Annotated in this window: 59 protein-coding genes and 1 riboswitch (2 of these 60 only partly in view); of the genes, 33 read left to right on the top strand and 26 right to left on the bottom strand. The window is 33.6% G+C overall.

The window, feature by feature from the left end:
- The 3 genes from sufB to ACJJV4_RS10170 form a co-directional block, all read right to left on the bottom strand.
- Window positions 1–104 carry the 5' portion of a Fe-S cluster assembly protein SufB gene (gene sufB, locus ACJJV4_RS10180; RefSeq protein WP_159018973.1) on the bottom strand. Its footprint begins 1,345 nt before the window's first position, so the window shows 104 of its 1,449 coding nt (coding positions 1–104); it begins with the start codon at window positions 102–104; its stop codon lies beyond the left edge, outside the window.
- Window positions 105–121: 17 nt separating this feature from the next.
- The gene (locus ACJJV4_RS10175; protein ID WP_074937377.1) at window positions 122–451 is read right to left on the bottom strand and encodes an iron-sulfur cluster assembly accessory protein; all 330 of its coding nucleotides are present in this window, start codon (window positions 449–451) and stop codon (window positions 122–124) included.
- Window positions 452–692: 241 nt separating this feature from the next.
- Entirely contained in the window at window positions 693–899 is a 207-nt protein-coding gene (locus tag ACJJV4_RS10170; RefSeq protein WP_405294044.1) for a hypothetical protein, read from the bottom strand.
- A 311-nt stretch (window positions 900–1,210) separates the two neighbouring features.
- On the opposite strand from ACJJV4_RS10170, the gene thiL reads away from it, so the two are divergent.
- Window positions 1,211–2,254, top strand: a complete 1,044-nt coding sequence (thiL, locus tag ACJJV4_RS10165; protein ID WP_405294042.1) for a thiamine-phosphate kinase — start codon at window positions 1,211–1,213, stop codon at window positions 2,252–2,254.
- A 116-nt stretch (window positions 2,255–2,370) separates the two neighbouring features.
- Here thiL and ACJJV4_RS10160 read toward each other — a convergent pair whose 3' ends face one another.
- Genes ACJJV4_RS10160 through ACJJV4_RS10150 form a run of 3 tightly spaced genes read right to left on the bottom strand, consistent with a single transcriptional unit; the run spans window position 2,371 to window position 4,166 of the window.
- A complete protein-coding gene (locus ACJJV4_RS10160; protein ID WP_405294040.1) occupies window positions 2,371–2,622 on the bottom strand; it encodes a hypothetical protein in 252 nt (83 codons plus the stop codon).
- A gap of 59 nt (window positions 2,623–2,681) precedes the next feature.
- Complete coding sequence (locus ACJJV4_RS10155; RefSeq protein ID WP_405294038.1) at window positions 2,682–3,461, bottom strand: alpha/beta fold hydrolase; 780 nt, start codon at window positions 3,459–3,461, stop codon at window positions 2,682–2,684.
- Window positions 3,462–3,509: 48 nt separating this feature from the next.
- Window positions 3,510–4,166, bottom strand: a complete 657-nt coding sequence (locus tag ACJJV4_RS10150; protein WP_405294036.1) for a hypothetical protein — start codon at window positions 4,164–4,166, stop codon at window positions 3,510–3,512.
- Between the two features lie 111 nt (window positions 4,167–4,277).
- On the opposite strand from ACJJV4_RS10150, the gene ACJJV4_RS10145 reads away from it, so the two are divergent.
- Complete coding sequence (locus ACJJV4_RS10145; RefSeq protein ID WP_405294034.1) at window positions 4,278–5,600, top strand: aspartate kinase; 1,323 nt, start codon at window positions 4,278–4,280, stop codon at window positions 5,598–5,600.
- Window positions 5,601–5,741: 141 nt separating this feature from the next.
- On the opposite strand, the gene ACJJV4_RS10140 is transcribed toward ACJJV4_RS10145, so the two are convergent.
- From ACJJV4_RS10140 to ACJJV4_RS10125, 4 genes are all read right to left on the bottom strand, one after another.
- Window positions 5,742–6,116: a cupredoxin domain-containing protein gene (locus tag ACJJV4_RS10140; protein ID WP_405294032.1), complete on the bottom strand. Its 375-nt coding sequence runs from the start codon at window positions 6,114–6,116 to the stop codon at window positions 5,742–5,744.
- Between the two features lie 84 nt (window positions 6,117–6,200).
- Window positions 6,201–6,755 (bottom strand): carboxymuconolactone decarboxylase family protein, encoded by a 555-nt coding sequence (locus tag ACJJV4_RS10135; RefSeq protein ID WP_405294030.1) that lies wholly within the window; start codon window positions 6,753–6,755, stop codon window positions 6,201–6,203.
- Window positions 6,756–6,887: 132 nt separating this feature from the next.
- Window positions 6,888–7,043 (bottom strand): hypothetical protein, encoded by a 156-nt coding sequence (locus ACJJV4_RS10130; protein ID WP_158846030.1) that lies wholly within the window; start codon window positions 7,041–7,043, stop codon window positions 6,888–6,890.
- Window positions 7,044–7,134: 91 nt separating this feature from the next.
- Complete coding sequence (locus ACJJV4_RS10125; protein ID WP_405294027.1) at window positions 7,135–7,977, bottom strand: helix-turn-helix domain-containing protein; 843 nt, start codon at window positions 7,975–7,977, stop codon at window positions 7,135–7,137.
- A gap of 144 nt (window positions 7,978–8,121) precedes the next feature.
- Here ACJJV4_RS10125 and rsmA point away from each other — a divergent pair, with 144 nt between their 5' ends.
- Both rsmA and mgtE read left to right on the top strand, forming a co-directional pair.
- Window positions 8,122–8,916 (top strand): 16S rRNA (adenine(1518)-N(6)/adenine(1519)-N(6))-dimethyltransferase RsmA, encoded by a 795-nt coding sequence (gene rsmA / locus ACJJV4_RS10120; RefSeq protein WP_405294025.1) that lies wholly within the window; start codon window positions 8,122–8,124, stop codon window positions 8,914–8,916.
- A gap of 20 nt (window positions 8,917–8,936) precedes the next feature.
- Complete coding sequence (gene mgtE, locus ACJJV4_RS10115) at window positions 8,937–10,310, top strand: magnesium transporter (protein WP_405294023.1); 1,374 nt, start codon at window positions 8,937–8,939, stop codon at window positions 10,308–10,310.
- A gap of 131 nt (window positions 10,311–10,441) precedes the next feature.
- Here the strand turns inward: mgtE and ACJJV4_RS10110 are convergent, their stop codons facing one another.
- The 5 genes from ACJJV4_RS10110 to ACJJV4_RS10090 all read right to left on the bottom strand — a co-directional run bounded on the left by ACJJV4_RS10110 (window position 10,442) and on the right by ACJJV4_RS10090 (window position 17,348).
- On the bottom strand, window positions 10,442–10,825 hold the full coding sequence (locus ACJJV4_RS10110) for a DUF3037 domain-containing protein (protein WP_405294021.1): 384 nt from the start codon (window positions 10,823–10,825) through the stop codon (window positions 10,442–10,444).
- Window positions 10,815–11,594, bottom strand: a complete 780-nt coding sequence (locus ACJJV4_RS10105; RefSeq protein ID WP_405294019.1) for a HipA family kinase — start codon at window positions 11,592–11,594, stop codon at window positions 10,815–10,817. The genes ACJJV4_RS10110 and ACJJV4_RS10105 overlap by 11 nt, the downstream gene beginning before the upstream one ends.
- Window positions 11,595–11,703: 109 nt before the next feature.
- Window positions 11,704–13,224 (bottom strand): ATP-binding protein, encoded by a 1,521-nt coding sequence (locus ACJJV4_RS10100; RefSeq protein WP_405294017.1) that lies wholly within the window; start codon window positions 13,222–13,224, stop codon window positions 11,704–11,706.
- A 450-nt stretch (window positions 13,225–13,674) separates the two neighbouring features.
- Window positions 13,675–15,420, bottom strand: coding sequence for an FAD/NAD(P)-binding protein (locus tag ACJJV4_RS10095; protein WP_405294015.1), 1,746 nt, complete (start codon window positions 15,418–15,420; stop codon window positions 13,675–13,677).
- 170 nt (window positions 15,421–15,590) lie between these two features.
- The gene (locus ACJJV4_RS10090) at window positions 15,591–17,348 is read right to left on the bottom strand and encodes a 1-deoxy-D-xylulose-5-phosphate synthase (RefSeq protein WP_405294013.1); all 1,758 of its coding nucleotides are present in this window, start codon (window positions 17,346–17,348) and stop codon (window positions 15,591–15,593) included.
- A gap of 236 nt (window positions 17,349–17,584) precedes the next feature.
- Between ACJJV4_RS10090 and ACJJV4_RS10085 the strand changes: the two genes are divergently transcribed.
- From ACJJV4_RS10085 to ACJJV4_RS10070, 4 genes are all read left to right on the top strand, one after another.
- A complete protein-coding gene (locus ACJJV4_RS10085; protein WP_405294011.1) occupies window positions 17,585–18,694 on the top strand; it encodes a C1 family peptidase in 1,110 nt (369 codons plus the stop codon).
- 31 nt (window positions 18,695–18,725) lie between these two features.
- Window positions 18,726–19,139 (top strand): hypothetical protein, encoded by a 414-nt coding sequence (locus tag ACJJV4_RS10080; RefSeq protein ID WP_405294009.1) that lies wholly within the window; start codon window positions 18,726–18,728, stop codon window positions 19,137–19,139.
- 106 nt (window positions 19,140–19,245) lie between these two features.
- The gene (locus ACJJV4_RS10075; protein ID WP_405294007.1) at window positions 19,246–19,569 is read left to right on the top strand and encodes a protease inhibitor I42 family protein; all 324 of its coding nucleotides are present in this window, start codon (window positions 19,246–19,248) and stop codon (window positions 19,567–19,569) included.
- Between the two features lie 188 nt (window positions 19,570–19,757).
- Entirely contained in the window at window positions 19,758–20,207 is a 450-nt protein-coding gene (locus ACJJV4_RS10070; protein ID WP_405294005.1) for a nucleoside deaminase, read from the top strand.
- 22 nt (window positions 20,208–20,229) lie between these two features.
- Here ACJJV4_RS10070 and ACJJV4_RS10065 read toward each other — a convergent pair whose 3' ends face one another.
- Complete coding sequence (locus ACJJV4_RS10065; protein ID WP_405294168.1) at window positions 20,230–21,663, bottom strand: saccharopine dehydrogenase family protein; 1,434 nt, start codon at window positions 21,661–21,663, stop codon at window positions 20,230–20,232.
- A 30-nt stretch (window positions 21,664–21,693) separates the two neighbouring features.
- Here ACJJV4_RS10065 and ACJJV4_RS10060 point away from each other — a divergent pair, with 30 nt between their 5' ends.
- Together ACJJV4_RS10060 and pckA are read left to right on the top strand one after the other, a co-directional pair.
- On the top strand, window positions 21,694–22,080 hold the full coding sequence (locus ACJJV4_RS10060) for a DUF423 domain-containing protein (protein WP_405294003.1): 387 nt from the start codon (window positions 21,694–21,696) through the stop codon (window positions 22,078–22,080).
- A 73-nt stretch (window positions 22,081–22,153) separates the two neighbouring features.
- Window positions 22,154–23,770, top strand: a complete 1,617-nt coding sequence (gene pckA, locus ACJJV4_RS10055) for a phosphoenolpyruvate carboxykinase (ATP) (protein ID WP_405294001.1) — start codon at window positions 22,154–22,156, stop codon at window positions 23,768–23,770.
- A gap of 67 nt (window positions 23,771–23,837) precedes the next feature.
- Here the strand turns inward: pckA and ACJJV4_RS10050 are convergent, their stop codons facing one another.
- The 3 genes from ACJJV4_RS10050 to ACJJV4_RS10040 are packed head-to-tail and all read right to left on the bottom strand — an operon-like array spanning window position 23,838 to window position 25,248.
- Window positions 23,838–24,443, bottom strand: coding sequence for an FAD-dependent oxidoreductase (locus ACJJV4_RS10050; protein ID WP_405293999.1), 606 nt, complete (start codon window positions 24,441–24,443; stop codon window positions 23,838–23,840).
- Window position 24,444: 1 nt separating this feature from the next.
- The gene (locus tag ACJJV4_RS10045; RefSeq protein WP_405293997.1) at window positions 24,445–24,648 is read right to left on the bottom strand and encodes a hypothetical protein; all 204 of its coding nucleotides are present in this window, start codon (window positions 24,646–24,648) and stop codon (window positions 24,445–24,447) included.
- A 12-nt stretch (window positions 24,649–24,660) separates the two neighbouring features.
- The gene (locus ACJJV4_RS10040) at window positions 24,661–25,248 is read right to left on the bottom strand and encodes a MarC family protein (RefSeq protein WP_042497700.1); all 588 of its coding nucleotides are present in this window, start codon (window positions 25,246–25,248) and stop codon (window positions 24,661–24,663) included.
- A 161-nt stretch (window positions 25,249–25,409) separates the two neighbouring features.
- Between ACJJV4_RS10040 and ACJJV4_RS10035 the strand changes: the two genes are divergently transcribed.
- From ACJJV4_RS10035 to ACJJV4_RS10020, 4 genes are all read left to right on the top strand, one after another.
- Window positions 25,410–25,973 (top strand): DUF3109 family protein, encoded by a 564-nt coding sequence (locus ACJJV4_RS10035; RefSeq protein WP_405293994.1) that lies wholly within the window; start codon window positions 25,410–25,412, stop codon window positions 25,971–25,973.
- Between the two features lie 618 nt (window positions 25,974–26,591).
- A complete protein-coding gene (locus ACJJV4_RS10030) occupies window positions 26,592–27,866 on the top strand; it encodes a ribonucleotide-diphosphate reductase subunit beta (RefSeq protein ID WP_405293992.1) in 1,275 nt (424 codons plus the stop codon).
- A gap of 3 nt (window positions 27,867–27,869) precedes the next feature.
- Window positions 27,870–29,663: a ribonucleoside-diphosphate reductase subunit alpha gene (locus tag ACJJV4_RS10025; protein ID WP_405293990.1), complete on the top strand. Its 1,794-nt coding sequence runs from the start codon at window positions 27,870–27,872 to the stop codon at window positions 29,661–29,663.
- Window positions 29,664–29,839: 176 nt separating this feature from the next.
- Window positions 29,840–30,757 (top strand): M28 family peptidase, encoded by a 918-nt coding sequence (locus tag ACJJV4_RS10020; protein WP_405293988.1) that lies wholly within the window; start codon window positions 29,840–29,842, stop codon window positions 30,755–30,757.
- Here ACJJV4_RS10020 and ACJJV4_RS10015 read toward each other — a convergent pair.
- Window positions 30,754–34,176: a hypothetical protein gene (locus ACJJV4_RS10015; RefSeq protein ID WP_405293986.1), complete on the bottom strand. Its 3,423-nt coding sequence runs from the start codon at window positions 34,174–34,176 to the stop codon at window positions 30,754–30,756. The two genes, ACJJV4_RS10020 and ACJJV4_RS10015, sit on opposite strands and share 4 nt — an antisense overlap.
- 218 nt (window positions 34,177–34,394) lie before the next feature.
- Here ACJJV4_RS10015 and ACJJV4_RS10010 point away from each other — a divergent pair, with 218 nt between their 5' ends.
- From ACJJV4_RS10010 to ACJJV4_RS09990, 5 genes are all read left to right on the top strand, one after another.
- The gene (locus ACJJV4_RS10010; RefSeq protein WP_405293984.1) at window positions 34,395–35,156 is read left to right on the top strand and encodes an exodeoxyribonuclease III; all 762 of its coding nucleotides are present in this window, start codon (window positions 34,395–34,397) and stop codon (window positions 35,154–35,156) included.
- Between the two features lie 31 nt (window positions 35,157–35,187).
- The gene (locus tag ACJJV4_RS10005; protein ID WP_405293982.1) at window positions 35,188–36,147 is read left to right on the top strand and encodes an OmpA family protein; all 960 of its coding nucleotides are present in this window, start codon (window positions 35,188–35,190) and stop codon (window positions 36,145–36,147) included.
- 252 nt (window positions 36,148–36,399) lie between these two features.
- The gene (locus tag ACJJV4_RS10000; protein WP_405293980.1) at window positions 36,400–36,870 is read left to right on the top strand and encodes an Lrp/AsnC ligand binding domain-containing protein; all 471 of its coding nucleotides are present in this window, start codon (window positions 36,400–36,402) and stop codon (window positions 36,868–36,870) included.
- A 71-nt stretch (window positions 36,871–36,941) separates the two neighbouring features.
- A complete protein-coding gene (locus ACJJV4_RS09995; RefSeq protein ID WP_405293978.1) occupies window positions 36,942–37,160 on the top strand; it encodes a hypothetical protein in 219 nt (72 codons plus the stop codon).
- Between the two features lie 3 nt (window positions 37,161–37,163).
- Window positions 37,164–37,508, top strand: coding sequence for a hypothetical protein (locus ACJJV4_RS09990; protein ID WP_405293976.1), 345 nt, complete (start codon window positions 37,164–37,166; stop codon window positions 37,506–37,508).
- 95 nt (window positions 37,509–37,603) lie between these two features.
- Here the strand turns inward: ACJJV4_RS09990 and ACJJV4_RS09985 are convergent, their stop codons facing one another.
- The gene (locus tag ACJJV4_RS09985; protein ID WP_405293974.1) at window positions 37,604–39,145 is read right to left on the bottom strand and encodes a glycine--tRNA ligase; all 1,542 of its coding nucleotides are present in this window, start codon (window positions 39,143–39,145) and stop codon (window positions 37,604–37,606) included.
- Between the two features lie 73 nt (window positions 39,146–39,218).
- On the opposite strand from ACJJV4_RS09985, the gene ACJJV4_RS09980 reads away from it, so the two are divergent.
- Window positions 39,219–39,896 (top strand): ComF family protein, encoded by a 678-nt coding sequence (locus ACJJV4_RS09980; protein ID WP_405293972.1) that lies wholly within the window; start codon window positions 39,219–39,221, stop codon window positions 39,894–39,896.
- Window positions 39,897–39,953: 57 nt separating this feature from the next.
- On the top strand, window positions 39,954–41,555 hold the full coding sequence (locus ACJJV4_RS09975) for an Ig-like domain-containing protein (RefSeq protein ID WP_405293970.1): 1,602 nt from the start codon (window positions 39,954–39,956) through the stop codon (window positions 41,553–41,555).
- A 96-nt stretch (window positions 41,556–41,651) separates the two neighbouring features.
- Here the strand turns inward: ACJJV4_RS09975 and tyrS are convergent, their stop codons facing one another.
- Both tyrS and ahcY read right to left on the bottom strand, forming a co-directional pair.
- The gene (tyrS, locus tag ACJJV4_RS09970) at window positions 41,652–42,947 is read right to left on the bottom strand and encodes a tyrosine--tRNA ligase (protein WP_405293968.1); all 1,296 of its coding nucleotides are present in this window, start codon (window positions 42,945–42,947) and stop codon (window positions 41,652–41,654) included.
- A 367-nt stretch (window positions 42,948–43,314) separates the two neighbouring features.
- Entirely contained in the window at window positions 43,315–44,631 is a 1,317-nt protein-coding gene (gene ahcY, locus ACJJV4_RS09965; protein ID WP_405293966.1) for an adenosylhomocysteinase, read from the bottom strand.
- A gap of 131 nt (window positions 44,632–44,762) precedes the next feature.
- Here ahcY and ACJJV4_RS09960 point away from each other — a divergent pair, with 131 nt between their 5' ends.
- The 7 genes from ACJJV4_RS09960 (at window position 44,763) to ACJJV4_RS09930 (ending at window position 51,624) form a co-directional block, all read left to right on the top strand.
- Window positions 44,763–45,392, top strand: coding sequence for a 4'-phosphopantetheinyl transferase family protein (locus ACJJV4_RS09960; RefSeq protein ID WP_405293964.1), 630 nt, complete (start codon window positions 44,763–44,765; stop codon window positions 45,390–45,392).
- A complete protein-coding gene (locus tag ACJJV4_RS09955) occupies window positions 45,389–46,102 on the top strand; it encodes a geranylgeranylglyceryl/heptaprenylglyceryl phosphate synthase (RefSeq protein ID WP_405293962.1) in 714 nt (237 codons plus the stop codon). Before ACJJV4_RS09960 ends, ACJJV4_RS09955 begins: the two co-directional genes overlap by 4 nt.
- 21 nt (window positions 46,103–46,123) lie before the next feature.
- On the top strand, window positions 46,124–46,756 hold the full coding sequence (gene pnuC / locus ACJJV4_RS09950) for a nicotinamide riboside transporter PnuC (protein ID WP_405293960.1): 633 nt from the start codon (window positions 46,124–46,126) through the stop codon (window positions 46,754–46,756).
- The gene (locus ACJJV4_RS09945; protein ID WP_405293958.1) at window positions 46,717–47,283 is read left to right on the top strand and encodes an AAA family ATPase; all 567 of its coding nucleotides are present in this window, start codon (window positions 46,717–46,719) and stop codon (window positions 47,281–47,283) included. The genes pnuC and ACJJV4_RS09945 overlap by 40 nt, the downstream gene beginning before the upstream one ends.
- On the top strand, window positions 47,283–48,830 hold the full coding sequence (locus ACJJV4_RS09940; RefSeq protein WP_405293956.1) for a DUF4301 family protein: 1,548 nt from the start codon (window positions 47,283–47,285) through the stop codon (window positions 48,828–48,830). The genes ACJJV4_RS09945 and ACJJV4_RS09940 overlap by 1 nt, the downstream gene beginning before the upstream one ends.
- A gap of 1 nt (window position 48,831) precedes the next feature.
- Window positions 48,832–49,239, top strand: coding sequence for an alternative ribosome rescue aminoacyl-tRNA hydrolase ArfB (gene arfB / locus ACJJV4_RS09935; protein WP_405293954.1), 408 nt, complete (start codon window positions 48,832–48,834; stop codon window positions 49,237–49,239).
- Window positions 49,240–49,295: 56 nt separating this feature from the next.
- A riboswitch (TPP riboswitch) is annotated at window positions 49,296–49,387 on the top strand.
- A gap of 101 nt (window positions 49,388–49,488) precedes the next feature.
- Window positions 49,489–51,624 (top strand): TonB-dependent receptor, encoded by a 2,136-nt coding sequence (locus ACJJV4_RS09930; protein ID WP_405293952.1) that lies wholly within the window; start codon window positions 49,489–49,491, stop codon window positions 51,622–51,624.
- Window positions 51,625–51,676: 52 nt separating this feature from the next.
- Here ACJJV4_RS09930 and ACJJV4_RS09925 read toward each other — a convergent pair whose 3' ends face one another.
- Complete coding sequence (locus tag ACJJV4_RS09925; protein WP_405293950.1) at window positions 51,677–52,105, bottom strand: hypothetical protein; 429 nt, start codon at window positions 52,103–52,105, stop codon at window positions 51,677–51,679.
- Window positions 52,106–52,276: 171 nt separating this feature from the next.
- Here ACJJV4_RS09925 and greA point away from each other — a divergent pair, with 171 nt between their 5' ends.
- Window positions 52,277–52,750, top strand: coding sequence for a transcription elongation factor GreA (gene greA, locus ACJJV4_RS09920; protein ID WP_042497671.1), 474 nt, complete (start codon window positions 52,277–52,279; stop codon window positions 52,748–52,750).
- Window positions 52,751–52,805: 55 nt separating this feature from the next.
- The gene (locus ACJJV4_RS09915; RefSeq protein WP_405293948.1) at window positions 52,806–53,195 is read left to right on the top strand and encodes an HIT family protein; all 390 of its coding nucleotides are present in this window, start codon (window positions 52,806–52,808) and stop codon (window positions 53,193–53,195) included.
- Here ACJJV4_RS09915 and ACJJV4_RS09910 read toward each other — a convergent pair.
- Complete coding sequence (locus tag ACJJV4_RS09910; RefSeq protein ID WP_405293946.1) at window positions 53,179–53,550, bottom strand: hypothetical protein; 372 nt, start codon at window positions 53,548–53,550, stop codon at window positions 53,179–53,181. The genes ACJJV4_RS09915 and ACJJV4_RS09910 overlap by 17 nt on opposite strands.
- Complete coding sequence (locus ACJJV4_RS09905) at window positions 53,543–54,700, bottom strand: sensor histidine kinase (RefSeq protein WP_405293944.1); 1,158 nt, start codon at window positions 54,698–54,700, stop codon at window positions 53,543–53,545. Before ACJJV4_RS09905 ends, ACJJV4_RS09910 begins: the two co-directional genes overlap by 8 nt.
- A gap of 119 nt (window positions 54,701–54,819) precedes the next feature.
- Here ACJJV4_RS09905 and ACJJV4_RS09900 point away from each other — a divergent pair, with 119 nt between their 5' ends.
- From ACJJV4_RS09900 to aat, 3 genes are all read left to right on the top strand, one after another.
- Complete coding sequence (locus ACJJV4_RS09900) at window positions 54,820–55,689, top strand: flavin reductase family protein (protein WP_405293942.1); 870 nt, start codon at window positions 54,820–54,822, stop codon at window positions 55,687–55,689.
- Window positions 55,690–55,730: 41 nt separating this feature from the next.
- Window positions 55,731–56,108, top strand: coding sequence for a DUF3127 domain-containing protein (locus ACJJV4_RS09895; protein WP_304405018.1), 378 nt, complete (start codon window positions 55,731–55,733; stop codon window positions 56,106–56,108).
- A 151-nt stretch (window positions 56,109–56,259) separates the two neighbouring features.
- Window positions 56,260–56,874: the 5' portion of a leucyl/phenylalanyl-tRNA--protein transferase gene (gene aat / locus ACJJV4_RS09890; RefSeq protein WP_405293939.1), read on the top strand. It continues 9 nt past the right edge of the window; only the first 615 of its 624 coding nucleotides appear in the window; its start codon is at window positions 56,260–56,262; its stop codon lies off the right edge, out of view.

Genomic DNA, 56,874 nt, shown 5'->3' with positions numbered 1-56,874 from the left:
AAACCAATAGGAAATGTTTCAGATTCTATATCGGTAAAAAAACCGTATTCGTATTCTTTGGTTTTTAGCTCTTCGCGTAAATCATCCTCGGTATACTTCGACATAATTCTTTCTTAATTTTTTATAATGAAAACGATTCGCCACAACCGCAAGTACGGTTTGCGTTAGGATTATTAAAAACGAAGCCTGTGCCGTTTAATCCTCCTGAGTATTCTAGAGTAGTACCTATTAAATACAAGAAACTCTTTTTGTCAACAATGATTTTTACACCATTATCGATAAAAACTTTATCGTCTTCTTGATTTTCTTTATCGAACTTTAAATCGTAAGATAAGCCAGAACAACCACCACTTTTTACCCCAACACGAACGAAATCTTCGGTAGGATTATAGCCATCGTCTGTCATAAGCTCGATAACTTTCTTTTTAGCTGTTTCAGAAACTTTTATCATATATTTTGAATTTAGATTTGCTCTAAATAGAGTGCAAATATACAATATAAGTCATGGATTTCCATAGAACCTAACATTATATTAGCATATAGTTTGATAGGTTTTTTTTATGAACTAGCTTTTGGTTACATATTGTTCTGATTTTTAAATGAATTTATTGCAGAATTGATGTGAGATTCATTTATTTTTTTAAAATATGAAAGTCCAATTTAGTATGAAGAAAAAATGAAAATTTGAAAGATTAACTTGGTCTTAAAATTTTTATAATCTCGTCTAAATTGGTGTAGTTTGTTTTTGCTTTTACAATTTCTCCATCTGTGTTGTAGTTAAATTGTGCACCACATGATTTGCAAATAAGTTGAGACATTTCGAAACTTGTCCGTTCAATAAGGAAATAGTTATGGCCAAAAGAGGCGCAAAACATATTTAGAGGTAAATTATGTTCCATAAGTTAATAGTATTTGGGATTACAAATTTAAGCAAATTGACAAAATTATCGATGAAATATTATTATTAATCGATGAAATGCGTGTTTTTATAGTCTGTCAAAGTCGTTGATGACGATGAAAGGTTGATTGGATAAAGCTCTAATAGGGTGAAATCAATTGTTTAAAGAAGTTCGATTTCTTCTGTTTGTTAAGTTCTGGTAATCTTCGAAATATTTGGTTTAGTTTAGGTTCTTTGGTTAATGTTTGTAATTCTAAGAGGTTTGCTCTCGATTTTCTATTAAAAACGGAATTAGCTTCTTATTTTTGCAGCATGATAGAAGATAAAAATCAAGAACGTACGCCGTTAAGTACTTTAGGGGAATTTGCACTTATTGAGCATTTAACTAAGAATTTTGAAATTACACATAGCTCCACTGTTAAAGGAATTGGAGATGATGCTGCTGTTTTAAATTTTGAAGACAAAAACATAGTCGTGACTACCGATTTATTGGTGGAAAATGTACATTTCGATTTAAGCTACATGCCTTTAAAGCATTTAGGTTATAAAGCTGTTGTTGTTAATCTATCTGATGTTTATGCCATGAATGCAGAGGCTACTCAAATTACAGTTTCAATAGCGGTTTCTAATCGTTTTCCTTTAGAAGCTGTGGAAGAGTTGTATGCTGGTATTGAAACAGCGGCAAAAATTTACAATATTGATGTTGTTGGTGGTGATACCACATCGTCAACAACTGGGCTGTTAATTTCTGTAACCGCCATTGGGCAGGTGACTACAGGTGATGAGGTTTATAGAAACACCGCAAAGCCGGGAGATTTGTTAGTTGTTACAGGAGATTTAGGTGCTGCTTATATGGGCTTACAAGTACTTGAAAGAGAAAAGGAAGTTTATAAAGTGAATCCGAATAGTCAGCCAGATTTAGAGGCCTATACTTATATTATTGAGCGCCAGTTAAAACCAGAAGCTAGAAAAGATGTCGGTAAGTTGCTAAAAGAATTAGATGTTAAACCGACAGCTATGATTGATGTTAGCGATGGTTTATCTTCTGAAATTTTACATATATGTAAGAGTAGCAAAGTTGGATGCGATTTATATGAAGAAAAAATCCCTTTAGATCCTACTGTAATAACAGTTTGTGAGGAATTTGATATTGATAGCACGACTGTTGCTTTGAATGGAGGTGAAGATTATGAATTGCTTTTTACAATTTCGCAAGACGATTTCACGAAAATTAAAGCAAATCCGCATTTAAGTATTATTGGGCACATGAAGGATGACAACGAAGGCGTGCATTTAGTTACACGCGCAAATACTAGAATTCCTTTAATTGCACAAGGTTGGAAAAATTTCGATTAATTGTTTTTTACAGTGTAATCTAAAACAATGCGTTGTATTAGTTGTAGCACTTCTTTGCGGTGCGGGCGTATTAATGTTGAAGGAAGTTTGTAGTAGAACATAGCTTTTTGTAGGTTTTAAATAAGAATTTTGTTGTTTCTGTTTTTTCTGCTGGTATGTATGCGTTCCAAAATATTGTTTATTTCCTTGAACTTTGGAGTGAGCTCTATTAAAGCACCGTTGCTACTTGTGGTTAATTGCTTTTTGCAATGTGAGCACGTGTACTCACTTACGTGATAAGTTACTTTCTTAGAAACTTTATAATTGTGGCCAAAAAGACTACAATACATTTTTGGTAAAAGGGCTGGTTTATAGGGTGTGTTTTCCATTGGGGTTGGTTTTTTACTTTGTGAATATAGTAAAAATAAAAAATAAACACGACGAAAAGCTATATTTTTTCGATGAAATGCATTAAATTTAACAAAAGCTCGTCTTTATTTTCAATATGAGACATATGTCCATCTGGAAGTGTAACTAGTTTGACCTCTGTGTTTTGGGTTTGTTCTACAAGAGTGTCGTAATATAAAACAGGGTCTTTCTTCCCTGCAATTAACATTTTTTTAAAAGGCGTAAAATGTAAGAGTGCTTCACGATCGTTTCTGATTTTCATACCTTCTAATGCTGCTACAATACCTTGAAGTGGTGTTTTTTGGGCGTCTTTTCTAATTTGTTTTATTTTATCAGTAAATAAGATTCTGTTTTTTGGTCTAAAAAGATTTACAATTGCCATCCTTATGAAGGTTTTGTGATTTTGCTTAACAGCAAGAATGGCGCGATCTCTATTTAGTTGTTTTTCTGCTGTGTCGGCACTAGCTGTAGAGTTCATTAGGCATAGGCCTTTTAATGCGTCTGGATGTTCTTCCGCGAAAGCGAGTGCTACGTAACCACCCATGGAGTGGCCAATAAATGTGGAACGACGGATTTTTAAGTGTTTTAAAACGGTGTTAACAACTTCCGCCATGAGTTCCATGCTGTGTACATAGCCTAAACAGTCTGTTTTTCCGTGGCCTAATAAATCAATGCAGATTACTCGGTTTTTTTTGGATAGAGCAGGTGTAAGCTCATCCCACATTGTCGAGTTTTCTAAAAAACCGTGGAGTAGAACTATTGCGCTACCTTTACCTTGGTCGCTATAAAATATATTAATGCCTTTGTACTGTAAAATCATGATTAGAATATCTCGGGCAAAGATACTGTATCATTTAAGATTTAAAAATTAAGATTTCACTCGTTTTATGGCTGCAAAGGCTTGGTCTACATATTCGTCTTCAACTAAAATGGTGAACTCGTTGGTGGTAGAGATTACCTCGTAAAGCACGATGCCTTCCCAAGCCAATCGCTTAAAAAAGTGATAATACAGTCCTGCTATTTTAGAGTTGTCTTGTGGTAAATTAATACTAATAGCCGAGAGGCCTTCTTGCACAGCTATAAAGGATTCTCGTTTTAAGGAGTCTTTTATAAAATCGTTTAAACTACTAGAAACAATAATGTTGCTTTCATGAATTCCTCTTGTGAAAGTGTAGAATAATTTTGATTCTTGATTGATACGTGCTAGAATCTTGGCGTGGTTATCAATAAGTGTTTCGGAGTTTTTAACGGTGTAATCTGTTAAATTAGAGCGTACAGTAATATCGCCTAAGTTCTGGATTACGCGTTTCATTTTTACCGAATTGGTTAATGTAATTGGTGGGTTGTAGCGACGCAGGGCCATCATAATCGCTCCTGCTTTAACATCCTTTTTTAGCATTTTGCTAATGGGTTCGGTAAGTTCTAACGCTAATGCACTAAAATTTATAATATTTCTAGAAAGCGCTTCTTCTAAATAAGGTTGCGAAATTAAAATGTCTTCTACACAGTTAGATACAGTCTTCATGTTAAATATTTAACAATTTGTGCAAAAATAAACATATTTTTTAAAAAATGCTATTATTGTCTTTAAGAGTTTTAGTTTTGCTTCAGAAATAAATAAAAAAGTATTGTCACTATGAAAGTTTTAAAATTTGGAGGGACTTCGGTCGGGTCGGTTGAGAATATGCTTAATGTTAAAAACATTATAAATGATGGCACTAAAAAGGTTGTAGTACTTTCGGCGATGTCAGGTACAACAAACCAGTTAGTGGCTATTGCCAAAGACATTACCGAACACCGCGGCGCAGAGGCTGCAGATAAAGTGGCTGCTTTGCATGTTACTTATAATGAGGTTATTGATGTTTTACTGCAAGACCAAGCATTAAATGCAAAAACTAAAACATATATTTCTGGTGTTTTTAATTTTCTAATGGGTTGTGCTTCAAAATGGACGGCAGAGTTGGTAGAAAACCAAATTGTTGCTCAGGGAGAATTAATGTCTACCTATATGTTTAATAGTTTTTTACAACAAGAAGGAGTGAATTCTGTTTTACTTCCTGCTTTAAATTTTATGAAAATAGATGGTTTTAAAGAACCAGATATTAATTATATAAAAGATAATTTTCAGGTTGTTTTAGAAGAAGCTGGACCAGCTGATATTTATATTACACAAGGTTTTATTTGTTTAGATGATGCTGGTGAGATTTCTAACCTGCAACGCGGAGGGAGTGATTATACTGCAACCATAATTGGTGCGGCAATAAAAGCTGAAGAGGTGCAGATTTGGACTGATATTGATGGTATGCATAATAATGATCCGAGATATGTTGAAAATACGCATCCAATTTCTGATTTATCTTTCGATGAGGCAGCTGAGTTAGCTTATTTCGGTGCGAAAATTTTACATCCGCAGACGGTTACTCCGGTTAGAAAAGATAGTATTCCGGTACGATTAAAAAATACCATGAATCCAGAAGCGCATGGTACTTTAATTTCTAGTAAAACCTCTGAGACTGGAATAAAAGCTATTGCGGCAAAAGATGGTATTACTGCGATTAAAATTAAATCTGCCCGTATGTTACAGGCTCACGGATTCTTAAAAAAAGTATTTGAAATTTTTGAAACGTATCAAACATCAATTGATATGATTACAACCTCTGAAGTTGCAGTATCTTTAACTATTGATGATGATAAAAATTTAGATAAAATTTTGGTTGAGCTAGAGAAAATAGCGTCGATTGAGGTTGATGCAAACCAAAGTATAGTTTGTTTAGTTGGGCATGCTGTTGTTAATCATCAAGATACTTTTAGGCTTTTTCAAATCTTACAAGATGTAAAAATTAGAATGATTTCTTATGGTGGAAGTAATAACAATATTTCTCTTTTAATAGATTCTAGTCATAAAATCAATACGCTACAAAAACTAAACAGTTATTTATTTGAATTAGTCACTCTTTAGATTGAGATAATATTAGTTTTTTAGCATCAAGAGATCGTTTGGATAGAAATATTTAGACGGTTTTTTTTTCTTAAATAGGAATGAAAAAAGGCCATCTTGCATTAAGACGGCCTTTTCATTACAAATAAAAAACACTATTGTTTACTCCACAGTTAGGGTGTACTGAGGTGTTTTGTTTAATGGGCAAAAATATACGTATTCACCTTTTTCTAAAGTGGTCACGTTAGATTGTTCTGTTTTTCCTTCGGCTACCACTTTGGTTACGTAAGCTGTTTTAATATGGTTTTCTGGGTTGCTTGCATCTTTTCCTTTTTCTATTAATACAAAACCAACATCTACACCAGAATGATTATTTGCGATTTCGAATATGTAAGAACCTTCACTTATCGTTAAATTCTTTTGTGTAAACTCTCCTTTAGTTTGTTCTAAAGCTACTGTTTTTACTGCTTGGTCTTGTGCGTTAGAGTTTGCTGTAAATGCCAATACGAATACTAAAATTGCTACTATTTTTTTCATCTTTAAATTTAATTTTGCTTCAGTTTTTTATAAAGCGTTGTTAATAATTGTTTATGTTAAAAACCTTAAGGCTATGCGTTTTAGTTAAGCTATGGTTTCCGCTTTTTGTAGTGGTTGTGCTACAGGGAAATCTACTGGTACTTGTGTTGTGCTGTGTACGTAGTTAGATATTGTTTTATCTCCAACTAATGATATAGTGTCTATTAAATTTGCTTTTGTATAACCAACGTTAAAGTAGTTTTCTAGAACTGCAGCATCTGTTCTTCCGCGATTTTCTGTGATGTTTTTAGCTAAAGCTGCTAGTGCATCAAGTTTATCGTTTACGGAAGAATGTCCTGCTCTTAATTCTAAAATTTGTTCATCTGTAAAGCCATTCATTTTTCCAATAGCGGTATGTGCAGATAAGCAATAGATACAGTTGTTCACTTCACTTACTGCTAAGTTTACAGCTTCTTTTTCTTTAGCCGATAAAGATGTTTTGGCATTGGCGAAACCTAAGTAATTTTCTAGTGCAGTATCACTATAGGCGTATGCTGCATATAAATTTGGTACAAAGCCAACTGCTTTTTTTAAGTTGTCAAAAATAGCTTGATTATTTTCGCTTACTTCTTCTCTTGTTAATACGTTAAATGTGCTCATATTTTTAAATTTTATTATTAATTATTTTGTTTTAATATCTTGGTACAAAGGTGCGACGGTTTTAAAGGTTACGCCATGTGGGTTTTTCCTTTTGGCTTGTCAATTTTTCCCTTTTGTGTTTTTTTGGGTAAATTATTGGGTAATGTGTGGTTTTTCAGCATCGCAATAAAAATCGTATAAATGATTTTGCTCACAATGTGTTTTAGGACTAATAGTATTTAATACTACTTTCTTGTTGCTTCTAAATATTTCAATTAAATTGAAAATGGATATGTTTTTAGTTTTCATGTCTTTGATGTTTTAATTATACAGTGCAAAGATGAAGTATAAACAGATGCTGTAGAATGGATAGATTACCCGAAGAGTTGTCGATTTTTCCCTAAACCTTAGTTTTAAGCTGTTTTTTAAAGCCTGATGGAGAGAAAGAGGTGTTTTTTTTGAATAATCGGCTTAAATGCGAAGCATCTTCAAAGCCAACTTCATAAGCTATTTCTTTAGCTGTTTTGTCGGTATAGATTAATAAGCGTTTTGCTTCTAGAATAATACGGTCATGAATAATTTGTAACGGACTCGTGTTAAGTTTAGAAAACGTATTGGATAAGGTTTTTGGAGATTTAAAAAGTTTCTCGGCGTAGTAAGATACGCTATGCTCGGTTTTAAAATGAGCTTCTACCAATATATTAAATTCACGTAATAATTCTATTTTGGTGTTTTTTGTAGTTTCAATAAAACCTTCTTTTGCTTTTAATAAGCGTGTACTTATTATAATAAAGCGAGCCATAAGCATGCGTAACATTTCGGCTTGGATGCTGTCTTTTGTTTTAAACTCATCCATAAAAACTTCATGAAGAATTGAGAATTTATGCGCTTCTTCTGTACTAAGCCCAATTAGGGGTACGTGTACATTTCCAAAAAATAACAAGCCGGCGCAACTTACCTCTTGGTCGTGATCTTTAATACAATAAAACTCCTGATTAAATTGATATACAATTAAATTTTCACCGCTAACAAATTGAATGTATTGCACAGGTGTAAGCACTAATAGGCTTCCTGCTTCTATCGTGTATGGTATGCTGTCTACAATAATTTCGGCTTTGGTATTATGAGTTCTAATAAAGGTGTATAGCCCCGCTTGAGTCGATTCTTTATAGGCGTTTAAAAGCGATTCATCTCCAATTTTTAAAATAGCATTAGTCGAAAACTCCGTAAATGTTTGTTGCATGTGGCTTTAGTCTAATGGTTTTTAGAAACATTACATTTTTGAATATTAATAAACATTGGTTAGTTGCAAAAACAATATATAATCCCGACAGAAGTATTGTTTTTAAGTTTCATATCTTCGTGATTCTTTAAAACACTCTATTTCGTGGCATATAAATCAGACAATAATCAAGTAAGGGCTAAAAAACATCTAGGTCAACATTTTTTAAATGATGAAACTGTTGCCGAACAAATAGCCGATACCTTAACGCTAAATAACTATAAAACCATTCTAGAAATAGGTCCTGGTATGGGCGTGCTTACTAAATACTTGCTTAAAAAACCTGTTACAACTTATGTTGTTGAAATTGATACGGAATCTGTAGAATATTTGCAAGCCAATTATTTAAATTTGGCGCCTAGAATTATAGAAAAAGATTTTTTAAAATACGATTTAAATGAAGTGTTAGAAGGTGAACCTTTTGCTATTATTGGTAATTTTCCTTATAACATTTCAACACAAATAGTATTTAAAACGTTAGAAATGCGCGATCAAATTCCTGAATTTTCGGGAATGTTTCAAAAAGAAGTCGCAGCGCGTATTTGCTCTAAAGAAGGCTCTAAGGTCTACGGTATTCTTTCTGTATTGGTGCAAGCCTTTTACGATGCTGAATATTTGTTTACCGTACCTCCAAATGTATTTAATCCGCCACCAAAAGTAGATTCTGGTGTGTTAAGGCTTATCCGTAAAAAAGATTATTCTCTGCCATGCGACGAAAAAATGTTTTTCAAAGTAGTAAAAACAGCTTTTCAACAACGAAGAAAAACACTTCGTAACAGTTTAAAAACATTCAATTTGTCCGATAATTTAAAAGCAAATAGTATATTTGGCCAACGTCCCGAGCAATTAAGTGTAGCCTCGTTTTTAGAGCTTACGCAATTGTTAGAAAACGACAAGTAGAACCTTTTAAATTTTTTCATTTGTCTGAAGAAACGGAAAACATACAATTTCAGTTAAGTAAAGAACTTATTGAGCAAGTAGAGCAGCTTATCGAGGCTAAAGAGGATAAGGAGCTTAAGTTGCATCTAGATGATTTTCATTACGCGGATATAGCCGAGATTTTAGACGAGCTCGATCTAGACGAAGCGATGTATGTTATAAAGCTGCTCGATTCGGAAACTACAGCCGATATTTTAATGGAGCTCGATGAGGACAATCGAGAAAAGGTATTAAAAAATCTTTCAGCTAAAGAAATTGCCGACGAAATTGAGGAGTTAGACACCGATGATGCTGCCGATATTATTGCCGAACTTCCAGAGGAACGTCAACAAGAGGTCATCGCTCAGATAATAGATGAAGAGCACAGAGCTGAAATTACAGAGCTTTTAGCCTATGATGAAGATACCGCAGGTGGACTTATGGCAAAAGAACTTGTAAAAGTTTATGATACTTGGACGGTTGCTGGTTGTTTACGTCGTATTCGTGGTCAAGCCGAAGAGGTTACTCGTGTGCACTCCGTTTATGTTGTAAATAAGCAAGGCAAGCTAGTAGGTCGCCTATCATTAAAAGATCTTATTGTTGCTAAAAACGAACAAAAAATCGCCGATATTTATATTTCCAATGTCGATTCTGTAAATGTTCACGACAGTGTAGAAGTCGTTGCTCAAGTTATGGTTAAATACGATTTGGAGGCCATTCCTGTTGTCGATGGAAAACAAATTCTCTTAGGGCGTATTACTATTGATGATGTTGTAGATGTCATAAAAGAGGAAGCGGAAAGAGATTATCAATTGGCCGCAGGTATCTCGCAAGATGTTGAGGCTGATGATAATATTTGGGAGCTCACCAAAGCCCGCTTGCCATGGTTGTTAATTGGTATGTTTGGAGGTCTTGGAGCAGCAAGTATTATTAATGGTTTTACAGGAGCCATGCTTAAATTTCCAGAGTTGCTATTGTTTATTCCGCTTATTCAAGCTACGGCTGGTAACGTAGGAGTGCAGTCCTCGGCCATTGTGGTTCAAGGTTTAGCAAACAACACTATAAAAGGTAAATTATTAAAACGTCTGTTTAAAGAGTTTACCCTTGGTTTAGTAAATGGAGTTGCCATTGCTTGTATTGTATTACTTATAAGTCATTTTGGTTTTAACACTACATACAGAGTCTCAGTTACCATTGGTATTGCATTAATTACAGTTATAATTATGGCTGCCTTAATCGGTACATTTGTGCCAATTATTTTGGATAAACGTGGTGTAGATCCTGCTATTGCTACTGGGCCGTTTATTACAACCAGTAACGATATTTTTGGTATTCTTATCTATTTCCTTATCGCCAAATTAATTCTCGGCTTTTAATATATTTTGGACGTTGCCCGAAAGGGTCAGGCTTTATTCGTGGGTGCTATTGTTAGTTAGGGAACTAATGAATAAAAATATTTCACTACTCAATCTTTTTGTTTTTATAGAAACCGTTATGCATGTTTGAATTATAGTACGTGGCTATTAAAAAGATCCTCTAATGTTTTTTCTGGATTGTTACACAATCCTGGATGTGTTTTAGAACTCTGTATTATCGTGCTTCTGCAGGCTGTTAACCATCGAAATCTATCCGATAATTCCATCTTTTCTATTCTGCCTCCTAATGGGTTTCCGGCGCAAACCAGTTCCCAAGCTTTTAAGTAGTCATTAAATAAATCTAATGTTACTTCAGGAGAAAAGGCCTTGAGTTTATCTGGATTTATAAAATATTTCATACCAAGAAATTTTTTACGCTTCGAAAAAAGAATAACGCCAACATTAAAGAATTCTTCTCGTTCCACTTTAGGTACAATTCTTATTATTGCGTACTCAAATGTGTGTTTATCTTGCATCTTCAGCTTCTTTAACTAGTAAATCAATTTTAGCGTATCTCGAATTGATAAACTCAATATAGGCGGCTCTCATTTGGGCGCTACTCATGAGGTCAGATTCGCTTATAAGCCAATCCTCTGGGATGTTCGAAATAATTTCCTTAATCTTATCCTTACTTAACATATGCTTAATCTCTAACGAAGCTTCTTTTAAACTTGTGGCTTTTTGTAAAAGCACATGATCTTTTATAAGCGGAAAAGACCTTTTTAAATGGTTCTCCCAATTTTTCCAATCATGATGAAAATAGAAACTTGCGCCATTATCTATAATCCAAAGTTCATTATTCCATTGCAGCAAATTGGTGTTTTTCGCAGTTCTATCAATATTACTAATTATACTATCTAATAATACTACTTTAGAAGCTGTTGAGCTGTCTACCGAGCTAACTAAGGGGTCAAAGGTTATAGCGCTAGATAAAAAATGTAGACCTAAGTTTAAACCTACGCTAAATTTAAGTAAGTCTTGTATTTCCTCGTCGGGTTCGGTTTTGCTAAACGAGTCGTCCAGATTCATAAAAACTAATTCAGGAACTTTTAATCCTATGGCGCGCGCTATTTCGCCACCAATAAATTCTGCAATTAATGCTTTTTTCCCTTGTCCAGCTCCTCTAAATTTTAATACGTACAAAAAGCCGTCATCGGCCTTTACTATGGCCGGAAGTGAGCCGCCTTCTCTTAATGGGTGCACATATTGCGTAACATCTACGGTGCGAATATCAATTTTATTCATAAAACTAAAATACTAAAAATGTAATTTATAGAAATATAATAGACTTCTGTTATTTAAGCGCAATTTCGTTTAAATTATATTAAGATATAGAATGTAATTATCCCTTTTTCTAACGTATTGAATGATTTATTTTTGGTAAAGAAAAGAATATACTAGTCCCTTTACCAATTTCACTTTTTACCCAAATTTTTCCTTTGTGGTAATCAATAAAATCTTTGCATAATATTAAACCTAGGCCGGTTCCGCTCTCGTCGTTTGTACCAGCTGTTGAGTAAGATCTGTCTATTTTAAATAGCTTTTCAAGGTTGTCTTGCGGGATACCAACACCATTATCTGTAATAGAGATTATGTGTTCAGTATTTTTTTCTTCTGCATGTATTGTAATTACACCGTTTTTAGGAGTGAATTTTAAGGCATTAGAGATGATATTTCTCAGCACTGTTTCTATCATCTCTTTATCTGCATATATAATAATGTTAGCGGGTGTATTCAGGTTAATATTAATTTGTTTTTGTTCGGCTGAAGTTTTTAGTAATTCTACAGTAGTTTGAGTTAAGGCAATTAAATCGATATACTGTGGATTAAATTTAATTTGCCCAGATTGAGATCTAGACCATTCCATTAAGTTGGATAGTAGAGCCATGGCATGTTCCGACGAGGTTTGGATAATCTCGGCGTATTCATCGATATCTTCGTAATTGTTTTCTTTTATTTGTTGACTTAGTATTTGACTAAACCCTATTATGCCATTAAAAGGCGTTCGTAAATCATGAGCAATTATCGAGAAAAATTTATCTTTTGTTGAGTTTAATTCTCTTAAAGTAGCTTCGCTATTTCTTAAATTTAGCTCTGCTTTTTTTCTGTTACTAATGTCGTTAATTACAGAAATAATACAATCTTCATTATTTATATTTATTATTTGTGCAGTAATTAACCCTGGAAATAATTCTCCAGATTTTTTTCGAAACACATATTCGTTATCTTTAACATAACCGTTAGTACTTAGGCTCGATAAGAATTTTTGACGATCACCTTTCTGTCCCCATAAATTTAATTCTTCAGAATTTATACCTATTAAATCTTCTGTTTTGTAGTCGGAAATGGTTTCTAGACTTTTATTAACTTCAAATATTTTACCATTACTAAATTTTGATAGTATAATAACAAAAGGAGCGGCGTGGAAGGCTTTTGAGAACTTTTCTTCTTGTTTGTTTATATTTATAATTAAGCGCTTATTATACATTAAAGTAATGGTATAAGGCATTAGAATGGTGATAATAATCCATGATACAAGAAATAAAGACTCTATCGTTGATGATTTAAAATAATCTGATAGCGTTTCCTCTTTTTGTAAATTGTAAAGAATATGAATGCACTGTATAATAAAAACAGCGCAAAAAAGGTAACCAATAGAGCGTGTTATTCTCCGCATGTTTTCTGGCGTTTTTTTAAACATCAAAAAAGCAATTTGAAAACTAATAATTACATAAGCTACAGCAATATTTATATTTCTAGCATTTAAATTAGGTTCTGCAAAGGTGTAATATGAATGACTTATAACGAAAATAAAAAGGAGTATATAGTTATAAATATGGTTTCCTTTTTCTTTTAGAAATTGTTCTAATCCCATTAATAAAACAATTAAGGATGAAACAAGAAAGAAGTTTCCTAAAGGTATGGAAGCCCAGTCTGGAATATAACCACGAAAGAATACTAAAACATTTCCCGTGGCGCTTAGGCAGAAGTTGATAAGTATTAAAAAAGTGCCAGAAAATCGCTTTCTAACTTGAAAATGCAAGGAGATAATCAATACTATATTAATAATATTAATTAAAGTGCAGCATAAGTAAAGGGTTCGGATATCTATAGGAAACATGCGGCTATCTCATTTAATGCAAATTATTTTTTTGATTTAAATACCATCTAGCTATCGGGCTAGGCTTTCATAATATATTTAATGTCTTAGGCAAAGGTTATTATTTTTTTTCTAAATATTATTTTTTTGTAGGGTAATGTTGAGGTGTATTGTAAATGTACAAAACTTTTCTTGTAAGTAATGGTTTGTGTATGTCTTTGTTTTTTAGTGTTTTTCGAGCCAATTTACATGATGTTTTGTCGCTTTCGATGCCCATTTTTTTGCTCGTGAGCCAAAGCATTCTAAAATGGCATCTACACCAATTATTGTGCCTTTCGCTAGTCTGCCAAGTAATGCTATAGGTGGTTTTTTGTCTAGGTTTTTAGAAACCACATAAGCATATTCATCAGTGTGTACTCCTAACTCATCATGCACGGCTTCAATTAAATCGTTAACGAGCATGTTTTGTATAATGGGTGAGTTTACCATATTTATTTTTGGTGAATCTAGAACGGAATCAATCATAATATTCGCTGTTATTGTATAGCCTTTCTTAGAGAATTTCCAGCCGGTTTTTGTTAATTCGAAATCTGGATTGTTTGCAAATTCTAAATTCATTATACCTGCTTTATGTAGGGCAAGCATTTGTTGAATGCTCTCTACTGGTGGTCCGTAAGAATAGCGTTTTGTGCTTTCGTCTAATTTAATTATTTCAGCAAAAACTTTATCGGTACATTTATTGAACGAGAGCTTATCGTAAATAGAGGGCTGGCAGTGTCTCCAAACTTGACCAATACAATAATCTAGACTAATTGCGTTTTTACCCGTAGCCATACCAACAAAATCTTGCATACTTTGGTTTGCAGATTGGTATTGAGGTACAATAACTTGATGTTGATAGGTTTGATCTAGCAACCATGTTTTGGTAATTGTTTCAATATCTTTAATAGATAATTTGGGTAAATATGTATTAGGAAGTTCATTGTATATTTTGGCTATAATGGGTGTAATGGCTTCAATTAAAAATAACGGACCGTTTGCTTTTTTTTGAATTGAGGTGTTTTTTATAATATTTTCAAATTCTGAAATTTGTTTTTTAGATGGTTTAAACCAATCGTCTATTTCTGCATTTAGGGGTTTCGGGGCAGGTGGTAACCCATCCAGAGAAAAGGGAATAAACAAATTTGTGATGGCATAATCTGTTTTGTAGATGCAGGCTCGTGTTTCATTGTTTTCTATACTGAAATCTCCAAATTTATTTGCAATACTTCTAGCAACATCTATCATGGCTAATCCAAATCCACGAATTCCTATGGAGCTTTGAGAAGTGATGCTTTCAGTATTTAAAAATTGCTTTATAGGGTAAGGTGAAGTAAATAAACTAATATTTGATTCTCCTGATGCGAAAGCGCTCCAAGTCTTTATTTGTTTTGATAGAAAAGTGGGTTGGTGTCCAATGGTTAGTAATACCTCGTCTATATTTTTGTAGGTGTTTAAATTAGTTTTTAAAACTATTTTGCCAGTAATTTCTACAGCGGTTACTTGCTCTTCTAATAATGAAATAATTTCGGCTTTTAAAAGAGGTGCTGCTAATGTTTGAAACCGTTGTTTTAAATACTCGCCAACCTGTGCTCGTGGCGGATAAGTATCTGCTTCCTCTTTGGTTATTTTATTAAAATCTTTGTCTATCCATTCGTGGTAAGAAGGGAATTCCGGTATTTTAATTTCATCTATATTAATGGCTTCACGTTTATCTAAATGTAGAATTCTTTCATTTATGTTTATCCAGTTGCTTTTAGTTTGATTTGTGTTATAAACTTGGCCATTTCCAAATAGAGCAGTTTCTTCAAAGAGTAATACATGGATGTTTTTTAAACTGTTTTTTTTTACGAGTTCTAAAATTAGATTCTCTAAGGCGTATCCGCCTCTTGGTCCTGTGCCTATAATTGCTAAAACTCTTATATTGGTCATTGATATATCTTTTTATGCGAACTTTAAGGTTCTGCAAATGAATGTTCTGTACTTATTGATAAGGTAAGTTTAAAAATAGTGAAATTTTTAAAAGAGCTAATCTTTCAGAAACCGAAACAGTCCATTTTTTATTGGATAGATATAAATATCAATTTAATTAGGAAGAAATGTTAGGTAAATTGGCTAAAAAACTGCCTTAAGCTATCAAAATCTAAGTCGATTAACTGAAATAGCTCATCAACCTTACCGTGATCCATAAATTTATCGGGAATTCCAAGGGTTTTAATAGTGTTTTTATAATTGTGCTCTGCAGCAAATTCTAAAACAGCCGATCCAAAACCACCAGCAATGCTGTTATCTTCAATGGTAATAATTGTTGTGTTTTTTGTAAATATACTATGGAGTAATTTAGCGTCTAAAGGTTTTACAAAACGCATATCAAAATGAGAAATATTTAGATTTTTAATGGCCTCACTTACATTTTTAGAGATACTTCCAATACTTAAAACGGCTAGGTTTTCCCCTTCTTTTAATTGAATGCCTTCACCAATTTTAATTTTAGAAAATGGTTGTTTCCAATCTATAGTTATACCTCGTCCTCTTGGATATCTTATAGCAATAGGAAGCTCCAGTCCTAATTGAGCTGTGAACATAATGTTTCGTAATTCAATTTCATTTCTAGGAGCGAAAATTATTAAATTGGGAATGCACCTTAAATACGCTAAATCGAAAACACCATGGTGTGTAGCGCCATCTTCACCAACTAAACCAGATCGATCTAAGCAAAAAATAACGGGTAGTTTTTGTATTGCTACATCATGAATTATTTGATCGTAAGCGCGTTGTAAAAATGTTGAGTAAATATTACAAAATACAGTTAAGCCTTGTGTTGCCATACCAGCAGCTAGTGTTACTGCGTGTTGCTCAGCAATTCCAACATCAAAAGCGCGATCAGGCATTTCGCTCATCATGTATTTTAAAGAGCTTCCAGTAGGCATGGCCGGCGTAATGCCGACTATGTTTTTGTTTGTTTTGGCTAGCTCTACAATGGTATGGCCAAAAACATCTTGATATTTAGGTGGCTCAATAGTTGGTTTTTTTATATTTAAATCACCGGTTTTTGCATTAAATTTTCCTGGTGCGTGGTATTTTACCTGGTCTTCTTCGGCTTGTTTTAAACCTTTACCTTTGGTTGTTATAACGTGTAAAAATTTTGGGCCATCAACCGTTTTTAAACGCTCTAATTCTGCTATTAGCTTTGGTAAATTGTGTCCGTCTACGGGACCGGAATAGTTGAAATTCAAAGCTTCAAAAATGTTGTCTTGCTTTTGTGTTCCTTTTTTAACATTAGTTAAGTATTGCTTTAGGGCCCCAACGCTTGGGTCGATACCAATAGCGTTATCATTTAAAATAACAAGTAAATTAGTGTCGGTAACACCAGCATGGTTTAGACCTTCAAAGGCCATGCCGCCCGCAATACTTGCGTCTCCAATTACTGCAATGTGTTGTCTCTTGAAATCTCCTTTCAATTTTGAAGCAATTGCCATACCTAAAGCCGCCGAAATAGAGGTGGAAGCGTGCCCAACTCCAAAAGTATCGTAAATACTTTCACTTCGTTTTGGAAAACCACTTATGCCGTTTATCTGTCTGTTGGTGTGGAAGTTTTTACGACGTTCGGTTAATATTTTATGACCGTAAGCTTGGTGGCCTACATCCCAAATAAGTTGGTCGTCTGGCGTATTAAAAACGTAGTGTAATGCAATAGTCAATTCAACTACGCCTAAGCTCGCACCTAGATGTCCTTCTTTGGTTGCAACAATATTAATAATAAACTCACGTAATTCTCGAGCAAGTTGAGGTAGATCTTTTTGGTTTAAAAGACGAAGATCTTCAGGCGAATTTATGTGGTTTAAAAGTTTGCTTTTCACGTGGCAAAAGTAGCATTTATCTTTATGTAATAATAAATAATAGAGAGTTCTTATATTAATATCTAAATGGCTCTTGGTTTATAATTAATGAGAAAGTTGAATGTGCTAGGGTGTTTTTCTTATGTAAAAATAAGGTTTTTACTTCTACATAAATGAGTGTTTTGTATTTATATAATTGGTTTTCAATTAGTTAGTTTTGGGTATCGCTAAATTAATTAACTTTAAAATCTATAATTATGTCAAAAGGAGAAAACAATTTAAAAGCTATTCAGGGCGCCATTAAAGAAGATGGAGCTGAATGGCAAGCCGGTAGTTCAGAAATTTTAGAAATGGATGATCAGGAACAAGATTTAAGACTTGGGTATGTCCCTGGTGATAATGAACCATCATTGAAAGAAAAGGAAGAGGCTGCAAAAATTAATTTGCAAGAGTATTTAGCTTCCAGTTCATCCGATGCTTTTGGGGCTCCAACAAGTTATGATTTGAGAAACGTTGGAGGCAAAAACTTTATTACAGCTGTTAAAAACCAAGGGAGTTGTGGGTCTTGTGTTAGCTTTGGTGCCGTGGCAACGGTTGAAGGAACTTTACGAAGATTAAAGAACAATCCCAACCTTAACGTAGACCTATCTGAAGCTCATTTGTTTTACTGCCACGCACGTTCTGAAGGAAGAAATTGTGGAAACGGTTGGTGGGTAACACCAGCAATGAACGCTTTTAAAAGTAAAGGAGTTACAGATGAGACACATTACCCATACACATCGGTAGACCAAAACTGTACAGGTTTACGCTCCGGTTGGGAATCTGCATTAATGAAAATTAGCGGATTTAAAAAAATTACTTCAATAGCTCAAATGAAAACTTGGCTATCTACAAAGGGGCCTTTAACTGCTTGTTTTACGGTTTATAGCGATTTTTTTGGTTACCGATCAGGCGTTTATCGTAAAACAGCAGCTGCAACTAATAGAGGAGGTCACTGCGTAACCATGGTTGGTTATAGTGATAGCGGACGCTATTGGATATGTAAAAATAGTTGGGGCACAAATTGGGGAGATAATGGGTATTTTAAAATTGCTTATGGTGAGGTTGGTATTGATAATGAAGTTTGGGGTGTTGAAGGAATTGTAGATACAGGATGGGTTACCGCTAAAGTTACTGGCTTATGGGCAAATCAAGCTCCAAAAAATGCCTTTGTACATATTGTAGGTGAGGGGTGGAAAAGAATTTCGCCTAAGAGTGAAACAACCTTTTATATTATGCTTACCCAGTTAGCCGCAGCTAAGGGTGCTAATAAAAATGTACGCGTATACAAAAATAACGGTGTCATCGTGGAGGTGTATGTACTTTAAAAATAAATAATAATTCACTAAATTTAATATTATGAAAACAGATAAAGATTGTAATTGCCCAGAAAATATAGATAACATTCAAGTTAATGAGGTTGAGAGTGTTGAGTCGCAACCCAACGCCTTAGACGAAAATTTAGAAGTTGTAGGAGAGGATTTTGATAGACCAATGGAAACACCACCATTTCAAGATGAATTTCAAGAAAATTCGGAGGCCTTTGGAGCAGGAGTTTGGCATGATACTAAAAAAGTAACAGGACTTTGGTCTAAAGATGAAACAAGAAATTCTTGGGCAGCAATAAATGGTTTGGGTTGGAAAAAACTGAATAACACAAATAACTCATCTTGTGTTGCTTTAACCATTTTGAGTGCGCACGCAAAACAGTACAATAAAAATGTGAAACTAAATATTGATAATAATCAAATTAAAGAAATGTATGTTTGGTAATTTATTAGAAATGTTCTAAACTAATATGCTAGGTCGTTGTTTTTTAAATGACACCTAGCATTTTTTAATAAATTCAATAACAATTACCTTTTGAAAATGTAATAATATGAAAGAAATACTTTTGACAATAGCTGATACTGGAAGTGAAAAAAATATAGGTATAGGTGATAGCGTAAAACTTGTTTTAGAAGAAGTTTCTACTTCTGGCTATGTTTGGGAAATAGATGGAGAATTACCCGAACAGCTCAAGATGACGCAAACCGAATATAGCTTAAAACACGGCAACACTATTGGAGGTAGTGGTAATAGTATTCTTAATCTTCAAGCAGTTGAAAAAGGATGTGCTGTTCTTCAATTAAAGTATTGGCAACCATGGAATGGAGAGGCTTCTGTTGAAAATCGATTTAATATTTCATTTGTTATAGAATAACACCCTAATTTATCTGCTTTTAAAAAATGTAAAGAGTATAAACCATTGAAATAGGTTTGTTTATGGCTATATCCAAAAAAACGTTTTTTTTGCATAAATTATAATGGATAAATAGCTTGTTTTAATAAATATTTTAAATTTTTATGCTTAAGCTTAAATGAATTATTTCAAATTGTATTTTTGCTTTTATGATACAACCTTTCGATGATACATATTTTATGAAAAAAGCACTTCAGGAAGCTGAGGCTGCTTATAAAAATGGTGAAATTCCTGTTGGAGCTGTTATTGTTATTGATAATAAAATTATTGCTCGCGGACATAATTTAACTGAGACCCTGAACGATGTTACAGCACATGCAGAAATGCAGGCTATTACTGCCGCTGCAAATTTTTTAGGAGGTAAGTATTTACAAAAATGTACTTTGTATGTTACGCTAGAGCCTTGCCAAATGTGCGGCGGTGCTTTGTATTGGAGTCAGATTTCTAATATTGTTTATGGTGCTCGTGATATGGAGCGTGGTTGTATTAACTTAAACACCAAGCTACACCCTAAAACAACTATAAAAGGCGGTGTTTTAGCAGAAGAAGCTTCGGCGCTTATGAAACAGTTTTTTATAGAAAGAAGAAATTTAAACTAAGCGTTTTATATGCTTGAAATGTTTAATGATTTAAAGGATTGTAGCCTAAATATGGTACTTCTTTTTCATTAAAGGTAATTCCGAAATCTTGTAACTCTTTCAAAATAGGCGTGTAAACTTCTTTACTAATTGGAAGTTGCACACCAGGTGTTGTAATCTTTTTATTTAACATAGCGAGTGCGGCAATGGCAACAGGTAGACCAACGGTTTTAGCCATGGCTGTATAAGTTTGGTCTTGTCCAATGGTAACCATATTAGCTTCTATTTGATAGTTTTTTCCAGCTTTTTCATAACCAAATTTATGATACATAACAATCATGTCTTTATCATTTTGAGATAGTGTCCAACTATCCATAAGTATTTTTTGTAGTATTTGTGCTGGTGTTGCTTTTTTTAAACTAACCTTTTTATTTGGGTTAAAAATATCGAGTTCAATGAGTTTATTCCAAACAATATCATCTTGATCTATTTTAAGTTGATAGCGGAGTTTAAGTTCTACGGAATCTGTTGGGCTGTATGGTAAAAAGGAATTTACAAAATCGCGATAGCTCATGTTTTCGCTATCATCAATGGTATAGCTATCATCAGTCATACCTAGCGATACAAATATGTGCCATGCTTTACTAAACCCAACGCGACGCATAGTACCACGGTAAAGCGTTTTTATATTTTGAAGGCCATAGATGGTTTGGTATTTTAAGGAGTCTCGGTTGGCGTAAACTTCAAAACGGCCAAAGTTTTCAATTTCTAAAAATTCAGTTCTTCTAAATAATCGGTTATATGGAATGTATTTATATGTACCCTCTTGTAAAAATTTTGCTGCACCACCTTGGCCGGCTGTTACTACATTTCTTGGGTTCCAAGTGAATTTATAATTCCATAAATTAGTATCACTTTCTGGAGCTACTAACCCACCGGTGAAAGATTCAAAAAGTATAATGTTTCCACCGTCTTCTCTAATTTTGTCTATTACTTGCATAGCGCTCATATGGTCTATGCCGGGGTCTACACCAATTTCATTCATTAAAATTACACCTTTTTTTATAGCGTCTTGGTGCAGTTCTTGCATGTCGTTACTTATGTAAGATGCCGTTACCATATGCTTACCATAAAATATACAGTCTTTTGCAACTTCAATATGGAAGCGTGCAGGAAGCATGGATATTACTATGTCAGCATTTTCAATAGCTGCTTTTCTAGAGGTTTCATCAAAAACATCTAGTTTTATAATTTTTGCATTTTTATGGCCGTTTGTTAATTTTTGGGCGTGTTCAACATTTAAATCGCCTATGGTGATAAATATGTTTTCTTCTTCAGATTTATCTAATAAATATTTTAGAAGATAAGAAGTAGATTTTCCTGAACCAATGATTAAAATTTTTCGCATTTTGAGTTTAGTTGAGTAGTTTTGTTTGGTAGTCGATTGTAGGTAAAAGGTGGTTTCGACTTTACTAATTTAATGAATATTTAAAAGATTTTTAAGGATATGAACAGAACTATTTTATTAACAGCTGCTATTTTAGGTGTTACAAGTATTATTTTAGGGGCTTTTGGGGCGCATGGTTTAAAGGCTTTAATTTCTCCAGAATCTGTACAAACTTTTGAAACGGGTGTGCGTTACCAAATGTATCATGCTTTGTTTCTTTTATTTGTTGGAAGCACAACTTATATTTCTGTAAAATCTAAAGCTAAAATATTCTATTTAGTAGTGGTTGGGCTGCTCTTCTTTTCGGGGTCTATCTATGGTTTGTCAACCAATGTGTTAACTGGTTTCGATTTTAAAACCATTGGTGTAATTACACCTGTTGGCGGACTACTTTTAATAGTGGCTTGGGTGCTTGTGTTTATTGATTTCTTAAAAAAACAAAACTAATTTTGAATTTAATTTAAAGAAAATTCGATTTATTTGTTTTAAATTTACAGGATAATTAATTTAACATCGAAATATGAGTAATTACGCACAATTTACGAAAACGTTTGAGTTAGAAACTTATGGTATAAAAAATGCCAAAGTTCATTATCAATTATCACCAGAAGAACTGCACCATATTGCTATAAAAAAAGGGCAAGCTGTAGAAGCTTCATCGGGAGCTTTAGCAGTAAATACAGGAGAATTTACTGGACGATCTCCAAAAGATCGATTTATTGTTAAAGATGATATTACAAAGGATAAAATTTGGTGGGGTGATGTCAATATTCCGTTCGATGCGGATAAATTTGATAAATTATATGATAAGGTTGTTGTTTATCTTTCTGGTAAGGAAGTTTTTGTTCGTGATAGTTATGCTTGCGCAGATGAAAATTATAAGTTAAATATTAGAATTATTAATGAGTTTTCGTGGAGCAATCAGTTTGCATATAATATGTTTTTACGTCCAACTGAAGCGGAATTAGAAAACTTTACTCCAGAATGGACTATTGTAAATGCACCGGGATTTATGGCAGTTGCAGATGAGGATGGAACAAGGCAACATAATTTTGCAATATTAAATTTCTCTAAAAAGATTGCATTAATTGGAGGTACGGGATATACAGGAGAAATTAAAAAAGGTATATTTTCTGCATTAAACTTCATTTTACCTGTATTTAAAAATACGTTACCAATGCACTGTAGTGCCAATGTTGGTAGAGATGGAGATACCGCTATTTTCTTTGGGCTTTCTGGAACCGGAAAAACAACACTTTCTACCGACCCAAATAGAAGTTTAATTGGAGATGATGAGCATGGTTGGACCGAAGAAAACTCGGTTTTCAATTTTGAAGGTGGTTGTTATGCTAAAGTTATCAATTTAGATAAGGATCATGAGCCTGAGATTTTCGCTGCTATTAAAAAAGGAGCGATTTTAGAAAATGTTATTTTAGATGAAAACGGACACGTTAACTTTGCTGATACATCGATAACTCAAAATACGCGAGTAAGTTACCCAATAGATCACATTGAAAATATTAGAAAACCATCTATAGGAAAGAACCCGAAAAATATTTTCTTTTTAACGGCTGATGCTTTTGGAGTTTTGCCTCCAATTTCTAAGCTTACACCAAGCCAGGCGGCTTATCACTTTATTTCTGGATATACTGCTAAAGTTGCCGGAACAGAAGCGGGAGTTGTAGAGCCCACACCATCATTTTCTGCTTGTTTTGGAGCGCCATTTATGCCTTTGCATCCTTCGAAATATGCCGAAATGTTAAGTAAAAAAATGATTGATGCTAATGTAAATGTTTGGTTAGTTAATACAGGTTGGACTGGTGGTCCTTACGGTATTGGAACTCGCATGAAACTTAAATATACACGTGCTATGATTAATGCAGTTTTAAATGGAGATTTAGGACTGTATTCTTACGATAAATACCATATTCACTCGGTATTTGGTGTGGCACAACCAAGAGAGTGTCCTGGAGTACCAACTAAGGTTTTAAGTCCGAGAGCAACTTGGAATGACGATGAAGCATATTATAAAACAGCTTTTAAACTGACCAATGCGTTTCGTGAAAACTTCAAAAAGTTTGAAGCACATTGTAGTGAAGAAATTAGACGAGGCGGACCACAGCGTTACGCGTTTTAAAATAAAATAGCATAAAAAAAGCTCTGATAATTTATCAGAGCTTTTTTATTTTACAACAGTAATGCTGCTATATTTTTTTATCATGCACTTTTACGTGTTTACCGCCATTCCAAAGTGTTAAAATATCGGTAGCTACATGTGCGCCACTTCCAGAAGCTATAGCAAACTGACTGCGCCATCCTGCTAAAGTACCCGCTACATAAAGATTTTCTTCAATTAAATGGTCTGTGTTTTTAAGCCAAATACGGTCTTTTTCGATAGCTGCTCTCGGGTGCGGTTCTATAAAAGTTTCTAAGCCTTTTATATTTAATAAATTAGTGTAACCTACTGCAATAACTACTATTTTAGTATTGTAGGTAGTTTTATTTGTTAAAATTTTAAATGCTTCGTTTTGTTTCTCAATTTCTAAAACCTTTTCAAGGTCTATTTGCTCAACATGCGGGTATAGTGAAGCGAGTTGTGTTTTGCCTTGTTCTAAAATAGATTCGCCAGTGGTTTCCGGAGCTAAACCTAAAACATTGTTGAATAGAGCAGTTTGTAGATGAGATGTTTTTTGGTGTGTAATAATTGCAATCTTTTTATTCTGTGCAAAGGCTTTGTTTTGGGCAGAACCCAAAACTAATGCGCAAGATAGGCCTGCTGCGCCACCACCAACTATTAAAGCATCGTACATGTTATTTATGGTTTTTTACTTTTTGCTCAATTTTTTTCGAGACTCCTAAAATTAACATCAATAATATTGCGCAAAGTGATGCTACTATAGTAATAATGGCAATCATACTTTGGCCTTTAAAAGGATTGTTGAAATTTATTTGAGTAAAATTAAAAATAATAAGTCCTAATGCGATAATACTTAAAACTACAGATAAAATTTTCATACTATATAATGTTTATATCACTTCAAATAGAGCTTTAATATTGTGCGCAAATAGTTTTACAGCAATCGCTAGTAAAATAACACCAAATATTTTACGTATAATATTAATGCCGTTTTGGCCTATTATACTTTCTATTTTAGCAGATGTTTTTAAAACTATAAAAATAATAATAACATTCATTAAAACAGCAACAATAATGTTTTCAGTTCTAAATTCTGCTCTTAAAGATAATAAAGTGGTTAAACTACCTGGTCCGGCAATAAGCGGAAATGCTAATGGAAACACAGCTGTTGTCATCGAGGCTTCTTCCTCTTGTTTGTAAAGTGTAATGCCAAGTATCATTTCTAAAGCAATGAAAAACAGAATGAAAGCACCAGCTACGGCAAACGAGTTTACATCAATCCCAATAAGATTTAAAATACTTTTTCCTAAAAACAGAAAAACAATTAGAATAACCCCAGCAATTATTGAGGCTTTTTCACTTTGTATATGGCCTACTTTTTTACGTAAGTCAATAACAATAGGGATATTACCTATAATATCGATTACTGCGAATAATACCATAAAGGCTGTGAATATTTCTTTAAAATTAAATTGCATGTCTTTTTTAAAATTTAGTAAATCGTAATATTGTTTACGTTTTTCTTAGTAAAATCTGTATAAACTGAGAAATCTCAATTTTTCGGCAAAAGTAGATTATTAAATTAATTAATTTCAATTTAAGATTAACTATTTTTGCACTTTATAATGTAAAATATAATATGTTTCAATTAGGTAAGACCATTATTTCTGAGGATATAATTAAAAAAGATTTTTTATGTAACCTTTCGGCATGTAAAGGTGCTTGTTGTATCGATGGCGATGCTGGAGCTCCTTTGGAAGAAGACGAACTCAAAATCATGGAAGCTATTTATCCTAAAGTGAAACCCTTTTTGCGTCAGGAAGGTATTGATGCTATAGAAGCTCAGGGTACTTATACAACCACGGAAGATGGAGAGTTTGAAACACCTCTTATTAATGGTGCCGATTGTGCATATGTTATTTTTGATGAAAAAAATGTGGCGCTTTGTGCTATTGAAGAAGCTTACAATCAAGGCGAGGTCGATTGGAAAAAACCAGTATCTTGCCATTTGTATCCGGTAAGGATTCAGGATTATTCTGAGTTTTCTGCTGTTAATTATCATAAATGGCAAATTTGTGATGATGCTTGTACGCTTGGTGAGGAATTAGGTGTGCCTGTTTATAAATTTGTAAAAGAAGCTTTAATTAGAAAATTTGGTGAAGATTGGTATGCTGAATTAGAAAAAGTAGGGGAGACAATGTAAAAAGATTTTTAAAATACCAGAATTGGATATAAAAAAATGAAGCTCTAAAGGCTTCATTTTTTTTGTGAACTAAAAATAAATTTTTCAAAATATTTTTCAGAAAAAAAATAAAAAAAGAAGGTTGAATATTTTGATTTTTAAAAAATAATAGGTTCTGTTTTGTAAAATTTATGTTTCAGTTATTTGTGAAAATTAGACCTAAAATTGAGCTTGGTGATATGGTATCAACAAGTGTAAAATAAGGGGGTTTAAGGTGAATTGGTGTAGTGAAATTTTGGGTTAAAGTTTGATTTTTTTGATTTATAATAATTTGATATTCAATAAAGTAAGAATCTCATAAAATAAGTAGCCCTTTTTTGCGAGATTGCATAATTGTTAAAAACTTGTTGACAATGTTTATAAAATACCCTTTCATTTTCAGCAACAATTGTCAATCTTTGTTATCGGCAAAAAAGGCATAACTTTTCTATTCAATTTTATTTAGAAAAGCGATGCAAAACAGGCCTCTTTTTATTTCTCTTAAAGAAAAATATAACACAATTTTACAGATTAAGTAATAGAATTTTGCACTAACAACATGATTCTAAATAACTGTCTAGCTATTAACAAAACATAATTATGGAGATTACACAAATTATAAAAAGAGATTACGAAACAAGCCCTTTTGTTTTGAGTAAAATTTCTAGTGCTGTTGAAAAAGCGATGCTTTCGGTTGGTAACGGTAATAAACAAGATGCAGAAACGGTTGCGGTAAAAGTTTTACAAACATTATTAGAGAGAAAATCAAAAGATATTAATTACTTGCCAAACGTAGAGCAAGTTCAGGATCTTGTTGAAGATAAATTAATGGAGAGTTCTTTCCACGATGTAGCAAAAGCTTACATATTATATAGAAACGAACAAGCTAGAGGTAGAAAAACAAATATTTTCGAAAAACGTATTAACTTAAAACCTTACGAATATCCTGCACTTAATGATTATGTAGATGCTATCCGTCACTCATACTGGATTCATTCGGAATTCAATTTCACTAGCGATATACAAGATTTTAAAACAAGACTAACTCCTATTGAGCAAAATGCTATAAAGAATACGATGTTGGCTATTTCTCAAATTGAGGTAGCGGTAAAAAGTTTCTGGGGAGATATTTATAATAAAATGCCAAAACCAGAAATTGGATCGGTAGGAGCAACCTTTGCAGAAAGTGAAGTGCGCCACCACGATGCATATTCTCATTTATTAGAAATATTAGGTCTTAATAACGAGTTTAAAAACTTAAAAAAGAAACCAGTAATAATGAGACGGGTTCATTATTTAGAAACCGCCTTAAAAAACGCAAAAAGTGAAAATAATAAAGATTACGCAGAATCTATTTTGTTATTTTCTTTATTTATCGAACACGTGTCTTTATTTTCTCAGTTTTTAATCATAATGGCATTTAATAAGCATAAAAATATGCTTAAAGGTGTTTCTAATGTGGTTGAGGCAACTTCTAAGGAAGAGCAAATTCATGGTGATTTCGGTATCGATATTATTAAAATTATAAAAGAAGAGAACCCAACGTGGTTTGACGACGAGCATGCAGACTTAATTAAAAAGTTATGTATTGAAGCTTTCGAATCTGAAAGTGATATTGTAGACTGGATTTTCGAAGATGGTGAATTAGATTTCTTGCCAAAAAATGTGGTAAATGAGTTTATTAAAAACCGTTTCAACAACTCTTTAGAAAGTATTGGTATTGAAAAAGTATTTGAAGTTAATGAAGATTTAGTGCAAAAAACCGAATGGTTTGACGATGAAATAATCGGTACAAAACACGGTGATTTCTTCGTGAAACGCTCCATAAACTACAGTAAAAGAACAAAAAGTATAACTAGCGACGACCTATTTTAAAAAATGAACAATCAGACAAAAAACCAAACCGACACGAGTTTAAATGAAAACACCAAATCATCTAACTACGATGATTTAAAAAGAGCAAGAAAAGAAGCTAGAAAAGAAATTGGAAAACAGCCAGAAATAAAATGGTTAACCGAAAATAGTCGTCAATTTTTGGCTTCTGGATATTTAACAGGTGATACAACACCTGAGGTAAGAATTAGAGAAATAGCCGAACGTGCTGAAACTATTTTAAAAATAGATGGTTTTGCCGATAAATTTTATGGCTACATGGCAGAAGGGTATTACTCTTTGGCTTCACCAGTATGGTCTAACTTTGGCAAGCGTCGTGGCTTACCAATTAGTTGTTTTGGTTCACACATTTCTGATGATATGGGAGATATTTTATATACCCAATCGGAAGTTGGAATGATGTCTAAACTTGGTGGTGGTACATCAGGTTATTTCGGGAAATTGCGCCATAGAGGTGCGCCTGTAAAAAATAACGGAGAGTCTTCTGGTGCAGTTCACATCATGCAACTTTTCGAAAAAATGGTAGATGTTGTAAGTCAAGGCTCTGTACGTCGTGGTCGTTTCTCACCGTATTTACCAATAGAACACCAAGATATTCACGAGTTTTTAGAAATAGGAACAGAAGGAAATCCAATTCAAGAATTAACGCATGGGGTTACTGTAAGTAACGAATGGATGCAAGAAATGATTGACGGTGATAGCGATAAAAGAGCCATTTGGGCAAAAGTATTACAACGTAGAGGAGAAATAGGATATCCGTATATCTTCTTTAGAGATAATGCAAACAATAACGCTCCAGATGTTTATAAAGATAAAGACCATGAGATTTACGCAAGTAACTTATGTTCGGAAATTATGCTACCTACAAACGATCGTTGGTCTTTTGTGTGTGTACTATCTTCTATAAACTTATTACATTACGATAAGTGGAAAGATACCGATGCTGTAGAAACTATGGTGTACTTTTTAGATGCAGTATTAGAAGAGTTTATTACAAAATTAGAAGTTTATAGAGATTCTGATAATAGAGATGATAGGCAAACATTCATGTTTATGGAAAAAGCTTATACATTCGCAAAAGAAAACAGAGCTTTAGGAATGGGAGCCTTAGGATGGCATTCATTATTACAATCTAAAATGGTAGGTTTTGATAGTCAAGAAGCTTTCGATTTAAACAGCGAAATCTTTAAAACTATTAAAGAAAAATCGGTTAAAGCATCTAAAGAGTTAGCAGTTTTATTTGGTGAGCCAGAAGTGTTAAAAGGTTATGGTAGACGTAACACAACCCTTAATGCTGTTGCGCCAACAACATCTTCAGCATTTATTTTAGGACAAGTTTCTCAAGGTATCGAGCCAATTTGGTCTAACAGTTACGTAAAAGATATTGCTAAGATTAAAACAACTATAAAGAATCCGTTTTTATTAGATCTTTTAAAAGAAAAAGGAATTAATACTAGCGAAATTTGGAAATCTATTCGTGATAACGATGGTTCTGTTCAACATTTAGAAGAACTTACCGATCATGAAAAAGATGTGTTTAAAACCTATTCTGAAATCGACCAGATGACTATTATTTATCAGGCTGCTAACAGACAAAACCATATCGATCAGGCACAATCTTTAAACATTATGGTGCATCCAGATATGCCTGTAAAAGAGATTAATAAAATATATGTTACTGCTTGGCAATTAGGTGTTAAGTCTTTATACTACCAACACAGTATGAATGCCGCACAAAAATTTAAGCAAAAGAAAGAATGTAAAAGTTGTGAAGGTTAAAATTCACTAAAAATATAGTGTTAAGTAAATCCTACAGTAGTAGGTAAGTGTTAATAAAAAAGCATCTCTTCGGAGATGTTTTTTTTTGTTCAAAATCTTGTGTTTAAAAATTTACGTATATTTAATTCGCCATTAAATCTGTTTTTAATAAGAAGAATAGGTTTTTAACCCCAGATATGCTTAAATACCTATTTTTAATTACCCTTCATTGTGCATTATTTTCTTTTGAAGGAAGTAGTCAAACTAAAGAAAGTGCTTCGTTATTTAACGAAGCCGATTTATTGAAACATTTAAAGTCTTTATCATCTGATGCTTTTGAAGGCAGACGGACAGGAACCCAAGGTGCAGAAAAAGCTAGAAAATATATTATAAATCAATTCCATGCCTTAGAAGTTTTACCCTTTGCAAAAAACTACGAGCAAGAGTTTACTTTTTATAAAAAACGACAAAACTTTAGTGCTGTTAATGTTTTAGGGATGATAAAAGGAAGTGAATCACCCAAAAAATATATTGTAATCAGCGCGCATTACGATCATGAAGGTATAAAAATGGGTAAGATTTATAATGGTGCCGATGATAACGCTTCTGGACTCAGCGCTTTGTTTAGCTTTGCAGAGTATTTTCAGAAAAATCCGCCAAAGCATTCTGTTGTTTTAGCAGCTTTCGATGGTGAGGAATTGGGTTTACAAGGTTCTAAATATTTTGTGCAGAGCGGTGTTTTGTTGCATACGAGTATAGGTTGCAATTTAAATATGGATATGATAAGCCGGAGTGATAAAAAAGAGTTATTTGCCGTTGGTACAGCTTATAATGAAACTTTAAAAAGCATTGTATCAACAACTAAAAGAATAGAGGGCTTTAACCTTGTTGCAGGACATGACGGTTATGATGGCATGGCAAATTGGACCTATTCATCAGATCATGGTAATTTTCATAAAAAGGATATTCCATTTTTGTATTTTGGAGTAGACGATCATAAAGACTATCACGAACCAACTGATGATTTCGAAAATATTCACCCAGAGTTTTATATCAATGCGGTAAAAACTATTATTTCTGTTTTTGAGCAAGTCGATACGAGTAAATCGTTCTAAAAATAGGCTTTCAATTGAAAAGAACCTGTATGTATAGTTTTATTAGATTCTGCTTTTCTTCCGAAATAACTAAAATTTAAATCTAAAAAGTTGGTTAATTTTTTCTGGGCAAGTAAGGTCCACGTAAAGTTTTTTCCTGGCTGTAAACCTTCTAGTATTTGGTAAGCTACAGGTGTGCCGATAGATCCTTCAAATGTATTAGATAAAAAGTTAAATTCGCCATTTAAAGCCCCTTTTTCTTTATTGTTTAACGTGAACGATGCTCCGTATTTTTGTTGCTGCAAGGCTTCTAGATCGCCTATGGTGTTTGTTTTGTCTTCATATTGATAAAAGATATCAAAGCTAGAATTATCGTTAAATAGATATGATAATTTGGGGTTGAAGCGGGTTTCATTAAAATCGTAATTTCTGCTAGAATAATTTTCACTAGCACTAGCGTTATTTTCTATAGTTGAAACCAAATTTATTAACCAATTGCCCGATAGTTTGTGGTTAAAACTAAGCTGATGACTTTGTATACTGTTTTCTATATACCCAATAGATAAAACACTTCTAGTGGTATTATCTAAAAAGGTGTACGATGTGGTGTATTTTTGTTTTCCGCGATTAAAAAATAACACATTTCTAAAATTAAGTTGTAGACCTAATTGATCGTCTGCATTTTTTTTAAAAGGATTTAAGTTAAATTTATTACCATCACGCCTGGTTTTTCGATCTATTAAATAAGCTGTTTGATTATAAAAGTGAGACCAAAATTGCTCTGATTTCTTTTTGGAAACCGACCATGTCGATGGGTTAAAGGTTACAGTTTGGCTTAATCTGTTTTGGTGCGTTTTTATGTAAACTTGGTTTGGTAATAATACCCGAACGTATTTCCCTTGATCTTGAAATTGTGCAATTTCGAACTCGTCTAGTTCTTGGATACCGTTACTATTATAATCTACCCAAGTGTAAGTGCCAAGGCCTGCTTCTACTTCTATATAAGTGAAATCTTGTTGAGGTAAGGTGCCAGAATTGGTTTCAAAAATAGTATTCCATTGAACGAGTTGTTTAAATAGTTTTTGGTTGAATTGTAATCGTGAGTTCAAAGATTGTTCGTCGGGAATTACAGGGTCTTCACTTTTTAAAGTTCTGTAGTTTGCAAATAGTGATAGGTTAGTATTTTTGTTTTGAACTAATTTCGAGTCTAAATAAAAGGTGTTAGATGTATTTACTTTTTCTAAACTATTATTTCTAATACTATCGTTTACCCTATTTTTATACCCTATTTCAGCAAAAACTTGGGTGCTGTCTCCAACACCAAAAAACATTTCGTACGATTTAAATTTTTGGCTTAGTTCTGTTAATTCTTGGGTTGTTAAATTGGTTTGTTCATTATCTTCAATGGCTAATTTCGCACCAATCCAACTCGATTTTAAACTATAAGAAATTCGATTATACGATCTTAAAAAAGTGGAGATAGAGCTGTTAGAATTGGCATTTAAAAAACTTGAACTAGATGACAGTCTTAATTTATTAAACACCAAATTGGCAGTAGCAACATGACGATTTCCATTAAAACCATCAGAAAAATTTAAATGTTCAAATTGGTAGTTTAAAACTCCTTTTTCTTGATGAAACATACTAAAACCAGAATTAACTAGTATTTGGTTACCTAAATTACCACCAATACCATTGAGGTTGGTTAAATCTAAATTCCAATCTCTATTAAATTCGGGATTGTATAGGCCTTCAATATTTCTGAAATCGGTACTAATGTAATCTGAATTAAAAATCGCATTTAGATTCCAAAGGCTATCGGTTTTAATAAGTTGCTTTTCAATATTTAATTTTCCTGCAAAGCCATCGTTATTTTGATCATCGGAGTTAGAAAATAGGTTTAAATCGTTTTTGCTTCCAGCAAGTTCAAAATTAATATTTGTTTTTTCCGAAGGATGATAAGTACCATTAACCACGGCAAGCTGTAATTTGGTAGGGGCAATTAATTGGATAATAGGAGCGTAGTTACCTTGTAAAACACCGGCGTATTCGTAAATGTTGTTAATGGCAGTGCTGCTACTCAATATGTAATCACCAAGGTTTTCGCCAACTCGAGAGAAAGTTACGCGGTAAAGTTCATCCTCTTCACTATTAGAAAACACAAAAATTTCAGCACCATCAATAAGTTCTTTTTTATATAAAATTCTATTTTCATTTAAGGCCTCTTGCACTTCAGAAGGTGCCACCATTAATGATTGATCATCGCCAGCATCGGCTAAAATTTGTACTTGCTCTTCAGAGAGGTTTTGTTGTAAGGGTTGGTTTTTTGAATCGTTTTCTGAATAAACCGAAACTCCAATTTTTAGTTTTTCATTTTCGAATTTACCACCGCCATAAGCTACAAAGCGAGAATAGTTTCTATCACTAAATTGATAATCTACTGTAATTCGCATTTCGGAAGTTATCGGGAACGTGGAGTTGAAAATAATTTCGCCTGCATTATAGTCAATAATATAATCTTGATCTTCACCACGTTTTACAGCGGTTCCATTTACATATACGGTTTCACTTCCCGAAACAATAAGTACAAACAATTCACCATTGGTGCCTTGCAGTTTATAAGGGCCTTGGTTACCTTCTTGGGCCGTAAATTGGCTAGTTGTAAATTGCCCGCGAACCAAAGCGCCTGCCGCAAATAAATCGGTTTGTTGGCTATCGTCTCCAAGCTTTAAATTAAAATTTAACCCTTGTACACGTTTAGAAAAACTAGCGAAATAAGAGTCTGTATTTGTTAAATCGATATCACCAGCCCTAATATTCCATTCTTCGGTAAAAAGCTCTATAAAAACTTGGTCGAACTCATCTAAACGTTGGCTATAGCCACTCTCTTGTAACGGAATGTTGGCGTCTTGTATAGAAGCGCGAAGCGAAACTTTATCATTTAATTTTCCAGTAATTTGAAGATCGAGTTCGCTATTTAGAACCGAGTTTTGGTTATTACCAATGGTAACACCACGAGAAATACTACCCGATGTGGTTAAGCCATCAAAAGGAACACTGTTTTTTTCTGTATTAGGTTGCGATAGTTTGTATAATTTCTGGAGGTTGTCTGTGTTTTTTACAATAATATTTTCGTCTAGCTGTTTGTAGGTTCTCGTTAAGAAATCAGGAAACTTCAAATAGTTAATAATTATAGAATCGGTTTCTAAGGGTTGCTTAAAAGTTAATAAAGCTTTAGGGAAGTTTATTTTGTAAAGGCTGGTGTCTATAACAGTACCATCTATATTTTTAATGGAAAATTGACTCGAATTAATACTCACACTATCAATAACTATCACTTGTTTTACAGCAACTGTTTTAGTTTTGTAGATAGTGGTTTGCTCTTGCGAAAATCCGCAAAAACCCACTAAAACTAAAATTATGCTTATAACAAACTTCATTGACACACTTAAACTACAAAAACATTAAAATATTTTGTTGATAGCTTCGTTAAAACTCCTGCTGTAAATTTTAGTGTAAAAGTAGCGTATTATTTATTTTAGCTGAAATTAGATTTATTGTGAAATAAATTGAGTTAAGCAAAGGTGTAAAACTTTGTAAATAATATCATAATTTAAACAAAATCCTTCAACATTTGTATTGAGGTAAAGCATAAGACATGAAAATTATATCATATAACGTAAATGGCATTCGGGCCGCATTAAAAAAGGATTTTATTGGTTGGTTAAAAAGCGCAAACCCAGATGTTATTTGTTTGCAAGAAACCAAAGCTATGAAGGAGCAGTTGGATTTAGAGGTTTTCGAAGAAGCCGGATATATTTATAATTATTGGTATAGTGCACAAAAAAAAGGATATAGCGGGGTTGCAATTTTAAGTAAAATTGAGCCTAATCACGTTGAGTTTGGCACAGGAATTGAGTCGATGGACTTCGAAGGTCGAAATATTCGAGCAGATTTTGATGGCGTTTCGGTAATGAGCCTATATTTGCCATCGGGAACAAACAGTGCACGATTGAGCCATAAATTTGAATACATGGATATGTTTCAAGAGTATATCAACAACTTAAAAGAGGAAATACCGAATCTAGTTATTTGTGGCGATTATAACATTTGTCATGAAGAAATCGATATTCATAACCCTAAAATGAAAGGTGTATCTGGTTTTTTACCAGAAGAACGTGAGTGGTTAGGGCAGTTTATTGATAGTGGTTTTACAGATTCTTTTCGTTACCTACACCCAGAAACTCAAACTTTTAGTTGGTGGAGTTACCGTGCAAATTCGCGGGCAAATAATAAAGGCTGGCGATTAGATTATGCTTTAGTTTCTCAGCCCTTACAAGAAAACATTAAAAGAGCCGTTATACTTACCGAGGCTGTGCATAGCGATCACTGTCCAATTTTAGTAGAAATAGAACAATAGAAAAACAACCAAAATTATAATCTCAGTAAAAATGATTAAAAAAACCGCACTCACGCTTTTAACACTGGCCGTTTTAACCAGTTGTGTCTCTCCAAAAGTTTATAAGGAACTTGAAAGTAAATACGCAAAACTTAAACAACAAAACCGAAAACTGACAGACGCTAACGAAGTTCTTTTAAGTGAGAAAGCCGCAGCGAAAAACGAGTTAAAACAACTCCATACAGCTTATGATGAGGCTGTAGCGCAACGCGATCAATTACAAGCCGATTATAATTCAACAAAATCTAATTACGATAATTTAAAGAATTCTTACGATGCTTTAGAAAAAAACAGCTCGGCGTCTATTGCTGCTAACTCTCAGAAAAACCGCGAGTTATTAGCACAGTTAGAAGCGAAAGAACAAGCGTTATCAGCAGAGAATGCGCGATTAGAAAAACTTAAGGCAGAGTTAGAAAATAGATCTAACCGTGTTGCAGAATTAGAAAGCGTAATAGCGGCCAAAGACGCTGCCATGACGGCTTTAAAAGATGCCATTTCTAAAGCTTTAACAGATTTTGAAGGTAAAGGATTAACGGTAGAGCAACGCGACGGGAAAGTCTATGTTTCTATGGAAAATAAGCTACTTTTTAGCTCGGGAAGCTGGGCAGTAGGAACAGAGGGTAAGCGTGCAGTAAAACAATTAGGTAGTGTGCTTGGCGACAATCCAGATATTGCAGTTTTAATCGAAGGCCATACCGATAACGTACCTTATAAAGGCAACGGAATTCTTACCAGTAACTGGGATTTATCAACAAAACGTGCTACAGCTATTGTAACAATTTTACGCGAAAATACAGATATCAATGCAGAAAATTTAACGGCAGCAGGTCGTGGAGAATTTGCACCAGTAGCATCGAACGAAACATCAGAAGGGAAAGCAAAAAACCGTCGTATCGAGGTGATTTTAACACCAAAATTAGATGAGCTTTCAAAACTTTTAAACGATAATTAAAAAAATTTTTTGGGCGTTACTCCTGCTGCGCTTTGCTGGCGAAGCAGGAGTCGGGCTTTCTCTACTCGCTCCCTTCCTTTGGTCGGGGAGCTTAAACAAGCCGTTCAATCCCTAACGCAACTATCCGCAATGTTAGGTGCCTAAAACTGCATAATTCCCATTTATACGGCCATTGTAATCAAAAACATCTGAAACCCTTTCATTTTACAAGGAAATTATTATTTTTACCTTTTAAATCGAAACAGATAGGGGATGAAATCAAAAGACAAAGCCGTTAGTATAGACGGAATCGACAAAAAAATACTGAGAACTTTAATGGAAGATGCCAGAATTCCAATTCTGGAAATTGCAAGAAATGTAGATATTTCTGGAGCAGCCATACACCAGCGTTTACGTAAACTAGAAAAGTCTGGAATTATATCGGGTTCAAAATTTGTTATAAACCCCAAAATGTTAGGTTACGAAACCGTAGCTTTTATTGGTGTTTATTTGGATAAGGCTATACAAAACCCAGAAGCTATTAAACAATTAAAAAAAGTGCCAGAAGTTTTAGAATGTCACTACACTACAGGAAATTGGAACGTGTTAATCAAAATTTTGTGTAAAGATAATGCGCATTTAATGCATTTACTTAATAACGAAATTCAGACTATTTCGGGTGTTTCTCGTACAGAAACTTTTATCTCTCTAGATCAACAAATAGATAGACAAATTACTATTTAGTTTATTTGTTTAAGAAGTGATATGGAATGATTGTTGATTCAAACTAGAATCATTAATCAAAACCTATTCTTATGAAAAAAAAGTATTTAATACTTGTGTTGCTAGCGGTAGTTTCAGTAACGGCCAATGCTCAAAAAGCGAGTGTGGAACAATCAACTTACGGAATTCAAACTGGAGTATTAGGCCTTTGGGCACATCGTGAAGTAAAACTCTCTAATGAAATTGCGCTTCGTGCAGAAGTTGGAATGGATTTAGGTTTATGGGGCGGTTCATTTTATCCAAAATCATGATATTTGTTAGCGCCAGTAATTCGTTTAGAACCTAGATGGTATTACAATTTAGATAAACGAGTTTCAAAATCTCGAAGTATCTCTGGGAATGCTGGTAACTTTTTGGCGTTACAAATAAGTTTTCATCCTAATTGGTTTACAATTTCTAATTACGATAATGTTGAGGTTGTTAACCAGGTTTCAATGATACCAACTTGGGGTATAAAAAGAAATATAGGTAAACATTTTAATTACGAAACGGGAATAGGGATCGGTTATATTTATTATTTCGCAAAAAGTGCTGGTTACTCAGAAAATTTAGGAGAAACAGTTGTAAATCTTCATTTAAGAATTGGTTATCGCTTTTAGTGTACAATAAAACTAGAGTAAATAGAAACATAATTCATAAAAAAATCCCGAACTGCTAATAGTTCGGGATTTTTTATAATTTATTTATCTGAGTATTACATTTTCATTAACCAAGTACGTACATCAACTTCTTGTTTAATAATTTTTTGTAAATCGTCGATATTAACACGTTCCTGTTCCATAGAATCTCTATGTCTAATAGTAACGGTGTTGTCGTTTAAAGTATCGTGGTCTACGGTAATACAAAATGGTGTTCCATTGGCATCTTGTCTTCTGTAACGACGTCCAACGGCATCCTTTTCATCATAAATCACATTGAAATCCCATTTGAGCTCCTCTACAATTTTACGAGCAACTTCTGGTAAGCCATCTTTTTTAACTAATGGTAAAATAGCAGCTTTTACTGGTGCTAAAACACTTGGTAATTTTAAAACGGTTCTTGTAGTTCCGTTTTCTAATTCTTCTTCTTGTAACGCATTAGAGAACACAGCTAAAAACATACGGTCTAAACCAATAGAGGTTTCTAAAACGTAAGGTACATAGCTCTTGTTTTCTTCATGATCGAAATATTGTAATTTTTTTCCAGAGAATTCTTCGTGTGCTTTTAAATCGAAATCAGTTCTAGAGTGAATCCCTTCTAGTTCTTTAAACCCGAATGGGAATTTAAATTCAATATCGGCAGCAGCATCAGCATAATGTGCTAATTTATCGTGGTCATGAAAACGATAGTTATCGGCTCCCATTCCTAAAGATAAGTGCCATTTCATACGAGTTTCTTTCCAGTGCTCGTACCATTCTTTTTGTGTGCCAGGCTTAATGAAAAATTGCATTTCCATTTGTTCAAACTCACGCATTCTAAAAATAAACTGTCTTGCAACAATTTCATTTCTAAAGGCTTTTCCGGTTTGTGCAATTCCAAAAGGAATTTTCATTCGTCCCGTTTTCTGAACATTCAAAAAGTTAACAAAAATACCTTGCGCTGTTTCTGGACGTAAATATAAATCCATTGCGGACTCTGCAGAAGCACCAAGCTTTGTTCCAAACATCAAGTTAAATTGCTTAACATCGGTCCAGTTTCTACTTCCTGTTAAAGGATCTGCAATTTCTAATTCTTCAATTAGAGCTTTTACATCGGCAAGATCTTCTTTTTCCAAAGATTGCCCCATTCGCGAAAGCGTTGTATTTATTTTTTCTTGGTATCCAACAACACGTCCGTTTGTTGCTAAAAACTCTTCCTTATTAAAGGCTTCACCAAAACGTTTTGCAGCTTTAGCGACTTCTTTATCAATTTTAGCTTCAATTTTAGCACAATAATCTTCAATTAAAACATCGGCGCGGTAACGCTTTTTTGAGTCTTTATTGTCAATTAATGGGTCGTTAAACGCATCAACGTGTCCAGATGCTTTCCAAGTTGTAGGATGCATAAATATTGCGGCATCAATACCAACAATATTTTCGTTCATCTGTACCATGGCTTTCCACCAGTAGTCACGTATGTTTTTCTTTAACTCAGCACCATTTTGGGCGTAGTCGTAAACGGCGCTTAAACCGTCGTATATTTCGCTACTTTGAAATACATATCCGTATTCCTTTGCGTGCGATATTACCTTTTTAAATTTATCGTCTTGATTTGCCATGCTGCAAAAATAAAAAAGCGTTTGAAACTATTCGTTATAATTAACTAAATTTACAGAACTACTTTTAATTTAAATGTTTAAATCTCTTGTAAATATATTTTTTCCAAAGGTGTGCTATGCCTGTCTTGGCACATTGGACGATAATGAAGATACTATTTGCGTAGATTGTAGACACGATTTACCGGTTACTAATTTTCATTTTGATAATAGTGATGCTATTCAAAAAGTGCTTTACGGGCGCTGTAAAATAGAACATGGTACAGCGCTATTTAGGTTTGAAAAAAAGAGTTTAGTGCAACAGCTAATCCATGGGTTAAAATATAGAGGCTATGAAAATATTGGTTTTGTATTAGGAAATTGGTTAGGGGGCGAGCTACAAGACTTAGAGGTTTATCGCGATATTGATGTGGTAATACCTGTGCCATTGCATAAAAAAAAGATTAGATCTAGAGGTTTTAATCAAGTTGAAAAGTTTGGGCAGCAAATAGCAGAAGCTCTCGACGCCGAATATTTAGATAATGTATTGGTGAAAATTTCTAACAATAAATCGCAAACCACAAAAGGAAGAATTGCACGTTTAATTAATAGTGATGAGTTGTTTGCTTTAGAGAATAACGCGCTTATTGAAAATAAGCATATTTTAATTGTAGACGATCTTATTACTACAGGTGCAACTTTAGAAGCTTGTGTTTTAATTTTAAATCAGGCAAAAAATATAAAAATAAGTATTGCTACTATGGCAATTGCTTAGGGTTTTAAGCGTTATATCTTTAAAATTATGTAGGTTTGTGAAAATTTTTAATAGGTAATGAATAAAACGCTTTCAAATTTTATTTTAGCTGCAGTTATTGGTGTTATTTTTATAAATTGTGCCAATCGAGGAACGCCAGATGGTGGTCCAAAAGACGTGACGCCGCCTGTTATTGTTAAAGCGGAACCTGCAAATTTAACAACCAATTTTAAGGGCGATGAAATAAAAATTTATTTTGACGAATACGTTAAAATGAAAGATTTAAACAAGCAGCTTATTATTTCGCCACCCATGAAAAACCAACCCGAAATTACACCTTTGGGAACTGCTAGTAAATACATTACCATTAAAATTCACGATACATTACAGCCTAATACCACTTACGCTTTTAATTTTGGGAATAGTATACAAGATAATAACGAAGGTAATCCATATCCTTACTATCGCTACGTGTTTTCTACAGGAAACTATATAGATTCGCTTAATGTAAAAGGAAGCGTTGTAGATGCTTTAAAACCAAAACCAGACACCTTTGTTTCGGTAATGTTGTACGAGGTAGACTCTACGTTTACAGATTCTATTGTTTATAAAGAAACTCCAAAATATATTACTAATACTTTAGATAGTCTTACTACATTTTCGGTTGATAATATTAAGGCAGGTAAATACATGCTTTTAGCTTTAAAGGATGGAAATGGAGATAATAAATTTCAACAAAAAACAGATCAAATAGCTTTTCATAAAAGTTTTATTACGGTGCCAAACGATTCGCTGTATACATTGAAGTTGTTTAATGAAGTACTCGATTATAAAGCAACCCGACCAATGATAGTTGCTGGAGAAAAAATTGCTTTTGGGTATGAAGGTGTTTATGATGGGATGACCATTAATTTAAATTCCGATGTACCTGAAGATTTTGAATCTCGTATTGTAAAAGACGCAAAAACAGATACCCTTAACTATTGGTATAAGCCGAAATTAGAAGTAGATTCTTTACTTTTTACAGTTTCGAATACAGACTACGAAAAGGATTATACCGTTAGAATAAGAAAGCTAGAGGCGGATAGCTTAGTAATACAATCTGCACCTTCGGGAACTGTAGGGTATACAGAATCTTTTTATATTAACGGAAGTACGCCGTTTGTTAGTTTCGATGCTGAAAAAATGACCGTTTTAGATAAAGATTCCACGCAGGTTGCTTTTACAACTAAGTTTGATACCATAAATAATACTTATAAATTCGATTTTGAAAAAACAGCAGATAATAGCTATCAAATTCAAATACTGCCAGAAGCATTTATCGACTTTTATGATGATAAGAATGATACCTTAAATTACTCATTTCGAACGAAAAAAGAATCGGAATTTGGTTATGCGCGTTTTACTTTGTTGAATGCCACTTATCCTTTGGTTATACAATTAACCGATGATAAAGGCGAGGTGAAAAGAGAGGAGTTTGCAAAAACCGAAGGTGTTGTCGACTTTTTTAACGTAGCACCAGCAACGTATAAAATACGGGTTATTCATGATGCCAATGGAAATGGGAAATATGATTCGGGTAATTATTTAAAAAAGATACAACCCGAAAAGGTGAGTCATTTTAAGGCGATAGAAATTCGTGCCGATTGGGGGTATCCAGAAACGTTAACGTTTAAATAAAGTCTTACTTTTTTTAAGTAAGAAGTGATAATAAAAACAAAAAGTCTCTAATTTAATTAAATCAGAGACTTTTTATTATTTGTAATAGGCTGTTTTTTAAACTATGCGCAATACAAAATAGTTCTTTTTACCACGCTGAAGGAGTACGAATTTATTATTAATTAAATCGGCAGTTGTAATTGTGTAATCGTCTTTTACTTTTTCTTTATTGACAGAAATAGAATTTTCTTTTAAAGCACGACGGGCTTCACCGTTTGATTTTAAGAAGCCTCCTTTTTCTGCTAATGCAGCTATAATATCTAAACCATTATCAATATCAGCTTGAGATATTTCAGTTAAAGGAACACCATCAAAAACATCTAAAAAGGTTTGTTCGTTTAAGCCTTTTAAATCCTCGCTAGTAGATTTTCCGAATAGAATATTACTTGCTTTTATAGCGTTGTCTAAATCGTCTTTGGAATGCACCATAGTTGTGATTTCTTCAGCCAATCGCTTTTGTAATACACGTAAGTGCGGAGCTTCTTGGTGTTCTGCAATTAAGGCTTCTATTTCTTCTTTTGAGATAAATGTGAAAATTTTAATATATTTTTCAGCATCAACATCACTGGTATTTAACCAGTATTGGTAGAATTTATAAGGTGACGTTCTTTCGCTATCTAACCAAATATTTCCGCCTTCGGTTTTTCCAAATTTAGTGCCATCTGCTTTTGTAATTAATGGCCAAGTTAAGGCATAACCTTTTCCTGCATCAACACGACGAATTAATTCTGTTCCCGTTGTTATGTTTCCCCATTGGTCGCTCCCGCCCATTTGAAGTGTACATTGTTTTTCTCTATATAAATGTAAAAAATCGTAACCTTGAACCATTTGGTAAGTAAATTCTGTAAAACTCATTCCTACAGAAGATTCTGAAGACAAACGTTTCTTTACAGAATCTTTCGCCATCATATAATTTACGGTAATATGTTTACCAACATCTCTAATAAATTCTAAGAATGAAAACTCTTTCATCCAATCGTAATTATTTACTAATATAGCTGCGTTTTCAGCATCACTATCAAAATCTAAAAAACGAGATAACTGTTCTTTTATAGCGTTTTGGTTATGTAAAAGAATATCTTCGGTAAGTAAATTACGCTCGGCGGATTTTCCAGAAGGATCACCAATCATTCCGGTAGCTCCACCAACTAGCGCCACTGGTTTGTGTCCTGATAATTGAAAATGTTTTAAGCCCATAACACCCACAAGATGCCCAATATGTAAGGAGTCGGCTGTAGGGTCTATACCTACATATGCCTTACGCATAGCTTCTAATAAATGCTCTTCCGTTCCTGGCATACTATCTTGTATCATGCCTCTCCACGTTAATTCTTCAACAAAATTCTTTATCATTATTAATTGTATTTAGTAATCTTTGACAAATATAAAAATACGTGTAGAATTTGTTAGGTTTTATGAGGAATTCTTTACGAATTGATTTACTGCTGTTGGGTGGTAATTTCGCAATAGGGATTGCAGCGGCATCCTTTTTTGTGCAAGCCTAATATTGGTAGAGTATGACTTGGAGTTGTGTTTGCGATTTATTAATTAGTAAACGAGAATGTTGTGGCGAAAAAGATATAGCGGAAAGCGTGGTTTATTTTGGTTTTTTTGCCAAAATAAAATTGCCCAAACAAAAAAAAATCCCAAACATTGCTGCTTGGGATTTAATTTATTATTGAGATACTAAAACACGTTCAGTATAAAAAACGATAGTTTTTTAGTATCTGTAATGTTCTGGTTTGTATGGTCCTTCTACGGTTACACCAATATAGCTTGCTTGATCTTCGCGAAGTTCAGTAAGTTCTACACCAATTTTTGCAAGGTGTAATTTAGCTACTTTTTCATCTAAAGCTTTTGGTAACATGTACACATCGTTTCCGTATGCATCAGCGTTTGTCCAAAGTTCTATTTGAGCTAGAGTTTGGTTTGTAAATGAGTTAGACATTACGAAACTTGGGTGACCTGTAGCACAACCTAAGTTTACCAAACGACCTTCTGCAAGGATAATGATATCTTTACCGTCGATAGTATATTTGTCAACTTGTGGTTTAATGGTGTTTTTAGTGTTACCGTGGTTTTTGTTTAACCAAGCCATATCGATTTCGTTGTCAAAATGCCCAATGTTACAAACGATAACTTTATCTTTCATAGCTTCGAAATGACGCCCTTGGATAATATCTTTATTTCCTGTTGTTGTAATAATGATATCGCTATTTGCAATTACAGTTTCTAGCTTTTTAACCTCAAAACCGTCCATTGCTGCTTGAAGCGCACAAATTGGGTCGATTTCTGTTACTGTTACAATAGACCCTGCGCCTTTAAAAGAGGCAGCGGTACCTTTACCAACATCACCATAACCACAAACAGTTACACGTTTACCAGCAAGCATAAGGTCTGTTGCGCGACGAATAGCATCTACTGCAGATTCTTTACAACCGTATTTGTTATCGAATTTAGATTTTGTTACCGAATCGTTAACGTTGATTGCAGGCATTGGTAATGTTCCGTTTTTTACGCGCTCGTAAAGACGGTGAACACCTGTTGTAGTTTCTTCTGAAAGTCCGTTAATTCCTGCTGCTAATTCTGGGTATTTATCTAAAACCATGTTAGTTAAATCGCCACCATCATCAAGAATCATGTTTAAAGGTTTTCTATCTTCTCCAAAGAAAAGAGTTTGCTCGATACACCAATCAAATTCTTCTTCGGTCATGTCTTTCCAAGCGTAAACTGCTGTTCCTGCTTCTGCAATGGCAGCTGCTGCTTGATCTTGTGTAGAAAATATGTTACAAGAACTCCAAGTTACTTCTGCACCTAAAGCTTGTAGCGTTTCTATTAAAACGGCTGTTTGTATCGTCATGTGTAAACATCCTGCAATACGTGCCCCTTTTAGAGGTTGCGAGTTACCGTATTCTTCACGAAGACTCATTAAACCTGGCATTTCGGCTTCGGCTAATTCTATTTCTTTTCGTCCCCATGCTGCAAGAGAAATATCTTTAACTTTGCTAGCTACGTAAGGAATTGTTTTTGTGCTCATATCAATATTCTTTTTTATTTAATAACTTAAACAAGATTGCGATTCGTGTTAAAATGGTTAAATTCGCTCGTCGAAATCGTATAATTTGCTTAAGATTGTGCAAAGATAATCAATAACATTCAGAATATTAAATGCCGCTTTATAAAACCATAACACCAAATTCACAAACTGTTGTTAAAATGTGGAAGATCACGGAGTCTTTCGATGATTTAATGGCTGCTGTAACTTTAAAACCAGAGACTTTAAAACGTGTTCTTGGTATGAAAAGTGAATTGCACCAGCGTGGGTTTTTAAGTGTGCGCAAATTATTGGCTGAGTTTGGTTATACCGATGCCGATTTGATTTATGATAACAATGGAAAGCCCCATTTAAAAGATGGGAGACAGATTTCTATAACGCACTCTTTTAATTTTTCGGCTGTAATTGTTAGCGACCAAGTTATTGGGATTGATATTGAAAAGCAACGCGATAAAATTACAGTAATTGCTCATAAATTTATTGGCTACGAAGCTGATTACCTAGATACAGTACAAACTGATTACATAAAAAAGTTAACAACCATTTGGTGTGTGAAAGAATCTCTTTACAAGCTTTTTGCAACGCCAGGTACCAGTTTTAAGCAGTGTTTTTTGGTAATTCCTTTTGAATTGCAAGATGAAGAAACTATGGCTTGGATAGATTATGAAGATGGGAAATATCGCTACTTAGTGCAGTTTTTTGAGTTTGAAGGTTTTGTTTGTGCGTATGCCATAGGAGAATGAGAGGTGTTTATCAAAACATACAAACCAACACTAAGCAACTAGCGGTTTTAATCGATCCGGATAAATTTTTAGTTAAAAACACAGCGGGTTTTATAGAGAAGGTAAATCGATCTATTGCTACACATATTTTTGTAGGTGGCAGTATAGTAGATATAGATGTTACTGATATTTTAGTTGAAGAAATTAAAAAACACACCCAACTGCCTATTGTTTTATTTCCGGGAGATGTTACTCAAATTACCGAAAAAGCAGATGCCATTTTGTTTTTATCTTTAATTTCTGGTAGAAACCCAGAGTATTTAATAGGGAAACATGTAAAGTCTGTTACTAAATTAAGAAACACAACGCTAGAAGTTATTTCAACAGGTTATATTTTAATTGAAAGCGGAAAAGCAACAGCCGTACAGCAAGTAACTCAAACATTACCACTGGAAAGGGGGGCTATCGATAACATAGTTGATACCGCAAAAGCAGCGCAGTTATTAGGGATGAAGTTAATTTATTTGGAAGCCGGAAGTGGTGCGCGTGTTCCAGTTTCTCAGGCTATTATTGCAAAAGTAAAACAAGAGGTGGAAGTGCCCGTAATTGTTGGTGGTGGTATTAGAAATTTAAAACAATTAGAAAACGCATATGCTTCAGGAGCCGATTTAGTTGTAATCGGTACGGCTTTTGAAGAAGACGAATTTTTTTTTGAGGCGTTAAAAAAATAAACACAGTACAATATTAGAAGCATGGACAGTATTTTCGAATTTTTTTTCAAGCAATACTACGATTATGATACGCTTGATATTGCTCTAGAAGTTATTGCTATAATTTTTGGTTTGTTATCAGTTTGGTACTCCAAACAAAATAAAATCTGGGTGTTTCCTACAGGCATGATAAGTACCGTTATTTTTGTGTATTTATTATACAAATGGGCACTTTTAGGAGATATGATGATAAATGCTTATTATTTTATCATGAGTGTTTATGGCTGGTATATTTGGACTAGAAAAGTAGACGATAGTGCAGTAACACCAATCTCTAAAACAACGTTTAACGAGAAAAAACTGAGTTTAGCTATATTTTTAGCCACCTTAGTTTTTGTTTATTTAGTTTACCATGCATTTGGAAAATGGACCAGTTGGGTAGCGTATATCGATACACTTACAACAGGTATATTTTTTGTTGGTATGTGGCTTATGGCAAAACGGAAAATCGAAAATTGGTTGTTTTGGATTATAGGCGATATTATTTCGGTGCCGCTATATTTTTATAAAGGTTTTACATTTACAAGTTTTCAATATTTTGTATTTACAATTATTGCCATTTATGGCTATTTAGCATGGAAGAAAAATATAGACAAGTCCCTTCAAACTGTATAAAAGTTGTTTTGTTTGGTCCAGAATCTTCTGGAAAAACAACACTATCGCGACAATTGGCGCGCTATTATAATTCCATTTGGGTTCCTGAGTTTGCTCGTGATTATCTACAAGATAAGTGGAATAATGAACGAAAAACATGCGAAGCCGAAGATTTGTTGCCTATAGCTGCAGGACAAATGGTTCTTGAAAATAGGTTAGCGTTAAAAACAGATTCTGTATTAATTTGCGATACCGATTTGTTAGAAACTAAGGTATACTCAGAACAATGTTATAAAAAAACCTGTGATCCCTTACTTAAAAAATTTGCTATAGAAAATACTTACGATTTGTATTTTTTGACTTATATTGATACGCCTTGGGAAGCAGACGATTTACGAGATAAACCAGAGGAGAGATTAGAGATGTTTAATGCTTTTCAAAATGAATTAATAATTAATAAACGACCATATGTGTTGTTAAAAGGCGATAAAAAAACGCGTCTTGCAACAGCCATTAAGCATATAGATCAACTTTTAAATAAAAAATAATGTTTTCTGAACAAGATATTTTACAGATTAAAAATAAAGGTATAACTGAAAAACAAGTTGAAGGACAAGTTTCTCGAATAAAAAACGGGATGTCTTATTCCAATTTAATTGCAGCTGCCAATATTGGTAGTGGCATTGAAAGTTATACACCCGATAAAAGTCGTGAGTATATTGCACTTTTCGAAGCTAGGAAAAACGACTTAAATATTGTGAAATTTGTACCAGCTTCTGGTGCAGCAACGCGCATGTTTAAGTTTTTATTTCAGTTTTTAAAGAAATACGATCCAAACAGAGAATCTATAGAAACTTATATAGAAAGTACGAACGATATTTTAATTGAAACTTTTGTTAAAGGCATTCGAAAGTTTCCTTTTTATGATGAAGTTTTAAAGGAAATTAAATCTGTAAAAGCTAATGTAGATAGTTTAAGCACAGGAGAACTTTGCATAGAGTTTGTTAAAGCTATGCTAGATGAATCTCGATTAAATTATAGTTTTTTTCCAAAAGGGTTGTTGCCCTTTCATACCTATCAAACGGGAACTATAACAGCTTTTCATGAGCATTTATTAGAATCTACTTTATACGCTTCTTCTAACAATAAAGCAAATTTACATTTTACAGTTTCAGAAAAGCATCATAAATATTTTAATACAGAATTAGATAAAATTAAAAATGCTTTAGAGGAAAAAACAAACACCTCGTTTAATGTTTCCTTTTCATATCAAAAAGAAGAAACAGAAACATTAGCCTTAACAACAACTAATGAAATTTATAGACAAGACGATGGTTCTATTCTATTTAGACCAGCAGGTCATGGTGCTTTGTTAGAAAATTTAAATGATTTAGATAGTGATGTTATTTTTATTAAAAACATCGATAATATTGTTGTTTTCGAGAATAATAAGAAAGTATCCGAGTATAAAAAAATGCTTGCAGGTGTTTTAATTGAAGTACAAGAGCGTGCGTTTAAATTCTTAGAAGAATTGGATAAAGACGAGGTTTCAGAAGCAGAATTGCTTGCTATAGCAATGTATGTTTCAAAAAAAATGAATGTATCTTTGATTGACGATTTTGATGATTTTTCTTCCGAAGAAAAGAAAAACTATTTAAAAAGTAAGTTGAATAAACCTATTCGTGTTTGCGGTATGGTTAAAAATGAAGGTGAACCTGGTGGTGGTCCATTTTGGGTAAAAGACTACAATGGTGAGGTGTCTTTACAAATTGTGGAGTTTGCTCAAATAGATATTGCCAATGATTCTCAATCTAAAATTGTAGAAAATGCAACACATTTTAATCCAACCGATTTGGTTTGTGGTGTTAAAGATTATAAAGGCGAAAAGTTCAATTTACTAGAATATGTAGATCCAGAAGCTGCTTTTATTACCATGAAAACACAAAACGGAACCGATATTCAAGCTTTAGAACTTCCCGGTTTATGGAATGGAAGTATGGCAGATTGGATCACTGTTTTTGTTGAGGTGCCTTTAAATACTTTTAGCCCAGTTAAAACGGTTAACGATCTTTTAAAACCGGAACATCAAGGGTAATATGTTTAGTGAGGCCGCATTATTTCAAGAATTACAATTTAAAGCAGTAAGAAGCTCTGGTGCGGGCGGGCAACATGTAAATAAAGTGTCTTCCAAAATCGAGCTGAGTTTTGATTTAGTAAATTCGATGGTTTTTTCTGAAACACAAAAAGAGCGTCTGTTGGTTAAACTGCAACATCGTTTAACCAATAGCGGCGTACTTTTAATGCAATGTGGCGAGAGTAGAAGTCAGCATAAAAATAAAGACCTTATTATAAAACGTTTTTTTACTCTTATTAAAGCGTCGCTTGTTATTCCTAAAAAACGTATTCGAACCAAAGTACCAAAATCGGTTATTAGAAAACGATTAAAAAATAAAAAGAACATTTCTGACAAAAAAGCAAATAGGCGTAAACCAGATATAGAATGAAAAGAATTATTTCATTCTATACGGTTAATTCTAAATTGTTAATTACTTTTGCAGCGTTCTCAAAAAAGGGGTGCCTAATATCGGCTGAGATCATACCCATTGAACCTAGAACAGGTAATGCTGTTTAGGAAATCTTACATCATGTAAATGTTGTAAATAGTTATGCTTGGCTTGTCTGAGTATTTCGGAAACTAATTAATTTTTTAAAGAATAATGACCTCTTTTTATTCGATTATAAATATAGTCGTAATGAAAAACAATTTTCTTTTTTTAGCACTTCTAGTGTTATCAATGTGTGCTAATGCACAACAAAATCCTGTGCAACAAGATTCTACTAAAACAGAAACCCTCGATGAGGTTTTAGTAAAGGCAGTGCGTGTAAGTGCCGATTCGCCAATTACACACTCCAATCTTTCTAAAGAAGAACTTGCAAAACGTAATTTAGGGCAAGATATTCCTACGCTTATTAACTTTTTACCATCTGTAGTTACTACAAGTGATGCTGGGGCGGGTATTGGTTATTCAAGTATTCGTGTGCGTGGTACCGATGGAACACGCGTTAATGTTACTATTAATGGGATTCCTTATAACGATCCCGAAAGTCAGGGCACATTTTTTGTGAATTTAGGCGATTTTGCATCGTCTACAGAGAGTTTACAGTTGCAGCGTGGTGTTGGTACATCAACCAATGGTTCTGGTGCTTTTGGAGCGAGTTTAAACTTGTTAACCGATGCGTATTCTGATGAAGCTTCAGGTGAAATTTCTAATAGTTTTGGAAGTTTTGGCACACGAAAGCATACCGTGAAACTAAGTACAGGCTTGCTGAATGATCATTTTGAAATTTCTGGTCGTTTTTCAAAATTAAAATCCGATGGTTATGTAGATCGCGCTTTTACCGATCTAAAATCTTATTTCTTACAAGGAATTTATAAGGATGGTAACACCTTAATAAAAGCTTTAACTTTTGGAAATGAAGAGCGTACCTACCAAGCTTGGTATGGCTTAACTGCCGATGAACTTAAAGAAAATCGTAGACAAAACCCATATACTTATGATAATGAAACCGATAATTACTGGCAGGATCATTACCAATTGCATTGGAATGAACGTTTTGATAATAACTGGTCTACCAACTTAGGTTTAAACTATACTAAGGGAAAAGGGTATTTTGAGCAGTATAAATCTGAAGAATCTGCTGCCGATTTTAATAATTTAATAGAAGAAGACTCTGATGTAATTGTGCGTCGTTGGTTGGATAATAATTTCTACATTGTTAATGCCAATGTTACTTATAAGAATAACATAGTTGAAGTGATTTCTGGATTGTCATACAGTTCTTATGATGGCGATCATTTTGGAGAAGTTATTTGGGGTAGTGATTTAGCTGCAAATGCAAATATTAGAGATCATTATTACGATGGTGATGCTACTAAAAATGATTTTAGTGTGTTCTCTAAGGCAACCGTTAGATTTAGTGATCAACTTATTGGTTTTTTAGATTTACAAGGTCGTTTTGTAGATTATAAAACAGGCGGATTAAATTCTGATCGTATTGATTTTAATACCGATGCTAGTTTTAGTTTCTTTAACCCTAAAGTAGGTTTAACTTATAAAAACTCTGAGTTTAGTAGTTTTTACACGTCGTTTGCTGTGGCGAATAGAGAACCTAATCGCGATGATTTTGAAGCTGGAGTTACCAAAAATGAAACACTTAGAGATATTGAGTTAGGTTGGCGTTTTAATCAAAATAAGGTAAGTGTAAATTCTAATTTATACTACATGTTTTATAAAAATCAATTGGTTTTAACAGGAGAACTTGACGATGTTGGAAGCCCTATTAGAGCAACCAGTGGTAAAAGTTATAGACTAGGGTTAGAAGTTGATGCTAATATTCAGTTTAGTAAAAAGTTTAGCGTAGCTGCTAATTTCGCCTTGAGCACTAATAAAAACAAAAACTTTAATTCGTCTATAAATGGTGAAGTGGTCGATTTAGGGAGTACGAATATTTCGTTTTCACCTGAAGTTGTTGTGGGTAGTGCTATTAACTTTTCTCCTATAGAAAATTTGCAACTATCACTTTTAAGTAAGTTTGTTGGCAAGCAATATATGGGGAATATTGATAATGAAGATTCTGTTCTTAGCGATTATTTTGTAAACGATATTAGTGTAAACTACCTTATTAAAACGAATAAGATATTTAAGTCAATTACTTTGTCTGCATTGGCAAACAACATATTGAATAGAAAATATGTGTCTAACGGATACTTTGGTTCTTATGATTATGACGATTCGGGTAGTCAAACAGGTACAACTACAGGTTACTACGCAGGCTATTATCCGCAAGCTACATCTAACTTTTTAATAGGTGCTACATTAAAGTTTTAATAAAATATAGATTAGACACTTTTCTAAATCTTACAAGAGGTTTAGAAAGGTGTTAATTTGAAATAAGCAAAGTATTGCCATTTACCTGAACTCTGTAAAACTGTAGAGTACATGGCAAATTACCGTCGCCTAAAGCTTGCCCTGTTACTAAGCTATATTCATTTTGATCGGCACAACTACTAGTGGCAGTTAACCCAGAGTTTACTAACACAGAACAAGCGCTAGGTATGCGGTTTGGGTCTGCAGCATCCCAAGCATAATAATCTACACCAGTACTCGCTACAATAATTCCGCCATTTCCAGCATTAGGCAAATACACCGAGTTTCCTGCAAATTGCAGTTGGCTATATTGTGGTAAATTTAAGTTAACAACTTCATTTATACTTAAGTCTAGGAGAAATTGGCAGTTAGGATTATCTATCGAGTTATCATTACAAGAAGTTAAAACTAAGGTAGCTATTAAAAGAAATATGAATCGCATAGTTAAGGGAAAAATTGATTTGCAATTTACAACAAAAAGCAAATTGAGTTAATTATTTTGTATATTTGTTTTCGAATCTCGTGTGAACGGGATTTTTTTATTCCGAATGCTTTAATAATTGTTATTAAATCGTATTTCGGAATCTTTTTTTATTAAGTAAACGATGAAGTTATGAGTAAAGTATCTTACTATACACCTGAAGGACTAAAAAGATTAAGAGCAGAGCTTAAGCAATTAAAAGATGTGGAACGCGTAAAAGCTTCTAGAGCTATTGCAGAAGCAAGAGATAAAGGCGATTTAAGTGAAAATGCAGAATACGATGCCGCTAAAGAAGCACAAGGTATGTTGGAAATGAGAATTTCTAAGTTGGAAGATGCTTTGGCTGGCGCTCGAGTTATCGATGAATCGCAATTAGATAACTCTAAAATTTTAGTATTATCTAAGGTGAAAATTAAAAATCAAACCAATGGTATGGAAATGAATTATACTTTGGTTGCCGATGGTGAAGCAGATTTAGCTACCGGAAAAATATCGGTAAACTCACCAATTGGAAAAGGTTTGCTAGGTAAATCGGTTGGAGATGTTGCAGAAATTCAAGTGCCAAATGGCGTTATGAAGTTTGATATTGTTGAAATTTCTAGATAAACTAATTCTTTTTTATTTCCGCGAAAGCGAAACCCTCAATTAAAAAAAACAAATTATGGCATCTATTTTTACTAAAATTATAAATGGCGAAATTCCTTGTTACAAAGTAGCGGAAACTGATGATTTTTTGGCGTTTTTAGATGTTAACCCAAATGCAAAAGGGCATACGCTTTGTATACCTAAACAGGAGGTTGATAAAATTTTTGATTTAGACGAAGCTACTTATAATGGTTTAATGTCTTTTTCAAGAAAGGTAGCCTTAGCTCTTGAAAAGGCGGTGGCGTGTAAACGTATTGGTGTTTCTGTAATTGGTTTAGAAGTGCCGCATGCTCACGTACATTTAATTCCGTTGCAATCTATGGAAGATGCCCGCTTTATTCAGAAACAAAAATTATCTACAGAAGAGTTTATTGCTATTGCCGAAGCTATTAAGGCAAATTTATAATCTTTTTATAAATTAAAAGGGTAACAATCACCGCTACAATTGCTATACCGAGTAAAGCAAAAATTAAATATGCTGGTTTTTTAAATTGGCGAGATGCTTTTTTAGGAACAAAAGCTCTTTTTTGATATTCGAAAACACGTTCAATATGTTCATCCCATTGTACCGGATAAATTATAGAATCACAAGTTTTACATAAAAGAATATGTTTAATATCGTTGGTAATGCTTTTGTAAAAGATGGTTTCAATAAAGCGCTGCTTAAAAGTGAGTTGCAAACCGTCGTTACTATAACACTCCGGGCAATTGTTTTTTAAAAGAACTTCTTTTACAGTAATATGTTTATATTGTTTATTCATGAGAGGCGCGTTTTAAGGTGATTAAAAACGTAGTGCCTATACCTTTTTCCGATTGTAATACTTTTATTTTTCCGTTATGGAAATCTTCAATAATACGTTTAGTAAGCGATAAGCCTAAGCCCCAACCACGTTTTTTTGTGGTGTAACCAGGTTCGAATACTTTATTAAAATCCTTTTTTGCAATACCTTTTCCGGTATCTGTAATGCTTATTTTAACTTGTAATTCTAGTTGCGATATTTCAATTTTAAGTTTGCCTCGACCTTTCATCGCGTCAATAGCATTTTTAACTAAGTTCTCTATAGTCCAGCTGTAAAGCTGTTTGTTTAAATTTACTGGAATTGGTTCTACAGGCGTTTTTATTTCAAACTCTATTAATTTAGATGATCGTGATTTTAAATAATCGAAAGACTCTAAGGTTTCTTTTATAATATCGGCGAGTTCTAGAGTAGGTAGGGAGCCAATTTTGCTAAAACGCTCGGTTATGGTTTGCAGTCTGTCTATGTCTTTTTCAATTTCAAGAATATAATCGGGATTTACACTTTCGGTTTTTAAAATTTCAGTCCAACCAATTAAGGAGGAAAGCGGAGTGCCAATTTGGTGTGCGGTTTCTTTGGCCATACCGGACCATAATTTGTTTTGAACAGCGTTTTTGTTACTACTATAAAAAAAGTAAATCACTGCCGAAAACAGAAAAATAATAAGCAATAAAGCTAGCGGGTAATATTTTAATTTATTTAGTAAAGGCGAGTTCCCATAGTAAATGGTGCTCACAATAGTGTTGCCCATTTTTACATGTTTTGGCGCGTTTTCTTCTTTAAATTTAGCTATTAATTTTTGAACATAAACGGAGTCTGAAATCTTTGTTTCATCAATGTTATTATAACTACCAAGGCTCCCATCTTCATTTATAACAAGCATTGGAGTAGTTTTGTTACTGCTTAAAATTTTGAGAGTAAGTTCTAAATCGCCATTGGTTTCATCGTTTATAAAATCGGTTTGGGCAAAAGACCAATTTTCCATTTTAATACTTTCTTCCTTTTTAAAATGTTGGAAAAACTCGTAGGTATTCCAAAGAATGAGAGAGACAATAATGAATGATGTCGCTATCATTACCCAACGGAATGCAGTATTATATTTGGTGAAAATCATGTTATAATTAATTATCAAGTAATATAATGCAAATCTGTTAATATTATTGTTCAAAGTTGTTAGTAAATCTGTTTTTAGTTCCAAAAGAGAATAGTTACCTTTGTCCAAATTAAAACTTAATGGTATCTATAGACCCTAAAAGTGTTCCAACAAGTAAATTGCATAGCTATTTGTTAAGTGCGGTAGCGCCCAGACCAATAGCTTTTGCTAGTACTATGGATGCAGAAGGTAAGCCTAATTTATCACCGTTTAGTTTTTTTAATGTGTTTAGCGCAAAGCCACCAATATTAATTTTTTCACCTGCCAGACGTGTTAGAGATAATACCGAAAAGCATACGTTGCTAAATATTGAAGCAACAAAAGAGGTGGTAATTAATGTGGTTAATTTTGATTTAGTTCATCAAATGTCATTATCAAGTACGGAGTATGCAGATGGTGTTAACGAATTTGATAAAGCTGGGTTAACCATGTTGAAATCGGATATAGTGAAGCCGTTTCGAGTAGCCGAATCGCCTATACAGATAGAATGTAAGGTGAATGAAGTTGTTAGGTTAGGGCATGAAGGTGGTGCTGGTAATTTGGTGATTTGTGAGGTTGTAAAATTGCATATTGATGATGCTGTTTTAAATGAGGATGATACCATAAACCAAGAAAAGTTAGATTTAGTTGCCAGAGCAGGTGGTAGTTATTATAGCCGCGCTAAAGCTGGGTTTTTTGAAATACCAAAACCTATTGCAACTAAAGGAATTGGAGTAGATAGTTTTCCTGATGCGATTAAAAAAAGCATGATTTTAACAGGAAATAATTTAGGTATGTTGGGTAATGTGGAAGCTTTGCCAACTGCCGAAAGTGTTGAGGCTTTTGTTAGTGGCTTGGAGATGAGCACTCTAAATATCAAAGAAGCAACGGACGAGCAAAAACATAAACTAGCTCAAGATTATTTGGGGTTAGGTAATGTTGAAAATGCTTGGAAAATATTACTGTCTTAATAAAGGCATTTTAAATTTACGAATACTAATAAATATATAAAATGGAAGTTCAAGGAAGAGTAAAAATGGTTGGAGAAACTCAAACGTTCGGTGGAAATGGGTTTAGAAAAAGAGAGATTGTAGTGACAACAGAAGAGCAATATCCACAACACATTATGGTGGAATTTGTACAAGATAAAACAGATTTATTAAATAGTTATAAAGAAGGCCAACAAGTTAAAATTAGCATTAACTTACGTGGTAGAGAATGGGTTAATCCACAAGGAGAAACTAAATATTTCAACTCAATTCAAGGATGGAGAATTGAAGCTGTACAAGCAGAAGGAGCTGCAGCAGGTATGCCAGCTGTACCACCAGCAGATGCTTTTGAACCAGCAGGAGATTTAAAAGAAGAAGATCACGACGATTTACCTTTCTAGATAAAGATTTTTGTATATCCGTTTAAGCGCGGATATCGAATAAAAAAAAACCTCAATGTTTTATTTAAAATGTTGAGGTTTTTTATTTTTACAATTAATAGAATCTCTTTTGGTTTGTTTAAAGAGTTTTTTGTTTTATAACATTTATTAAATGTACTATTTAAACGAAAACATACGATTTCCCGATGTCTCGGAAGCGTCTCCCGAAGGTGTACTTGCTATTGGTGGCGATTTATCCGTAGAACGCTTAATATTGGCTTATAAAACGGGTATATTTCCTTGGTTCGATGATGTCGAGCCTATTGTATGGTGGTCTCCAAATCCGCGTTTTGTTTTGTTTCCGGAGAAACTTAAAGTTTCTAAAAGTATGCGGCAGGTTTTGAGAAATTCCGATTTTGAAGTCACCGTAAATAAAGACTTTAAAACTGTAATTACCGAATGTGCCAAAATGAAACGAGAAGGCCAAGCTGGCACTTGGATTACACAACACATGATCGATGCTTACATAGAACTGCACAAGCAAGGTTATGCAAAGTCTATTGAGGTTTGGCAAAATGATAAGCTTGTTGCTGGGCTTTACGGAGTTGATTTGGGTAATGGTGTTTTTTGTGGAGAAAGCATGTTTACCAAGGTGAGTAATGCAAGTAAAGTAGGTTTAATTACATTTATTCAAAACACAAATTATAAGCTTATTGATTGCCAAGTTTACACCAATCATTTAGAAAGTTTAGGAGCGGAAGAAGTTGATCGAGAGTTTTTCATATCG

Source organism: Algibacter sp. Ld11 (assembly GCF_045066735.1).
GTDB lineage: Bacteria > Bacteroidota > Bacteroidia > Flavobacteriales > Flavobacteriaceae > Algibacter.
This window is presented reverse-complemented; position numbering and strand designations above follow the sequence as displayed.

What these genes read in the sequence shown, in the direction of transcription:
- ACJJV4_RS10060 (WP_405294003.1), top strand. Translation starts at nt 21,694, where the DNA reads ATGAACAGAACTATTTTATTAACAGCTGCTATTTTAGGTGTTACAAGT.
- ACJJV4_RS10040 (WP_042497700.1), bottom strand. Translation starts at nt 25,248, where the DNA reads ATGCAATTTAATTTTAAAGAAATATTCACAGCCTTTATGGTATTATTC.
- ACJJV4_RS10175 (WP_074937377.1), bottom strand. Translation starts at nt 451, where the DNA reads ATGATAAAAGTTTCTGAAACAGCTAAAAAGAAAGTTATCGAGCTTATG.
- ACJJV4_RS10000 (WP_405293980.1), top strand. Translation starts at nt 36,400, where the DNA reads ATGAAATCAAAAGACAAAGCCGTTAGTATAGACGGAATCGACAAAAAA.
- ACJJV4_RS09925 (WP_405293950.1), bottom strand. Translation starts at nt 52,105, where the DNA reads ATGCGATTCATATTTCTTTTAATAGCTACCTTAGTTTTAACTTCTTGT.
- ACJJV4_RS09900 (WP_405293942.1), top strand. Translation starts at nt 54,820, where the DNA reads ATGGTATCTATAGACCCTAAAAGTGTTCCAACAAGTAAATTGCATAGC.
- ACJJV4_RS09930 (WP_405293952.1), top strand. Translation starts at nt 49,489, where the DNA reads ATGAAAAACAATTTTCTTTTTTTAGCACTTCTAGTGTTATCAATGTGT.
- ACJJV4_RS09955 (WP_405293962.1), top strand. Translation starts at nt 45,389, where the DNA reads ATGAGAGGTGTTTATCAAAACATACAAACCAACACTAAGCAACTAGCG.
- ACJJV4_RS10095 (WP_405294015.1), bottom strand. Translation starts at nt 15,420, where the DNA reads ATGACCAATATAAGAGTTTTAGCAATTATAGGCACAGGACCAAGAGGC.
- ACJJV4_RS09895 (WP_304405018.1), top strand. Translation starts at nt 55,731, where the DNA reads ATGGAAGTTCAAGGAAGAGTAAAAATGGTTGGAGAAACTCAAACGTTC.
- ACJJV4_RS10035 (WP_405293994.1), top strand. Translation starts at nt 25,410, where the DNA reads ATGTTTCAATTAGGTAAGACCATTATTTCTGAGGATATAATTAAAAAA.
- ACJJV4_RS09905 (WP_405293944.1), bottom strand. Translation starts at nt 54,700, where the DNA reads ATGATTTTCACCAAATATAATACTGCATTCCGTTGGGTAATGATAGCG.
- ACJJV4_RS10015 (WP_405293986.1), bottom strand. Translation starts at nt 34,176, where the DNA reads ATGAAGTTTGTTATAAGCATAATTTTAGTTTTAGTGGGTTTTTGCGGA.
- ACJJV4_RS09945 (WP_405293958.1), top strand. Translation starts at nt 46,717, where the DNA reads ATGGAAGAAAAATATAGACAAGTCCCTTCAAACTGTATAAAAGTTGTT.
- ACJJV4_RS10030 (WP_405293992.1), top strand. Translation starts at nt 26,592, where the DNA reads ATGGAGATTACACAAATTATAAAAAGAGATTACGAAACAAGCCCTTTT.
- ACJJV4_RS10140 (WP_405294032.1), bottom strand. Translation starts at nt 6,116, where the DNA reads ATGAAAAAAATAGTAGCAATTTTAGTATTCGTATTGGCATTTACAGCA.
- ACJJV4_RS10105 (WP_405294019.1), bottom strand. Translation starts at nt 11,594, where the DNA reads ATGAATAAAATTGATATTCGCACCGTAGATGTTACGCAATATGTGCAC.
- thiL (WP_405294042.1), top strand. Translation starts at nt 1,211, where the DNA reads ATGATAGAAGATAAAAATCAAGAACGTACGCCGTTAAGTACTTTAGGG.
- ACJJV4_RS10135 (WP_405294030.1), bottom strand. Translation starts at nt 6,755, where the DNA reads ATGAGCACATTTAACGTATTAACAAGAGAAGAAGTAAGCGAAAATAAT.
- ACJJV4_RS10085 (WP_405294011.1), top strand. Translation starts at nt 17,585, where the DNA reads ATGTCAAAAGGAGAAAACAATTTAAAAGCTATTCAGGGCGCCATTAAA.
- ACJJV4_RS10005 (WP_405293982.1), top strand. Translation starts at nt 35,188, where the DNA reads ATGATTAAAAAAACCGCACTCACGCTTTTAACACTGGCCGTTTTAACC.
- arfB (WP_405293954.1), top strand. Translation starts at nt 48,832, where the DNA reads ATGTTTAGTGAGGCCGCATTATTTCAAGAATTACAATTTAAAGCAGTA.
- ACJJV4_RS10150 (WP_405294036.1), bottom strand. Translation starts at nt 4,166, where the DNA reads ATGAAGACTGTATCTAACTGTGTAGAAGACATTTTAATTTCGCAACCT.
- greA (WP_042497671.1), top strand. Translation starts at nt 52,277, where the DNA reads ATGAGTAAAGTATCTTACTATACACCTGAAGGACTAAAAAGATTAAGA.
- ACJJV4_RS10155 (WP_405294038.1), bottom strand. Translation starts at nt 3,461, where the DNA reads ATGATTTTACAGTACAAAGGCATTAATATATTTTATAGCGACCAAGGT.
- ACJJV4_RS10050 (WP_405293999.1), bottom strand. Translation starts at nt 24,443, where the DNA reads ATGTACGATGCTTTAATAGTTGGTGGTGGCGCAGCAGGCCTATCTTGC.
- ACJJV4_RS10070 (WP_405294005.1), top strand. Translation starts at nt 19,758, where the DNA reads ATGATACAACCTTTCGATGATACATATTTTATGAAAAAAGCACTTCAG.
- ACJJV4_RS09910 (WP_405293946.1), bottom strand. Translation starts at nt 53,550, where the DNA reads ATGAATAAACAATATAAACATATTACTGTAAAAGAAGTTCTTTTAAAA.
- pckA (WP_405294001.1), top strand. Translation starts at nt 22,154, where the DNA reads ATGAGTAATTACGCACAATTTACGAAAACGTTTGAGTTAGAAACTTAT.
- ACJJV4_RS10170 (WP_405294044.1), bottom strand. Translation starts at nt 899, where the DNA reads ATGGAACATAATTTACCTCTAAATATGTTTTGCGCCTCTTTTGGCCAT.
- ACJJV4_RS09940 (WP_405293956.1), top strand. Translation starts at nt 47,283, where the DNA reads ATGTTTTCTGAACAAGATATTTTACAGATTAAAAATAAAGGTATAACT.
- ACJJV4_RS10145 (WP_405294034.1), top strand. Translation starts at nt 4,278, where the DNA reads ATGAAAGTTTTAAAATTTGGAGGGACTTCGGTCGGGTCGGTTGAGAAT.
- ACJJV4_RS10020 (WP_405293988.1), top strand. Translation starts at nt 29,840, where the DNA reads ATGCTTAAATACCTATTTTTAATTACCCTTCATTGTGCATTATTTTCT.
- ACJJV4_RS09980 (WP_405293972.1), top strand. Translation starts at nt 39,219, where the DNA reads ATGTTTAAATCTCTTGTAAATATATTTTTTCCAAAGGTGTGCTATGCC.
- ACJJV4_RS10045 (WP_405293997.1), bottom strand. Translation starts at nt 24,648, where the DNA reads ATGAAAATTTTATCTGTAGTTTTAAGTATTATCGCATTAGGACTTATT.
- pnuC (WP_405293960.1), top strand. Translation starts at nt 46,124, where the DNA reads ATGGACAGTATTTTCGAATTTTTTTTCAAGCAATACTACGATTATGAT.
- ACJJV4_RS09985 (WP_405293974.1), bottom strand. Translation starts at nt 39,145, where the DNA reads ATGGCAAATCAAGACGATAAATTTAAAAAGGTAATATCGCACGCAAAG.
- ACJJV4_RS09960 (WP_405293964.1), top strand. Translation starts at nt 44,763, where the DNA reads ATGCCGCTTTATAAAACCATAACACCAAATTCACAAACTGTTGTTAAA.
- ACJJV4_RS10010 (WP_405293984.1), top strand. Translation starts at nt 34,395, where the DNA reads ATGAAAATTATATCATATAACGTAAATGGCATTCGGGCCGCATTAAAA.
- ACJJV4_RS10160 (WP_405294040.1), bottom strand. Translation starts at nt 2,622, where the DNA reads ATGGAAAACACACCCTATAAACCAGCCCTTTTACCAAAAATGTATTGT.
- ACJJV4_RS10130 (WP_158846030.1), bottom strand. Translation starts at nt 7,043, where the DNA reads ATGAAAACTAAAAACATATCCATTTTCAATTTAATTGAAATATTTAGA.
- ACJJV4_RS09995 (WP_405293978.1), top strand. Translation starts at nt 36,942, where the DNA reads ATGAAAAAAAAGTATTTAATACTTGTGTTGCTAGCGGTAGTTTCAGTA.
- ACJJV4_RS10075 (WP_405294007.1), top strand. Translation starts at nt 19,246, where the DNA reads ATGAAAGAAATACTTTTGACAATAGCTGATACTGGAAGTGAAAAAAAT.
- ACJJV4_RS09915 (WP_405293948.1), top strand. Translation starts at nt 52,806, where the DNA reads ATGGCATCTATTTTTACTAAAATTATAAATGGCGAAATTCCTTGTTAC.
- ahcY (WP_405293966.1), bottom strand. Translation starts at nt 44,631, where the DNA reads ATGAGCACAAAAACAATTCCTTACGTAGCTAGCAAAGTTAAAGATATT.
- ACJJV4_RS10100 (WP_405294017.1), bottom strand. Translation starts at nt 13,224, where the DNA reads ATGGGATTAGAACAATTTCTAAAAGAAAAAGGAAACCATATTTATAAC.
- tyrS (WP_405293968.1), bottom strand. Translation starts at nt 42,947, where the DNA reads ATGATAAAGAATTTTGTTGAAGAATTAACGTGGAGAGGCATGATACAA.
- ACJJV4_RS10110 (WP_405294021.1), bottom strand. Translation starts at nt 10,825, where the DNA reads ATGCAAGATAAACACACATTTGAGTACGCAATAATAAGAATTGTACCT.
- ACJJV4_RS09975 (WP_405293970.1), top strand. Translation starts at nt 39,954, where the DNA reads ATGAATAAAACGCTTTCAAATTTTATTTTAGCTGCAGTTATTGGTGTT.
- ACJJV4_RS10125 (WP_405294027.1), bottom strand. Translation starts at nt 7,977, where the DNA reads ATGCAACAAACATTTACGGAGTTTTCGACTAATGCTATTTTAAAAATT.
- ACJJV4_RS10025 (WP_405293990.1), top strand. Translation starts at nt 27,870, where the DNA reads ATGAACAATCAGACAAAAAACCAAACCGACACGAGTTTAAATGAAAAC.
- ACJJV4_RS10080 (WP_405294009.1), top strand. Translation starts at nt 18,726, where the DNA reads ATGAAAACAGATAAAGATTGTAATTGCCCAGAAAATATAGATAACATT.